Raw genomic sequence first — 56,122 nt, forward strand, 5'->3', positions numbered from 1 at the left:
GTAGAGCGGCAGGTAGCAGTAACAGTCGTAGTAGCCGTGAAAGAACCGTCCTTCCTGGCGGCCGTGGATCGGGTCGTCCGTGGCGTCCAGGTCGAGCGTGATGCGTGCCGGAGGCTTGGCGTGCGCGTCCAGGAAGAGATCGACGAACAGGTGTTCGATCGCGTCCGGATCGTGGGCGATCTTGCGGTACCGGTCGCCGTCGACCGGGGCGTGCTCCAGCCGGTTCAGCGTGCTTTTGCCGGCCAGCGGCGCGCAGCGGGCCCGGCGCGCCTCCAGCCTGCCGAGAACGGGCCCGAGCACCGGGTCACGGCGCAGGTCGTCGTGATCGTTCAGATCCTCGTAGCCGAGCGCGATGCCGAACACGCGCTGGCCGACCAGGGTGCGGACATCATGAACGACGCGACCTGCTGTCCGGCCATCCGTGAAGCAGGCGGCGAACCGGTCAACCAGGTTGATCGCCTTGTCGGTCGCGCCCAGCAGCAGCGCGCCGGCGTCCGAGGTGATCGCCCCACCGCCAAAATCCGCCACCAACTCGCGGCGATCGAGGCGTGCGAAAAGCATAGAGTCCGGGTTACACTGTGTCGGCATCGGGGGCTCCGCTGAGATCGGGTTAAGTGTCTGTTGGCGCTTACACTTTCGCCGATTTCAGACCCCGATGCACCTTCCTTCGTGAGAGATCCGGGTTAGCCGGCCGACGATATTGCCCCTTGTTCCGCACACAAAAAAAACGCCGCGCGTGCTTTGGGCACGCGCGGCGTTCCATTGCGGTAACTCCGGCGGAATGCAGCCGCGTTACGCCGCGTTGAGCAAGCCTTCGCGGGTGAGCTGATCGGTGAGCGCGTCGACGGCTTCCTTCGACGTCTCGACCAGACGGTCAACCTCCGCGCGGGTGATCGACAGCGGCGGGGCGAAACCCAGAATGTCGCCGTGCGGCAGGGCCCGGGCGATCAGCCCACGCTCCAGGCAGGCACCGGCGATCTTGGCGCCGACCTTATGGCCGGGATCAAATGCAGTCTGGCTGGCCGGGTCGGCGACGAACTCCAGCGCGGCCAGCAGGCCAACCCCGCGCACCTCGCCAACCAGCGGGTGACCATCGAACGTCTCGTGCAGACGCTGCTGCAGGTAGCCGCCGGTGTCGCGGGCATTGCCGGTCAGGTCCTCGCCTTCCAGGATGTCCAGGTTGGCCAGCGCCGCGGCCGCGCCCAGCGGGTGGGCGGAATAGGTGTAGCCGTGGCTGAACGGACCGAACTGGTCGGATCCCTGCTGCAGCACCTCCCAGACCTTCTCGCCGATCATCGCGCCCGACAGCGGCACGTAAGCGCTGGTCAGCCCCTTGGCGATCGTCACCAGGTCCGGCTTCATGCCGTAGTGCTGCGAACCGTAGTAACTGCCGGTCCGTCCGAAGCCGCAAACCACCTCGTCAGCGATCAACAGCACGTCGTGCTTGTCCAGCACCTTCTGGATTTCCGCCCAATAGCCCTCGGGCGGCGGGATGATGCCACCGGTGCCGAGCACCGGCTCGCCGATGAAGGCGGCGACCGTCTCGGGCCCCTCGGCCTCGATCTGCGCGTCCAACTCGGCCGCCAGCCGCTTGGAGAACTCCTGCTCGCTCTCGCCCTTGCGCGCATTCCAGTAGTAGTGCGGCGTGGCGGCATGCTTAATCCGCTCCATCGGCAGGTCGAAAGCCTGGTGGAACACCGGCAGGCCGGTCATCGAGCCGGAGCAGACGCTGGCGCCATGGTAGCCGCGCTGGCGGGCGATGATCTTCTTCTTCTCCGGCTTGCCGCGCACGTTGTTGTAGTACCAGACCAGCTTCGCCTGGGTCTCGTTCGCGTCCGAGCCGGACATGCCGTAGTAGACCCGCTGCATGTTGTTCGGCGCGTTGCGCAGCAGCCGATCCGACAGGCGGATCGTCGGCTCGTTCGAATGCATGGCGTAGGCATGGTAGTAGGCCAGTTGGCTCGCTTGCGCGTGGATCGCATCCGCGATCTCCTTGCGGCCGTAGCCGACGTTCACGCAGTACAGGCCGGCGAAGCCGTCGAGGTACGCGCGCCCCTTCTGATCGTGGATCGTGACCCCGGAACCACCGGTGACGATGCGCAGGTCGCCCAGTTCCCCGGCCGCATAGTCCTTGGCGTGCGTGAACGGGTGCAGGACGGACTGCCGGTCCATCTCCTCCAGCGAGAGATTGTGGCTGCGCTCAGTCATCGGTTTATCCCCTTGTGTTTCTCGTTGTCTGCTGCGGACGTCGTCTATCGATGCCCAGCCTTAGCCGCCCGCATATGGCAGCGTCGAGGCCGCAAGATGGCTTTCCGACGGTCATCACCGCCGGCCCGCATGGCTTCTGCGAACGCCCGCGATCCGCGCGTCCGGGTGTACCAGCGCAGATACCGTTTGTGTGTTCAAACCTGACCGGCTGTGACGGCAGGCCTATCGGGCGTCGGGCGGATACGCAGATAGGTTTTCTGCAGGCTGGCATCCGCGCTAAACGGCCACGGAACTAGGCCGATTGGCCGGCCGGTGGAGGCATCGTGTCCAGCGCCTCCGGCGGGTTCGCGCGGGGAGCGAAGGCGCGGTGCCCGCGCACCTCGTCGAAATGCTTGAGCGCCCAGTGCACGCTTGGAAACGCGAGCTCCGACCACGGCAACGCATCCCAGTCGAACAGGGCAACCTCCTGACTTTCCGGTCCGGCCGCAATGTCAGGCGTGGTCAGGCTAGCCCGGTAGATCAGCTGCACCTGACTGATCCGCTCGATCGTGTAGACCGCCAGCAACTGGTCGATTGCGATATCGGCGGTCGCTTCTTCCCAGGCTTCCCGACGCGCGCCCGCTTCGGCTCCCTCATTCAACTCCAGATAGCCTGCCGGGAGCGTCCAGTAGCCCACGCAGGGCGGAATCGCGCGGCGGCACAGCAGGATACGGCGATCGTATTCGACCACCGAGCCGACAACGATCTTCGGGTTCTGGTAGTAAACGAAGCCGCAATCGCCGCAGACGAGACGCTCTCGGTCGTCACCCTGCGGAATCTTCCGGACGAATGGGGAATCGGGCGCGGTCATGACGGCTGGGAGTGTGGCGCCCGAACCGGTCGCCGGCAAGGCGCGGCCGGGCCCCCTACCTCCCGGCCGCACGTCGCCCGCCAGGGCAACGGGTGAACAAGACCTTTCGTATCCGTGCCTACACGCGGATGTCGAGGAAGGTGCCGCGCGGATAGCTGGTGCCATCGGCTGCGGCGCGCGCAGCGGACGCGCTCGGATCGGTGGGCCGGGCGGCCTGTGCGGCGTCCGACTGGGTCTTGCCTTGGATCTGCGCGGGGTCGGTCGGCTTCGCCGCGGCCTTGGCCTGCGCCGCCTGCCCTGGCTGCTGTGGCTTCGCCAAACCTTCCAGGGCCCGGAAGAAGCTCAGGCCCGGACTGACCTGTCCGTTGGGTACCTGCATGGCGTTGTCTTGCGCTCCAAATGACGACGCATCCGCCGAGTCGCTAACGCGTCGAGAATTACGATACGTGGTTTAGCCCGACGGCTCTTAAAGGTCGGTTAATTCGCCGCACGCGCCGTAGGCCGAGCGCGTTCGATTTTTTCTACAATTTGAGATAGTTACGACGTTTCTGCCCACACCGTCTCGCTTAAAATCACCCCGGAAACCGGCGTGCATATCCGTAATTTTCCTGCTATTTCGGTGCGTTAGTCCTTTCTTAACATCGCTTGCATGAAATAACAGTTGTCAGTTTTCGCCAAGTGCGCACAGGGCGGGACAGATGGCCTGAAGCGCTTCCGTGCAAGGGCAGTGGGGGATGTTCGGGATGCGTCGCGTCTGCTGAAGGCGTGCGACGGGCGGATCCTCGACAAGGCATCGATTATGGCACAACCCGATCACGTTGCAGATCTGCTGGAGCTTGCCCGCGACCGGTCTCTGGCCGCCCGGCAGACCCTTGTCGACATGATCGGCGACCTCTTCTGCGAGCGCAGCTCGGTCCTAAGCGAACGCGAGCGCGCGCTGATGACCGAAATTCTGGAAAAGCTGGTCGGCGGATTCGAAACCGACGTACGCCGGCAGCTGGCCGACCGGCTGGCCGACAAACCGGCCGCCCCACCCGGTCTGCTCGATGTCCTGGCAAACGATGAGATCGAGGTGGCGCGCCCGGTGTTGATGCGTTCGCGCGTCCTGCGCGAGGCTGATCTGATCGCCGTCGTGCGCAACCGAACCCGCCAGCACCAGCTGGCCGTCGCGATGCGCCAGGAAGTCAGCGCGCCGGTCGCGGACGCGCTGGTGGGAACCGGCGACAGCGGCGTGATTGAAGCGCTGTTGCGTAACGAAAGCGCGCAAATCTCGCAAGCCACGATGGATTATCTGGTGGAGCAGGCGCAGACGGTCGACAGCTTTCAGGAACCCTTGGTCTGGCGCGGCGATCTGGCCCCGGCGCTGGCCCAACGCCTGTACTGGTTCGTCTCGGCCGCGCTGCGGGAACGGCTGCTGGCCCGCTTCGACATTCAGCCAAACGCACTCGACGACGCGCTGGAAGCTGCCACCCAAGTGCTGACCGATACCGTCGAGACGCATCCCGACCAACCGACAGCGGCGCAAAAGCTGGCCCGGCACATCGCCCAGACGCATGGCATCGACCAAGCTCTTTTGCTGAAGACGCTACGCGCCGGTGAGATTCCGTTGTTCGAGGCGCTGTTTGCCGAACTAAGCGGCATCCGCCCACCGCGCCTGCAGCACGTGTTGTACGAAACCGGCGGCAAAGGGCTGGCCATCGTCTGCAAGGCGCTGGACATCGACAAGGCAACCTTCACCCCGATCTACCTCCTAAGTCGCAAGGGCGAGAGCGGCGCGCAGGTCGTCAATCCCAAGGCGCTCTCCAGCGTGATGAGCTTTTTCACCAGGGTCCGTATGGCGGACGCTCAGGAGGTGTTGCGCAGCTGGCAACGCGACCACCGCTATCAGGACGCCCTCCTGACACTCGCGGAGGACCTCTGTGTCGATTCCGGACGGCCCTAACAGCGCAGACAACGATGCGATGGCCGCTGGCCCGATATCCACGGGACTGGCGGATACGGCTCCCGCGCACACGCAGGCAGCGTACACGCAGCCGGCGCGCGACGAGACGGCGGCCCTGCGCGCCGAGTTGGCCCGCACGCGCGCGCGGCTCGACGACATCTCCCGCCTGGTCTCGGACTGGATCTGGGAGGTCGACCGCAACGCACGTATCGTCTCGGTTTCGCCACGGGTCATGGCGGCCCTGGGCTATCATCCGATGGAGCTGGTCGGCCGCCCCTTCACCGAGGTGATCGGTCTTGAGCTGCCGATCACGGCCTCCCATCCCGACGGGCCGGTCCACGCCCGCCCGTTTCGCGACCGGGAAGTCCAGATCACGAACCACTGCGGCCAACCCCGGAGCTTCCGGCTGTCGGGTCTGCCGGTGTTCTGTCAGACCACCGGCCGGTTCGAAGGCTACCGCGGCACGGCGCAGGATGTGACCGAACTGCGCGCGCGCGAAGCCGCGCTTTTGGAAGCCAAGAACACCGCCGAGGAAGCCAACCGCACGAAGAGCGATTTCCTGGCGCAGATGAGCCACGAGCTGCGCACGCCGCTGAACGCGATCCTGGGCTTTTCGGAGATCATGCAGAGTGAAGCCCTGGGCCCGATCGGAACGCCGCAATACAAAGGCTACATCGCCGACATCGCCACCAGCGCCCAGCACCTGTCCCAGATGATCAACGACGTCCTCGACGTCGCCAAGCTGGAGGCGGGCAAGTTCCAGATCTACGAAGACGTGGTGAACCCCGCCGAGTTGATCGACCGGGCGCTGCGGATCGTCACGCCCCGCGCCCGCGACGCCGGCGTCGAGCTCACAAAACCGCAGATTCCAGCCGGCATCACCCTGCTCGCGGACGAACAAAAGCTGCTACAGGTGTTGCTGAACCTGCTGTCAAACGCGATCAAGTTCACGCCCAGCGGCGGGCATGTGTCCTTGAAAGCCGAAGTCGACGGCACAGGTGCGTACGGGCTGTCGATCACGGACACCGGAATCGGCATGAGCGCAAAGGATCAGGAGGTCGCGCTCTCTCCGTTCGGGCAAGTCGATAGCTCGCTCTCCCGCCGCTACGAAGGAACCGGGCTCGGCCTGCCGCTGTCGAAGGCGCTGGTGGAACTGCACGGCGGCCGGCTGGAGATCGACAGTGCGCCCGAGGCCGGGACGTCCGTGCGCGTTACCCTGCCCATCGGGCGGGTCGAAGCGGCCGCCTGACGGAGCGCCGCCTCTTACGCCGGATCCCATTGCGGCGCCCAGGACGGATCGATGACCCGCGTGCCGCCCATCAGCTGAGCGATCCGCGCCTGATCCTCCCGATCCAACGCGAAATCGAAGATCTCGAAATTGGCGCGGGCGTGCTCGACCGAAGACGATTTCGGGATCGCCGCAACGTCGCCCTGCTCGACCAGCCAGCGCAGCGCAACCTGTGCGGCCGTCTTGCCGTGCTTCTCGCCGATCGCCTGCAGCGTCGGATCGTTCGGCACCCGCCCCTGGGCGAGCGGACAGTAAGCGGTTAGGAACAGCCCCAACCGACGTGCTTCCTGAAGCACCGGCTGCTGGTTCAGGAAAGGGTGGTATTCGACCTGGTTGCAGACGATGTCCGCGCCGTTCTGCTCCACAGCTTCCTGCATCAAGCCCACCGTGAAGTTGGACACGCCGACGTAACGCACCTTGCCGGCGCGCTGCAGATCCGCCAGGGCGCGCAGCGATTCCGACAGCGGCACCCTCGCGTTCGGCCAGTGGATCAGCAATAGATCCAGATAGTCGGTCTGCAGCTTGGTCAGACTGTCGTCGGCGGCCGCGGTCAGGTCATCGTAGTGCAGTTGATCCATCCAGACCTTGGAGGTCAGGAACACCTGATCGCGCGGCACTTCCGATTCCCGGATGCCGGCGCCCACGGCCTCCTCGTTGCCGTACCTTTTGGCCGTGTCGACATGGCGATAACCGATCGACAGCGCCGCTTTCACCATATCGCGGCAAACCGCCCCCTCGAGCGTGAAGGTGCCGAAGCCGAGCGCGGGCACACGCACACCGTAGGAGGAAATGATCGTCTGTTGATCGGTCGTCGCCGTCATGCTCGTTCCTTCGCCGTCGGTCGTCTTGTCACTCTTGAGGTTTCGCCCAAAAGATGGGAATCCCCCTGCGATAGCGCCAGGGGCGTCACGGAAGCGTCATCCGGTCTGCCGTCGATCAAGGAGGTCAGCCGTCGCGGGTCTCCATCCAGGCGAGCGCCTTTGAGATCCAGCCGGGCTCCAGCCGGTGCCCGCCATCGTGCAGGCAGACCTTGAGCCGGCCGCGCGCACACGAGGTCCACATCCGGCATCGCAGCCCGTCGTCCGTCCCCTGTCGATCGGGTGCGGCCGGACAGGCATTGTGCCGCTTGAGCAGGCCAAGCGCGCGCACCGTATCGCCCTGCCGCCAATTGTCGCCGATCGGGCGGCCTTCCAGCGGCACCACCTCGTCGCTCAGACCATGGATATGCATTAGATCGATGCCCGGGGCCGGACAGGCCTCCGGCAGCGGTCGCCAGAACGCCCCCGCGACCGCCGCAAAGGCCGTGTAGTCGCCGCCGCGATAGCAGGCAACGTCCCAAACCATCGACGCGCCCTGCGAGAAGCCCGCGAGGAGCAGCGGCTTACCGGCCAGGGCGAACCGCTGCACGGCGTCCCGGCGCACCTGCTCCAGGAAAGCCAGCTCGTCGCGGTCGTGATCGGCGGGAGAGCCAACGTGGTTCCAGGTGCCGTCCCGACCGTGCGGGGCGATCAGCAGATGGCCGGCCGACTGCACCGCCCGGACCAGGGCCGCGTTCTGGATCACCCGACGACCGCTACCCTTGTAGCCGTGCAGGAAGATCACCGCCCCCTGAACCGAACGGTCATCCGCCTTTGGCACGGCGGCGGAGTAGTAGCGGCCCAGCTCGACCCGGCACGGCGCGTCGACGCCGCCGCAGGCATCGGCATCCCCCGGTATCAGATAAGCCGCCGCAAACATCCCAAGGGCGGCAAGGCTGGCGCGCCACCCCACCGTCAATCGACCCGCGAGCCGGTCGCGCGCTGGGGAAAGCCGGCTTGCCCCGTGCCGGGCTCGTCACCGGCGCCCCGGGTGCGGGTGGGCACTGGCGCACCGGGCCGCCGCTCCTCCGGGATCGCGCAGACGCCCAGACGCGCCAGCCGGCGCCCCAGCCTGGGCGACGAGCTGACGACCGTCATCGGGACGGCAAGCAGCAAGCCGATTAAGACCGGCGCCGCCCAGGGCAGCACGGCCGGCGCGAACGCCGCGAGCAAGCCACCGGCAAGCAGCCCGAATGCCGTCTGCGGCCACATGCCCGTCACTGCATCGCGCCAGGACACCCGGTGACCGTCACGCACCTGCGCTTCCCACTTGACCTTGCGCCCCAGGGCCAGGCCGGCGACGAACACGCTCTGTGCCAGCATGACGACCGGCGCGATCAGCATGGAGAACACGAGCTCCGCCAGCCCGCCGCCGAGCACGTGCAACGCGCCGCCGTAGGCGCGCCGACGGCTGGGATCGAGCAGGGCGTGGGTGTAGCCGATCAGCTTGGGCGCGAAGGTGATGCCCATCATGGTGACGAACAGGGCGATCGCGACCTCCGGGCCCGGCCGCCCCATGAAGCCACCCATCTCCAGCTGCGGGCCGAAAGTGCCAATGACGGCCTGGCTCATGCCCAGGATCATGAACAAGAGCCACGCCGGCGCGCCGGTGTACATCAGGATGGCCAGGGTCAGGTTCACCCGGCCCATGCCGGTGAACCATGGCTTCCCGAGCAGTTTCAGGTACTGCATGTTGCCCTGGCACCAACGCAGGTCGCGCTTGATGAAATCCGGCAGGGTCGGCGGCATCTCCTCGTAGCTGCCGCCCTCGACGGGCAGCACCCGGACCTCATAGCCGCCAGCGCGCATCAGCGCGGCTTCCACCTGATCGTGGCTCAGGATGTCGCCGCCCAGCGGCGGCGTGCCCGGCAACGGCTCCAGGTGGCAGAACTGCTTGAAGGCGTCGGTACGGATCACCGCGTTGTGGCCCCAGTAGGGGCAGGAACCGCCCTGCCACCAGGCCGCGCCCACGGTATGCACCAGCATGCCGTGGCGCATGCCGAACTGGAAAAGACGCGCGAACGCGCTCTCGGTCGGCATACCCACAGCCAGCGACTGCAGAATCCCAAGCCGCGGGTTGGCGTCCATGATCCGCACCAGCCGATCGACCGTGCGCCCGTGCATCGCACTGTCGGCGTCGAGCACGACCATGTAGTCGAAATCCTGACCGCGGGTCTCGACGAACGCCCACAGGTTGCCGGCCTTGTAGCCCTGGTTTTCCGTGCGGTGGCGGTAGTGCAGCCGCGCCGCACCGTCCGCGTCCGCGCACTGCCAGGCACGCAGGCGGCGCTGCTCGTCCGCGCGGATTTCGGGATCGGTGCTGTCGGACAGCAGGAACACCTCGTAACGACCGCCCACCCCAAGGCTATCCAAGGAGGCTAGAAGCTTTTGCAGATGGCGGAAGACGCGATCGGTGTCCTCGTTGAACACCGGCATGACGATCGCCACCCGGGCGCTTGAGCGTTTCACCCGGTTGCGATGAAACGGCGCCACCACGTCCAGATGGTTGCGGGCGGCCAACATAACGGCGGCGCCGATCACGGAATTCCAGAAGCCGATCACCACCATCGGAATCGACAGGCAGAAACACAGCAGCAGCAGCGATTCCACCGGCGCCAGACCGTCGCCGGCCAACAGCGCCGCCATCGTGGCGACCGCAGCCAGCCAGGTGCCCCCGCACAGCGTCGCGAACGCCGCCCGGCGCCAGCCGATTCGCTCGTGAGAGCTGGAGGGTTTCTCACAGCTGTCAGACGCAGTGTGAATGTCCTGACTGTGGAGGTGTTCCGGACGCCCGGCAGCTGTCCGGCCGAGGGACGCGGCGCCGGTGCCGTTGGGCAAGCTGCTGTCAGTTGAGACGCGCATCGATCGCTCAGCCATGCCTGTCCTTTCGCCGCGTTCGCGGACGGTTGTTCTAGCGGTGCATGCCGGCAGCTACGGTTCCCCCGATCCGCAGGTCCTAGCCGGACAGAAGATCAGCCTGGACCCACGACCTGCCAAGTCAGATCATCGACTTGACACCCTTTTATGCGAAATAGACCGCTGGCCACGCTTGGTCGCCGCCATGCAGATCGTATCCAAATCCACATAAGCTTACGGCTATCCACGGCGCGCGGATGACCTGAATATACTTATGGTCAGGGGCCGGCGGAAACGTTCTCCCCCCACACGCTCCGGAAGCTGCCTTACAGCGGCTCCGGGCCGGCCTCTCCGGCACGTCGATAGAAACAGCTGCGCGCCCCAGTGTGGCAAGCCGCGCCGGTCTGCCGAATCAACAGCAGTAGCGTGTCGCCGTCGCAGTCGACCCGGGCCTCGACCAGTTCCTGGATGTGCCCGCTGGTATCCCCCTTGCGCCACATCGCCTGCCGGGAGCGCGACCAGTAGGTCACCCGACCGCCCGTCAGGGTCGCGATCAAGGCCTCGCGGTTCATCCAGGCGAGCATCAACACCTCGCCGCTGTCGTGCTGCTGGGCAACGACGGGGACGAGGCCGTGGCTGTCGAACGCGACCGCGTCAGCGAAAGCGACCGCAGCCGTCTCGCTCAGCCGCAAAGCATCCACCTCATTGCTCATGTGCACGTTCATGATGACTTAACCCATCGACGGTGTAGTAGAGATCGGCTAGACGGGCGCCCGCTGAAACTTCCTGACGGGTAACCCCCACGTGAAGCGGTACCCCCCTTGGCGTGCGGACATCAGCCCTCATATCAGGGAGAGTCCCAAAATCCCACGCCTGCGTTTCGCAAGCGCTACGGAGGACGCCGAGCCAGGGGGTTGCCCTGGCGCGCCATCCCCGTCAAGCTGAGACGAGGCAGATACGTATAGCCGAGGAGCCATGAGCAAGTCCGGCGACGGCAACAACCAGCAGCAGACCCTCTACTGCTCCTTCTGCGGCAAGAGCCAGCATGAGGTGAAGAAGCTCATCGCCGGTCCGGCCGTTTTCGTCTGCAACGAGTGCGTCGAGCTCTGCGCGGAGATCATCCACGACGAGCAGAAGCAGAGCTTTACCCGCGGCGACGGCGGCCTGCCGACACCCCAGCAGATCAAGCAGGTCCTGGACGAGTACGTGATCGGCCAGGAGCATGCCAAGCGCGTGCTCTCGGTCGCGGTGCATAACCACTACAAGCGCCTGGAACACGTCGCAGGCGAGAACGACGTCGAGCTGTCGAAGTCCAACATCCTGCTGATCGGCCCCACCGGCAGCGGCAAGACCCTGCTGGCGCAGACGATGGCGCGCATCCTGGACGTGCCGTTTGCTATCGCCGACGCCACCACCCTGACCGAATCGGGGTACGTCGGCGACGACGTGGAGTCGATCATCCAGAAGCTCCTGCAAGCTTCCGACTACAACGTCGAGCGCGCGCAGAAGGGCATCATCTACGTCGACGAGATCGACAAGATCACCCGCAAGTCGGATAACCCGTCGACCACGCGCGACGTCTCCGGCGAAGGCGTGCAGCAGGCCCTCCTGAAGATCATGGAGGGCACCACCGCCTCCGTCCCGCCGCAGGGCGGGCGGAAGCATCCGCAGCAGGAGTACCTGCACGTCGACACGACGAACATCCTGTTCGTCTGCGGCGGTGCCTTCGCGGGTCTGGACAAGATCGTCAGCCAGCGCGGCCGATCTTCCTCGATCGGCTTCGGTGCGGACGTGCGCGCGCCCGAAGAACGCCAGACCGGCGATCTGCTCAAGGACACCGAGCCCGAGGATCTGCTGAAGTTCGGCCTGATCCCGGAGTTCGTCGGCCGTGTGCCCGTGGTGGCCACGCTGCACGATCTGGACAAGGACGCCCTGATCGACATCCTGACCAAGCCGAAGAACGCCCTGGTGAAGCAGTACCAGCGCCTCTTCGAAATGGAAGGCGTCGAGCTGGAGTTCACCGAGGGCGCGCTGGAAGCCGTCGCGGAAAAGGCGATCGCCCGCGGTGCCGGCGCCCGTGGCCTGCGTTCGATCATGGAGAACGTACTGCTTGAACCGATGTTCGAGCTGCCAGGCTACGAGGATGTCGAGCGTTTGACGGTCACGCGCGAGGTGATCGAAGGGACCGGCACGCCGGTCTTCACCTACCGCGACAACCAGAAACAATCACAAGGCGGCGGCTAACCTCCGCCGGCCCCGGATGGAACAAGGCCCGGCACATCGCCTCGTGCCGGGCCTTTTTCTGTGCACGGCACCCCGGCCGTGCCCCCTGTTCCTCTTCTCTTCCTCAAGGGAGGGAGCGTGCCTTCCCTGCGCTCTCTCACGCCCGCCCACCAAGCCGCATGCTCAACCGACGAATCGCGCCCACCGCCTGGCTCTACCTCGCCGTCTACCTGCTAACTCTGGTTGACGCCCTGCGCCCGACACCGGTCGTGGCGGGCATCGCGGCGGTGGGGTTGATGACGTTCGTCATCCTGCAGGCGCCCGCGATCCGCATGCCGCAACGCATCGCCGCCGCCGTGCTGATCACGGCCGGGCTGGCGGCGGCCTGGAGCCGGGACGGGTCTGCGGGCGCGCTTGCCGACCTGATGAGTGGGGCCGAACGGGCGCTGCCCTTCATGGTGCTGTTTGCGGCGGTGATGTGCCTGCAGGTGCCCGCCCTCGCCAGTCCGTCGTTCCGTCAGTTGGGCGAACGCGTGGTCGCCCAACCGCCCGGTCGGCGCTTCCTGATGCTGGCGTTCGCCGGGCACTACCTGGGCGCCGTCCTCAACCTTGCCGGGCTGCAGCTGGTCGCCAGCCTGCTCGACCCGGACATGCGCCCGCGCCTGCGCCGGCGTCTGACGCTCGCGGTGGTGCGCGGGTTTTCGGGCGCGGTCATGTGGTCGCCCTTTTTCGTCGGCATGGGCGTGATCCTGACGGTCGTGCCCGATGTCTCGTGGCTGCAACTGGCCCCCGCGGGGCTCGCGATCGGCAGCGGGCTGGTCGGGCTTGCCTGGGCCCTCGACCGGACAACACGCGGGCCGCGCGATCCCAGAGGCGACCGCCCGGCGCCACCGGAAGGCAAGCTGGGCCGGGGCATCCTCGGCGTGCTGACGATCTTCGCCACCCTAACCGCATCCGTGGTCGCCCTGTCCGAGGGCGCGGGCCTGTCGATCGTGATCTCGCTCGGCCTGATCGCCCCCACCCTTTCGATCGTTTGGGCCGCCCTGTTGCGCCGCACCGGCGCGGCCGAGCCGGCGCCAGTGTTGAGTAGCGTGGTCACGCACCTGCCTGGCCTGCGCAACGAGGCCGCGCTGTTCCTGGCGGCCACCGTGTTCGCGGTCGGCGTCAGCCACGCCGTGCAACCGGATGCCGTTGCCGGCAGTCTCGGCCTGGCCGACTGGCCATCCGCCTTGCGCGCGGCCGTGCTCGCGGTCACCGGCACGTTCTTGGGGGGCTTGGGCATACATCCGGTGGTGCTCGCGATCCTGGTGGGCGACGTGCTCGGTCCAGCAGCCCTGGGACTGAGCCCGCTTGCGGTGGCGCTGCTGTTGGCGGTGATCTGGGGCATGGGCACGCAGATGTCGCCCTTCTCGGCAACCGTCATGCACGTCTCCCGGATGCTCGACGTTTCGGTGTTTCGGGTCGCCTGGTTGTGGAACGCGCCCTATTGCCTGCCCGCCGCCGCCCTGGCCGGGACGGCGGTGGCCGGAGTCGCCGCCCTTCTCGGCTGATCGCCCCCAGGGGTCTGGACGACCAACCGGTCGATGCGGGAGCATGGGCGAAACGGCGTACTGTTACAGGAGGCGGCGCCCATGGACCGCATGCCCCACGAGCCGGTGCCCGGCCTTTTTGTCGTCGACGGCCACCGTCCCGTTCCAACGGCTCAGCCGCCCCGGCCGCCACAGCCCCCGCAACCGCCCGAAGAAGAACCGCCCGGCCCGGACGAGACGCCCCCCGTACCGCCGGAGCATGAGCCCGATCCCCCGATCGAGGAGCCGCCCGGCGGCCCCGGCCCGGAAATTCCACCGGACATCCCCCCGATGGAAGAGCCGCCCCAGCCACCCGGCATGCAGGCGTTCAACGGTCGCGGTTCGAGTGAATGAGCCAGGCACCGCCGCGCTACCTGCCGGCGCGGGCATTGCCCCCCTATGCCTACTTGCCGTACCGCGACCCGGCGGGCCGTCATCCGCATCCCGTACGCGACCCCGGCGGCCATGTCCGCAACGGCGCCCCCGGCCCCGAGGTCACCGGTCCGCCGGACCCTGATGCCTGGCGGAGCACGCCGGCTTTCCTGTGGGGCATCGATCTGTTCAACGCCGGTTACGCCTGGGAGGCGCACGAGGCGTGGGAGGATCTATGGCGCGCCGCCGACAGGCCGGAGGCGGCCGAACTGCTGCACGGGCTGATCAAATTGGCCGCCGCCGGCGTCAAAGCCGGTGTCGGCAATACTCGCGGCGTCGCGCGCCACGCCACCGCCGCCGCGGAGCTGTTCGCCCAACTCGCCGCGCAGGGACATGACCGCCTGTTCGGTCTCGACCCGCATGCGCTGGCGCGCGCGGCACAAGCCTGGGCGGAGCAGCCGGACACAGGGCTCGCCACCGCCCCGACGTTGCGGCCGGACGATAAGCCCGCCGCGACACCTTAGCGCCGTGGTCAACAACCCTATTCGGGCGTATCATTCTGGATGGAGGGTGTTTGAGCTGAAGGGCACGGGAGAACACGCTATGGCGATCGACGAAGAACGCCTGACCACCACGGAACTCGAAACGTTGGCCGCGCTATCGCTAGCCGGCGACGACGTCACGATTGCCGGTCTGGGCGACCTGCTCGATGTCGACTGGGACACTGCCGACACCCGCGTTGGCGCGCTTGAGGCCAAGGGCGTGGCGGTCGCGCGCGAACGGCGGATGACCGGCGAACGCGCCTTTCTCGCCGAAACCGACCGGCTGGACTGGTTCCGCGCCCGCGCGATCCTGTACAGCGAGCCGGAGCGGCCGAATGCCCTTCCCTATCCGCGTCCGGAGACGGCGACCGACCGCCGGATCGAGGCCGGCGCCTTCGTCGTCCTGATCGCAGCGCTCGTGGGCGGCATTGGCTATCAAGGCGCGCGCGTCATCCCGCCGGAAACCGTCGCCCAGGCCGCCGTCCTGCTGGAGTGGCTGCCGACGTTCTAAGCCCACCGCCCGCACACCGCACTGCCCCCAATCCCTTCAGGAAGAAGGGATTGGGGGGATGCGAGCGCCGGGGCGCCGCTTTTGTTCCGTTACGTCTCCAGCCGGACCACGAGGTCGTGCTGCTCGACGCGGGTGCCGGGCTGCAGGACGATCTCGGAGACCTTGCCGTCGGTCTGGGCGTAGACGGCCGTTTCCATCTTCATCGCCTCGATCGTGAACAGGCGGTCGCCCTCGGCGACCTTCTGGCCCGGCTGGACGGAGATGCCGACCAGCATGCCCGGCATCGGCGCGCCAATCTGGCCGGGGTCGCTCTCGTCCGCCTTTTGGTTGGCGCGCCCCTGGGCGGCCAGGCTCTTATCCTGCACGGTGACGGTACGCGGCTGGCCGTTCAGCTCGAAGAAGACGGTGCGCCGGCCTTCCTGGTCGGCTTGGCTAGTCGTTAGGTAGTTCACGATCAGCCGCTTGCCCTCCTCGATCTCGATCGCGAACTCCTCGCCCACGTTCGGGCCATAGAAGAACTGCGGGGTGGGCACGCGGGACACGTCGGAATAGGTGCGCTCGTGCTTGACGTAGTCGAGCGTAACGGCCGGGTACATCAGATAACTGGCGAGCAGCTTGTCGTCCGGCTTGCGCCGGGCCTTCTTCTCCAGGTCCTGGCGCTCGGCGTCCAAGTCGGTCGCCGCCAGCACCGCGCCAGGCCGCTCGGTCATCGGCTGCTCGTCGCCCAGCACCTTCTGCTGTAGCCCCTTGGGGAAGCCGCCCACCGGCTGGCCGATCTCGCCGCGGAAGAACTCCTTCACCGAGTTGGGGAAGGCGATCTCCTTCTCGGGGTCGAGCACCTCTTCCTTGGTCAGGCTGTTGGAAACCATGTAGAGCGCCATGTCGCCCACAACCTTGGAGGTCGGCGTCACCTTGACGATGTTGCCGAACATCTCGTTGACTTGCGCATAGGCCCGGGCGACCTCCGGCCAGTGCGCCTCCAGGCCCATCGCGCGCGCCTGCTCGGCCAGGTTGGTGTACTGCCCGCCCGGCATGCCGTGCTCGTAAACCTCGCTCGCGCCCGCGCGCATGTCGGGCTCGAACGGGCGGTAGTATTTGCGCACGCCGCGCCAGTAGTCGGAAACCTCCAGTAGCGCCTCCTTGTCCAGCCCGGTGTCGCGCGCACCGCCGCGCAGGGCAGCCGCGATCGAGCCCAGATTGGGCTGCGAGGTCAGGCCGCTCATCGCGTCCATCGCCGCGTCCGCGGCATCCACGCCGGCTTCGCTTGCTGCCAGCACGCTGGCCGCGGCAATGCCGCTGGTATCGTGGGTGTGGAAGTGCACCGGGATGCCGATTTCCTGCTTCAGGGCGGAGACCAGCTGGGTGGCGGCGGCCGGCTTGCACAGGCCGGCCATGTCCTTGATGCCCAGGATGTTGGCGCCAGCGGCCTCCAGCTCCTTAGCCAGGTTGACATAGTACTTGAGGGTGTACTTATCCTCGCGCGGGTCGGTCAGGTCGCCAGCGTAGCAGATCGCCGCCTCGCACAACTTGCCCTGCTCGCGCACGGCATCCATCGACAGGCGCATGTTCTCGACCCAGTTCAGCGAGTCGAAAATGCGGAAGACGTCGACGCCGGCCTCCGCGGCCTGGGCGACGAAGAACTTCACCACGTTGTCCGGGTAGTTCTTGTAGCCGACGCCGTTGGCCCCGCGCAGCAGCATCTGGAACAGTACGTTCGGCACCTGCTGACGCAGCCGCGCCAGACGGTCCCAGGGGTCTTCCTTCAGGAAGCGCATCGAGACGTCGAAGGTCGCCCCGCCCCAACATTCCAGCGAGAACAGCTCGGGCATCCGGCGGGCGTAGTGCGGCGCGGCCGAGAGCAGATCGTAGGTGCGGAACCGCGTGGCCAGCAGCGACTGGTGGGCGTCGCGCATCGTGGTGTCGGTCAGCAGCAGCCGCTTCTGGTCGAGCATCCACTGCGAGAAGCCTTCCGGACCCAGCTCGTCCAGCTTCTGCTTGGTCCCGACCGGCGGGTTGATGTCGGGCAGATGCGGCAGGCGCGCGGGCGGGCAATCGCCCGGCCAAGTCCGCCCCGCGACCTCCGGGTTGCCGTTGACCAGCACGTCGCCCAGGAAGGACAGCAACCGGGTCGCCCGGTCGCGCCGCGGCGGGAAGTCGAACAGCTCTGGGGTGTCGTCGATGAAGCGGGTGGTGATATCGCCGCCGCGGAACTTGGGATGGGTGATCAACTGTTCCAGGAAGCGCAGGTTGGTCGCCACGCCGCGAATCCGGAACTCCCGGATCGCCCGCTCCATCCGCTTGGCCGCCTCCTCCGGGGTCGGCGCCCAGGCGGTCACCTTCTCCAGCAGGGAATCGTAGAACGGCGTGATCACGGCGCCGGAGAAAGCCGTGCCCCCGTCGAGACGGATGCCAAAGCCGGTCGCCCCACGGTAGGCGGCGATCTGGCCGTAGTCGGGGATGAACTTGTTCTGCGGGTCCTCGGTCGTGATCCGGCACTGGATGGCGTGGCCGAACAGCTCGATCTCGTCCTGCACCGGCACGCCGCTATCCGCCTCGTCGCCGATCTTCGAGCCCTGAGCGACCCGGATCTGCGCCTTCACCAGGTCGACGCCGGTGACCTCCTCGGTGACGGTGTGCTCGACCTGGATGCGCGGGTTCACCTCGATGAAGAAGAACTCGCCACTGTCCGCATCCAGCAGGAACTCGACCGTGCCGGCGTTCACGTAGCCGGCGGTGCGCGCCAGCTTGACGGCCGCGTCGCACAGCGCCTGGCGCGTCTGCGGCGCCAGATCCGGGGCCGGTGCGCGCTCGACCACCTTCTGATGGCGGCGCTGCAGCGAGCAGTCGCGCTCCCACAGGTGCACGACCGTGCCGTGGTGGTCGCCCAGCACCTGCACCTCGATGTGCCGGGCGCGGCGCACCAGCTTTTCCAGGAACACCTCGTCGTTGCCGAAGGCCGCCTTGGCTTCGCGACGGGCGGCGGCGATCTCGTCCGGCAATTGGTCGCCGTTCTCGACCACGCGCATGCCGCGGCCGCCGCCGCCCCAGCTCGCCTTCAGCATCACCGGGTAGCCGACCTGTTCGGCGATCCCGCGCACCTCGCCATCATCATGCGGCAGAGCGCTGGAAGCCGGCATCACGGGAATCTGCGCCTTCTCCGCCAGGTGGCGCGCTTCCATCTTGGAGCCGAACTGCTCCATCACCTCCGGCGGCGGGCCGATGAAGGTGATCCCGGCATCGCGGCAGGCCCGGGCGAAGTGCGGGTTTTCCGACAGGAAGCCGTAGCCCGGGTGAATCGCATCCGCGCCCGACTCGCGCGCGATCCGAAGCACCTCGTCGATGTCGAGGTAGGCGCTGACCGGCTCCTGCCCGGCGCCAACCTGATAGCTCTCGTCCGCCTTGAAACGGTGCAGGGCGAAACGGTCCTCGTGGCTGTAGATCGCCACGGTCCGAATGCCCATCTCGCTCGCCGCGCGGAACACCCGGATGGCGATCTCGCTGCGGTTCGCGACCAGAAGCTTGTTGAACGTTTTAAAGCCGGACGTGCTTTCGGCCATGCGGTCAAAGCCCTCGTTTACCAATCGACTGACGTAAAAGGAGGGCAGGATACCCCGCCCCCGAATGCGCACCATGTTCGCAGGTGCAATACGGCGCGCGCTACAGTTTTACGAACGCCCGCCGGGGTCAAGCGTGCGCTACCACGCCTCGTGATGCGCCAGACGCGTCGTTCGCAGCGTAGACAAAGCACTTCGTCTGAGCCCTCTCCCACGCGCGGAGAAGCCCCTCATACCGCAACTGACTGTGCGGGCTCAGTAATTCCCGCGATAGCGCGGGCGGTTCTGCGTGGCGACGTAGAAGTCGACCAGCGTGGCGAAGTCGAACACCGGCAGGCCGGTCGCCTGCTGCACCGCATGGCCGTAGGGCGTCAGGTCCGCGCATTCCAGCAGGATCGCGCCCATGTCGGGATGCACGTCGAGCATATGCCGGGCCAGTTCGGCGATATCGCGTTCCAGCGCGTCGGTGTCGACCGTGCCGCTGTCCTGCATGAACGGCTCGTCGAACGACGGATAGCGGTCCATCCCAAAGCCGTGGACCGGATCATGCTCCGGATCGACACCGGCCAGCCGCAGCAGCTCCGGCGTCAGGCTGCCCTGGCTGGCGGTCATCACGCCCACAGGGCGCGTGCGTGCGAAGGCGGAGAGCATCATCGGCAGCTGCAAGAGCGAGGACAGGAACACCGGCACCCGCACCGCCCGCGCGGCCGCCTCCTGGTGGCGCAGCAGGAAGCCGCAGTTGGAGGTGATCCCGCGCACCCCCTGGGCTTCCAGATCCTTGGCGGTTTCCACCACCGCCTCCCGCAGGTCCGACTCGTTGCGGTAGATCAGCCGCTCGATGTCGCAGCCCGGCACGGTGCGGTAGAGCACCGGGTATTTCCAGGTGGAGGCGTTGCCGACATCGCCCGGCACGAACGGCTGCTCCACGTCGAGCAGCAGCACGCCCAGCTCGTGCCCGTAGGATTCGGCGCGCTTGCGGGTGTGGTAGATGGGCATGGACGCAATCGCGCTCCCTTGGTCGCCGTGGCGCCGTCATGCTGGCACGGGCAGTCGCCCGGCGGCAGGGGGCGGCGCTAGTCCTTCACCACCAGCGGCCGGGGCACGTCGGCCAGGCATTCCGCGCCCTTGTCCGTGACGCGGAAGGTCTCGGAGATTTCCAGGCCCCAGTCGTCCATCCAGATGCCGAGGATCATGTGGAAGCACATGTTCTCCTGCAGCTCGGTACGGTCGCCGGGGCGCAGGGACATGGTGTGCTCGCCCCAGTCGGGCGGGTAGTTGCAGCCGGTGGAGTAGCCGATCCGACTGTCCTTGGTCAGGCCGTACTTGGCCACGCATTCGCGCCAGGCGTACTCGACATCCTCGCACAGCGCGCCCGGCTTCACCGCGTCGAGGGCGGCGTCCATGCCTTCCAGCACCCAACTGGCGGCATCCGACAGCTTCTGCGGTGGCTGACCGAGAAACACCGTACGCGCCTGCGGGCAGTGATAGCGCTGGTGGCAGCCGGCGAGTTCCAGGATCGTCGCCTCGCCCCGGTTGAACGGCTGATCCGACCAGGTCAGGTGCGGGGTCGAGGTGCCCTCGCCACTGGGCAACATGGGAACGATCGAGGTGTAATCGCCGCCATACTCCGGCGTGCCGGAGATCTGCGCGTGTATGATGTCGGCGGCCGCGTCGCACTGGCGCACGCCTTCCTGCACCCGCTCGATCCCGGTGGTCATGCACTTCTCCAGGATGCGCGCGGCCCGGCGCATCAGATCGATCTCCGCCTCCGACTTCACCGCGCGCACCCAGTTGACGAGCAGCGCGGCGTCCTGGAAGCGGGCGTTGGGCAACTGGTGGTGCAGCGAGAAGTAGGAGGTGGCGGTGAAGTAGTAGCTATCCATCTCCAGGCCGATCACCTGCTCGCCCCAGCCCCAGGCGATGATCCGGTCGGCCACATAGTCGAACGGGTGCTTGATCAGCGACTGCACATAGTCGTCCGGGTAGCCGATGATGTTCTCGCGGGTCAGGTAGGTCGTCACCTCCGCCGCGCGCGCGTCCATCTTACGGCCGATCCAGATCGGCTGCGCCGCTTCCAGGTGCACCAGCACCAGCTGCGGCACGTAGAACGACCAGCCGTCATAGCCGGTCAGGTAGTTCATGTTCGCAGGGTCGGTGACCAGCAGCAGGTCGATGCCGCGCTCGTGCATGCGGGTCTTGGTCGCGTGCAAGCGGGCGTCGTATTCGGCTTGGCTGAACTGCATGACGGTCGCGGTGTCCCTGAAAAGCGCTGGCCGGCCGTGCGCGGAGTCATCGGGCCGGATCAAGGCGCCGGGTGTCGGGTTGTTTAGTCCCGGACCATTCACCTTTTGACAGGCAATCGGCGCAGAGACCACTCAGGCGCTGTAGCTCACTGAGAAGACCCTGGCAAGTGGGTGTCTGATCCCAAGCATTCCGCAGTTTCCTTGCGGCCGCGCGCGGGCATGGCCGCAAGCGGTGCGACGGCTACTTCACCGTGATCACGTTGCACTTGGCCAGGCTCGCCACCTTGTGGCTGACGCTGCCCAGCAGCAGGCCGGAGACGTCGCCCAATCCCCGGCTGCCCAGCACGATCGCGTCGGCGCCGACCTCCTCGGCGGTGGAGACGATCGTGCGCGCCGGCTGGCCACGTTTCACCCGGGCGTCAATCTTGGGGATCGTGTGCTTGCGCGCGTGATGCTCGGCATCCGCAAGCACCTCCTCCGCGATCTTCTGCAACTCGTCGTCGGTGTGCTGCGGCTCCAGGGAGCGGGTGGTGCGGACCAGCGAATGGGTAGATTCCGGGACCCGGGTGGGCTTGAACACCGACAGCAGCACCAGTTCGGCGCCATAGGTCTCTGCCAGATCGGCCGACAGTTCCACCGCGCGCACCGAGTGCTCGGAGCCGTCGACGGCCGCCAGAATCTTCGAAAACATGCCAGCTCTCCCGAAAAGGCCTTGGGGCGGCGCTGCACGCGCCGCCCCAAGCGATCGCCCACCCCAGTATAGCCGCCCAACGCCCAGGCGGCCACGTCTGTCGCTAGTCGCGGCCAAACGCCAGATCGCGCAGGAACAGCGCAAGTTCCGGGAACACGATCAGCAGTACCGACACGCCGACCAGCATCAGGATGAACGGCGGCGTACCCCGGATCACCTCCAGGTAGGGTCGTCGGAACACCGCGATCGCGGTGAAGATATCGCAGCCGAACGGGGGCGTTGCCGAGCCGATCGCCGCCTGCAACGTCACGATCACCCCGACCAGGATCGGATCGATCCCCGCGGCCTCGACGTAAGGTTTGAACAGCGGCACCAGGATCAGGATCACCACGATCGGATCGACGAACATGCAGCCGACAAAGAAGGAGATCGCGATGATTGCCAGGATCTGCCACTGCCCCATGTCGCCCATGCCGATGCCGCCCAGCAGCATCTGCGGAATCTGGGCGAACGAGATGGTCCAGGAGAACGCCGTACCCGCGGCGACCAGAATGAACACCACCGCAGTGATCAACCCGGTCGACATAGCGATCTGCGGGATATCCGACAGCTTCACCGAGCGGAAGATGATGACTTCCAGGATGAACGCGTAGAGCACGGAGATCGCCGCCGCCTCGGTCGGCGAGAAGGTGCCGGTGTAGATGCCGCCGACGATGATCACCGGGAAGCCGAGCGGCAGCAGCGCGCGGCGCATCGCCAGCAAGCGTTCCGACCAGTTGGCGCGCGGCTCGATCGGCACGTTCTGCCAACGCGCAGCGATCCAGCAGTAGACGCTGAACAGCAGCAGGATGAACAGGCCCGGGCCGATGCCGGCGATGAACAGCTCGCCGATCGAGGCCCCAGCGACGACGCCGTAGATGATCATACCGATCGACGGCGGGATCAGCAGGGCGATGTCACTGGCGTTGATCGTCAGCGCGATGGTGAAGGGGTCCTTGTAGCCCGCCTTCAGCATCTTCGGCCGCAGCGGACCGCCGATCGCCACCACCGTCGCCTGGGTCGAGCCGGACACCGCGCCGAATAGCGTGCAGCTGGCGGCCGTGGTGATCGCCAAGCCGCCGCGCAGGTGCCCGACGAAGCGCAGCACCATGTCCAAGAGGCGGTCGGCAGCGTGCCCCTTGGTCACGATGTCGGCGGCAAAGATGAACATGGGCACCGCGATCAGCGCGATCGGCTTCACGCCGCCCACCATCTGCTGGATGATGATCTCCGGGTTGATGCCGCCGAAGAAGAAGAAGAACCCCACGAGCGCCGCCGCGATCAGCGGGATCATCATCGGGAAGCCCAGCAGCAGCAAAACGATCATCACCGTGATCAGCGGCGTGACCATACCTTCGCTACCCATCTCAGCCCCTCGCCTTGCGGATGAACGGGATCACGGCACGCGGCTCCGGCCGCAGCGTCGACGGACGTGGCGTACGGCCGGACGCGTACGGCGCGCTCACGTGCCCGACCCCACGGTCGGATCGCCTTCGTCGTACGCGTCGACCTCGGTATAGGAGATGTAGACCTCCTCCTCCTGCAGGTTGCGCGCAATCGCCATCAGGTACTGGATACCGGTGATGATGAAGCCGACCGGCACCCAGATGTAGGTGAGCCAGAGCGGCACCCGCAGCGCCGGGGTGACTGTGCCGCGGTCCATCAGCCCGCCGATGTAGTTCATCGCATAGTACGCCAGCAGGAACATCACAGCCGCCGTGCCGGCGCACATCACGATCATCATGGCCTTCTTGATCGGCTCGCTCATCTGATCGTAGATCGCCGACATGCGGATGTGCCGCCCCTTGCGCGAGGCATAGCCGAGCCCGACCCAAGTGATCAGCACGATCAGGAACTGGTTGACCTCCTCAGCAAAGTACAAGCTTTGCTGGAAGACATTCCGACCGAACACGTTGGCGATGGTGACCAACGCCATGATCAAAACGCCGTAGGAGAGAACGTACTTCTCGAATAGCTCGAAGACGCGGTCGACCGCCGAAAGGGCCGCCATCGGACCGCTTCTGGGCCGGCGGGGTGGCCTCCCGCTAGCCTGACTACTGCCGTTTGACTGGGTCATGGTCCCCCAAACGTGGCCGTCATACCCTGCAACTCCACGCACCGCACAGGCGCGCGGCACATGCCCGCAGAGCAGACCTCGGCATGAAAGTCGGTGAAGCCCCTGTGGACGCGCCGCGCTTGTGCCGCGCAACGCTTGATTGAAAGCCGCCCGCAAACCCGCTTTCCGCCCGGAAAGTTGCTGTCGGGGCGATGCGTACTTTGATCCAAGATGATCCCGGGGCTTGCACGGCCTGTCAACGCTACGGTGTCGCTTTTATGGCATGCACAGCCCCGTGCGGGTGTGCAAGGCATCACGAAAGCCTTGGCCTGTATTCTGAAACCCCCGCTGGTCGGGCCATCACGGGCCGGCGGGTTGCGCATCCGAAACAAGCCCCCTAGGCTTAGTCAACGTCGCTGATCGGTCGCAAACGGGGGCGAGAGGGTGCGTAGCCCCCCGCGATCGGCGAAACCGGTTGGCCCTGGGCCGTGCCTTATCGGCCCATACACGACGACCTGTCCGCCGGCTGGTTGCAGCGCCGTGCGTTACGGCCATCGACACCATCTGGCAGAGCAATAGACCGCGCCGGATTGCCGGTGGGCAGCAAGCAACATCAGCCCTAAAGGGATAGGGAGGCTTTCCCCATGAAACCCACGCTTCGTTGGAGCCTGAGTGCCGTTTCCGCCGCCGCGCTTTCGCTCGGCGTCATGGCCGGTTCGGCCCAGGCCGCGCAGTGGAAGTTCGCCCTCGAAGAGGTCGACGGCAGCGTCCAGGACGCCTACGCCGAGGCGTTCAAGAAGCGGATCGAGGAGAAATCCGGCGGCGACGTCACGGTCAACATCTACCCGTACGGCTCGCTCGGCACCTCGACCCAGCTCACCGAACTGGTGGCCAACGGCGCCCTGCAGTTCGCCAACGCCTCGCCGGGCCACCTCGGCAAGCTGATCGAGCCGATCCAGGTCTTCTCGATCCCCTACCTGCTGCCCGAGAACGACGAGTGCACGAAGAAGATCCTCGGCTCGAGCGATGTGCTGTACGACAGCCTGTCGGACGAGTTCGAGAACCAGGGCCTGAAGCTGCTGACCATGTATCCCGAGGGGGAGATGGTCTGGACGGCGAACAAGAAGGTCACCTCGCCGGAGGATTTCGAGAACTTCAAGATTCGCGTGATGACCTCGCCGCTGCTCGTCCGCGCGTACGAGGCGTTCGGCGCGAACCCGACCCCGATGCCCTACTCCGAGGTCTATTCCGGCCTACAGCTGGGCCAGATCGACGGTCAGGTGAACCCGATCTTCGCGATCCAGGAGATGAAGTTCTACGAGGTTCAGGATTACATGATCTGGGCCGGCCAGCAGGAGTTCACCACCACCGTCGTGGCGAACGCGGACTTCTACGATGGCCTGTCCGAGGAGCATAAGCAGCTGGTCGACTCGACCGTCGACGAGATGGTCGACGTGATCTTCAAGACCCAGAACCAGTACAACCAGGAGCGTCTGGAGAAGATCAAGGCGAGCGACAATGCCCCGGAAATGGTCCATCTGTCCGACGAACAGCGCGCGCCCTTCCGCGAAGCGGCCAAGAAGGTCGAGGCGAAGTTCGTCGAGATGACCGGCGAGCCGGGCGAGAAGGTGCTGAACGCCCTGAAGCAGGAAATCAAGACGTGCGAGCAGTCGATGTAACCACCGGCCTCGGTCGGTTACCCGCACGCAGGCGATTGGCCTGAGCGCCCGCGACCGCCCGGGCCTGAAATAGGCGGACGAACGGCCGGAAGGGCCCCCCTTCCGGCCGTTCCTTTATGAGTTTGCAGGGGCATGGAGCGCGCTGGCGGGCGCTTCCACTACGCGGCCGGGAGAGGCCACCACACCTCTTCCCGGGGCTAAGCTTTTGCGCCATTGTCCGGGGCCGCGGCACGCCATGTGCTACCCCGGTCAAATTCCGCTTTCGCTGACGCCCGATGTCCTCGATCAAGCTCGACGCGTACGATGTCCGCATCCTGGCCACCCTTCAGCAGGAAGGGCGGATCACCAAGCTGAAGCTGGCCGAACGCATCGGTCTGTCGCCCAGCCCGTGTTGGGAGCGCATGCGCCGGCTGGAGCAGGCGGGGGTCATCCGCGGTTTCCACGCCGATATCGATGCCGCGAAGGTGGTGCGGGTCACCACCGTGTTCGTCGAGGTGACGCTGTCCAGCCACCGCGGTGAAGATTTCGCCCGTTTCGAGGCCGCCGTAAACGCGCGGGAGGAGATCCTCGAATGCTGGTCGATCTCGGGCGGCAGCGACTATCTATTGAAGGTGGTGACCACCGACATCGAGCGCTATCAGGCGCTGATCGACGACCTGCTCGCCGCCGAGATCGCGATCAGCCGCTATTTCACCTACATCGTTACCAAGCGCGTCAAGCAAGCCCCCGGCGCACCATTGGCAACCCTCCAACGCCTCGCCCACGACGAAACGGCGGGCTGACCGTCCCCACGCCCGCATGCCGGGACATGACGGACGGCGGCCGGAGCAACCCGCCGTGTGACCAGAAAGATCGCGAAAAGTGGCCGTAGGCGACCCTAGTCCGTCTTGCCGCCAATCACGCGGGTGATTTCCTTCGCCTCGGGACCATAGGCCCCCTCGGCCTCGGCGAGGGCGTAGCTCACCTCCATGCCGGGTTCGAGGTCATCGAGGGTCTCGCCCTTCACGGCTGTATCTTGGAAGAACAGGCTTTGTCCGGCGTGCGTTTCCAGCATGCCGTGGCGACGCTCCGAATCGACCCGGGTGATCGTGCCGCGGGCCTGACCGGCGGCGGGATGCGGCTGCTTGTGCTGATGGTCGAAGTGCTTGTCGATATAGGCATTGACGCGCCGGCCGGCGACTTCGAAAGCCTCGTTGATCACGCTGTACTGGTCGGCGTGATTGACCGCCTCGTGCGGACGATCTTCTTTCTGCGCCACCAGCGTGTCCGTGCCCGGAATCGACACCTCGACCTTGCAGTGCAAGGTGCTCTTGTCGACCTGTTTGTGATCGGCGTCGAGGACGACGCGTACATTCGTGATATGCTTGTGAAAGCGGTCCAGCTTCTGCGCCTGCTTCAGCACCTGATGGCGCAGATGGTCCGAACTTTCCATGCCGTGGAAGGTGATGTCGACGGGAATACGCAGGTCCGCGTCGTTCACGGCCATTGGGTCTCTCCTTCGTTGTTCGTCGTCTCTCGCGCGACGCCCGCCGGTCGCTTCGACACGGGCATCAAGCCTAACCCTGTCATTACGTCGTAAATTCCATCGCTTCGTGCAACAGGGCATATCGCCACCGCACTCGCCGGCCACTGAAAGTCACACGAACTCGTTGACGGAGAGGCCTTTTTCACGATGTCGGCCGACACACCACGCACAGCCTGCGCAGAAAGACTTGGGCGGTGCCGCCCGCCGCTAGCGGTAGATCATCACCCCGACAGCGGCAGCCGGGCCGTGATCCGCAGGCCGTGCGGGCTCGCATTTTCCGCCTGGATCTCGCCGCCCATCGCTTCGACATTGCGGCGGACCAGCCACAACCCGATACCGAAATGCTGGCTGCCAGCGGTCGGGCTTTGGGCGATACGCGCGCTCTCGGCGTCTTCCTGCGCCTGCGTCATCGGCTGGTCTTCGCCATTGCCCCCCGACGCAGGTGCGTCGCCGCCATTGGGTTGGCTGGCCCGCGAGGAGACGTAGCGTTCGAAGATCTGCTGGATGCGGTCCGCCTCGACCCCGGGGCCGGCGTCGGTCACGGAGAGCAGTGCGTCGTTCTGCTCCCGCCGAACCGCCACCTCGATCTTTCCGCCTTCCGGCGAGAAGTCGATGGCGTTGTCCAGCAGGTTCTCCAGCACGGTCTCCAGCATGTCCTCGGACGCCAACACCTCGACCCGGTTGGCCAGCTTGCGTTCCAGGCGCACGCCCTTGGCCGCCGCCGTGTCGGTATAGCCATCCAGCGTCGAGCCGACGAACCGCGGCAGGTCGACCCGTTCGCGCGGTGCCTCCATCAGTTCGGCAGTCGCCTCATCCATCCGACGGGACGCCGCAACCAGCGCATCGAGCCGGTCGAGGGAACGCTCGATCAATTCGATCGAACGCTGGGCGCGCGGGTTCTGCTCAGCCGCCATGCGCCGCAGCGGCTCGACCGACTGCGCGATCGTGGCGATCGGGGTCTTGAAGGCGTGAGCATTATCCTCCGCGGCATGGCGGATGGCGTGGGCGGCGTTGCGCAAGGTCGCGACCATCCGGTCGAACTCGGCTGCCACACCTTCCAGCTCGGGCACGCGGTTGATCTCGGTGAACTGGGCCCCGCCCTCGGAGATGCCCTGGACGCGGATCATCCGCGCCGCCCGGGCGAACCGGCGTAGCGCGCGCCAGATCCCGACGAACATCAGAATCACCAGAACCGCCATGATGACGTAGATGAAGAAGGCGGCCTGCACTTCCGGCGTCTGCCAGTACGGGTTGCCAAGTGCCGCGCCGAGCGCGGCGTTCGTGCCATGGGACGTGATGACCGCCCAACAGCCGGCGTCCGTCATGACCGGCGTGACGGGCGTCAGGACCTCTTCCTCACCCGCCGGATTCCGGTACCGCACGCCCAGCGGCCGATTGCCGGCACAAGTGTCCTGCAGCTTTTCGAACACGCCGGTTTCGACCAGTTCGGCGCGCTCCTGTTCCAGGTATTCCCCGGAAACGGCGGGCGCGGAGGCGATATAGAAAAAGCCGCTGGGATCATCGGCGTTCGATGGGCGCAACAGCAGCTTGATCTTCAGCCCATCGACCCCGCCCAGACGCTTCAGCGCCTGCCCGATACCGCGCAGCGCCTCGCCATCGTATTCCTTGAGCTGTGGACGCAACGATTCGCCGATGACCATGCCTTGGTTCTCAAGGCTGCTCAGCAGCAGCTTGCGCTTGTCCTGGTCGGCATCCTGGAACTGCTGGTAAAGCAATAGCGGCACCGCGAAGAAGACGATCACAACAATCGCCGTCTTCGCCGCCACTGAATGCAGGAAGGCGCGAATCATTGCGCGGCTCTCCTCCGCCGACCACACGACAGACCCGGCGGTCGCCGCTCAGCAATCGCCCACGACGCCCCCGTGCAGGTGCGTTGCGGCCTCACTCGCGAGCCTTGTCGTCGCGCCAACGGTAACCAAATCCCGGGTAATTCTCGATGGCTTCGAAATTGCCGTCCAGGGCGCGGAATTTTTGCCGAATCCGCTTGATCAGCGTGCGGACGTTCCCACGGTAGCCTTCCTCACCACTCCCGGCGATAAAGCCCGCTCCGTGCACCTGGTCGTACAGTTCGCGGTAGCGCACATCCCGACCGGGACGAGCTGCCAGCAAATCGACGATCCGGAACTCGTTCAGCGTTAACGGCACCTCGTTGCCTTTCCAGTAGGCACGCGAGGTTTCGCGGTTGAGTTCCAGATGGCCGATCGTCTCGACGATACTGCCCTCGCCTGCGGGCTGATCGCTCGCGGGGGCACCGTCGGGGCGCTTGACCGACAATTCGATCCGCTTCTTCAGGATCGACAGGCTGCGCGATTTCTCGACGAAATCGACCGCACCGTGGTGCAGCGCCGCTTCCTCATAGATCTGATCGCCCAGCACCGTCAGGAAGATCACCGGAACATCGATTTCATGTTCGCGAATGGCGCGCAGCAACTGGATGCCGGTCATCCCAGGCATGCGCCAGTCCAACACGACCAGATCAGCGCGGTTGCCGGCGCGGAGATACTCCAGGGCTGGCTGCCCCTCGCCGAAGTCGGTGACCTCGTAACCGTCGTCTTTCAGATTCTGCGTCAAAGATTCGCGGAACATCGGGTCGTCGTCGACAACGACGAGCCGCGCTTCGGCCTCCTCATGCTCGCTCACTGAGCATTCTCCCCCTCTAGCCGCGCGCCCTCTTGGGCGGCTGCGTCGTCGGTGTGATCCGGCGCCGCGTTCTCAGAGAAATCCGGTCCACCGTTCGTGCCGGCCTGTTGATCAAGTTCCTCGGCGGTGGGCACGCGTGCGCTCTTGCGGCCACCGCCACTGGTGTCGGCCTGCGGCAGCGGTGCCGCACGGCTGCGACCGCGCTTCGCCAAGGTGTACCAGCAAAACGGCCGACTCCCGACAAACTCACTGCCAGCTTCGAGGTCAAGGGCCAGTGTACGCTGTTCCTGGCTCTCAAGGTCGAAATAAAAGAACAGTTCGAGGCGGCACCCCGCAATCGCATAGGTCCATACGGTGGCGGGCGATTCCTCCTCGACCTGGCTGGGCGGCCCGAGCAGCTGCCAGGTTTGGTCCGTCGTCAGACCAGTCAGACGCTCCTCGCTCAATTCCCCGCGCTGGGGCGGACGGGACGGTTTGGGCAGCGACGCCCAGCGCCTCTCCCGCGCCGCCGCATCTTCCTCGGCAGGGTCATCCTGGTCACTGCGGACCGAGGAGGTGTCGTCCAAGCCGGCAGCCGATGAATCGTTCCCCGCCTCATCGGAACGTTGCATGGGCGGAAATGCTTGGCACGCCGTCAGCGACAGCAGCAACAGGGCTAGCAGGGTAGTCTTCAAGCTCAATCGCTCCCGTTCGCCCGCGCGCGTGGCGGCGGGACGCTTTTCATACCCTATAAGGACGTCCGGATCTTTGCGACCCTGTAAACACCCACCGGAGATATACGTCCCGTGGCACCCCGGACACGTTCCGTCAATAGTCTAAAAGTTTCGGCGAGAACCTTAAAGTGTGCCAGCTCCACCTCGCCCGTTCCGAGCTTGCGCCACCATGTCGCAGTTCGATTCAAGTTTTAACTGATGTTTGGCTGCCGAACTGTAAGGCAGCTCTTTAAGCCTACTGTGGTTCCGGTAAGATTTAGCATAAAGCATCTGAAAACTCTTTAACGTGTCTGACAAATCGATTATGTCTTACACAGTTTTCGGAATCGGAGGAAAGATCCAAAATGAGCGAATCGAACGAAAGTCCGAACAACCAAACGATCGCGGAAATGACCACGCGGATCGTCTCGGCTTATGTAGGGCACAACTCAGTCGAACCCGACCAAGTACCTCAAGTAATCCAGGCCGTGGCACGCGACCTGAAGAATTTGCAGTCCGGTGAGACGCAGGCCACTCAGGGTGAGGCCCAGCCGGCGGTCAGCCCGCGCAAGTCGATCGGTAAGGATCATCTCGTCTGCCTGGTTTGCGGCCGCAAGCAGAAAGCCCTGAAGCGGCACCTCGCCAAGGCGCACGACATGACCCCCGAACAATACCGCGAGACTTACGGTCTGCGTCCGGACTACCCGATGGTCGCGCCCAACACCTCGAAGCGCCGCTCGGAAATCGCGCGCTCGATCGGTCTTGGCCGTCGGGAAGGTGAAGGCGGTTCCGAGGCCGCCTAAGGCGCCCGGCTGCCTACCTGCGTCTGCAAAGGCGGGACCGCACGCAACAGGTTCCCCGTCCTTTCGCGATCTTGCGCTAACACGCGCAACGCGCCGCTGTCGGTCCACCGACGGCGGCGTTTTCATGTCTTTCGACCGTCTGTCGAACGGCCCTGTCCACTGAATGATGCAGAGGGGGTGGACAGATTGGGGGTACCTTCTTATCTCAGGGGTGCATCGCGATGCCAGAAGTGGTCCGGCCCCTCGCGTGTAAGACCTATCGGCACCAACCCGTGTGAGGCCTTCTCACGGCGTTGTGTGCACGGCTTCCGACGCCGGACCACTCAGGCACCCGTCCTTACTTCAGCGTGTTCTGCTGGCAATCCTAAATACTGGTGTGCCAAGTAACGATGGGCGAATTGCATGTATTGCATCCCCAGCCGCCTGCTGACACGCACCGTTCACCCCCTCGATCCTTGAAGACGGACGGCTTTCCCGTCACCTCGCGACGCGGACGCCCATGGTGGGGCACACCTTCGATTCGAAGGTTGTGCGCCATCAGCTCTTCAGGCCCTGAGGGAGAAATGTCATGCGGCACGCAAGCAAGGTCATCGTTGCGCTGTTCGCCATCGGCCTGTCGGCCACCGGCTGCGCCCGTGACAATACAAGTGGCGGCGAGCTCGCCGGCGGCGCCGGCGGCGCGGTCCTCGGCGGCCTTGCCGGCAGCCAGATCGGCGGCGGCACCGGCAAGTTGATCGCTACCGGCGCGGGCGCGGTGATCGGCGCGCTGGTTGGCTCCGAGGTTGGCCGGCGCCTTTCCGAGGGCGACGAGGAGCGCTTGACGCAGACCACCCAAGACAGCCTCGAGAACAACCAGACCGGCCAGACGTCGAGCTGGGATAATCCGGATACCGGGCACCGGGGCACGGTCACGCCGACGGAAACCTACAAGACCGACTCGGGGCGGTACTGCCGGGAATTCCAGCACACGATCTATGTCGATGGCGAAGCCAAGGACGCGTACGGCACAGCCTGCCGGCAGCCGGACGGCAGTTGGAAGATCGTTCAGAGCTGACGACTCTACGCGCCCTGTCCGCAGGACTATGCAGCTACGCCGGCTAGGAGCCCCCTGGCCGGCGTAGTTTTTTGCGAGGAGGGGTACGATCTTTTTTGTCGATTCCAGCCCGAATTTATGTCAGGAATTCCAGCGGTTATCGCGTATTGCGAAACCTATTAGAAAGAAACACGACTTAACCTCCGTGAAATGGGCGGAGATGCCTCCAGGCATCCGGCTGGCTAACGGGTACGGATGCACGAAAGGGACCAGGACGATGTCCATCCAGCCGCTTGCGATCCAGCGCCTTCGTCAGCTGCCGATCCGGGTGCTGCGTGTCCTCGACCCGGCCGCCAACTGGCTGCGCCGGGAACTCGACGCCGCCCGCCGAGATACCCTGGACGATCAGTTCATGGCCACCACGCGGGGCAACGCCTATCGCCGACCGGAGCGATTGCCGCACTAAAGTGCCTGGCGTTTCGCCCGCCGCGCGGCCCGGCGCAACCGTCCCAGCCGACCGAGATAGACGACCAACCCGGCCACCTCGCGCATCCAGAAGACGGGCTTCCCCGCCGTACCCGGCACCGGCGCAGGCCAGCAGCGCACCCCAGCAAGGCGGAAGCACAACCAAGCGCGCGGCATATGCGGCCAGTCGGTGACCAACAAACCACCGCACAGACCGTTCCGGCGCAGAAGCCGGGCCGCCAACACCGCGTTCTGCAGCGTGTTACGGGAACGCCCCTCCACCAGGATCGCGGCCGTCGGAACACCGCTATCCTGGGCAACCGCCGCGATCGCCGCAGCCTCCGGCACGGGACCGCCTCCCACCGCGACCAGAACCCGCCCGGGACGTGCCAGGGTCAAGGCCGCGCCGTGCCGCGCCCGGCGCAGTAACGCCGGATTCGCCCCACCGCGGCCGTCCCGGAAGGCGGCGCCCAGCACGATCACACCTTCCCGTCCGCTGTCCGTCTGGATCATGGGATTGGCGATAGCCGATCACCGCCCGCATGGCCAGACGGTCAGCGCCGACCCGGCACCGCTCAATCGCAACGGCGTCCTTGCACGGCTGCGGAAAATCGCCACCATGCAGGGGTGAAATGGCTGCGAATCCCGTTTGGATCGAGTTGTCTGTCTGATGCGCCCTATCCTTGAGATCGCCGGCCTGACCCGCCGGTTCGGGCGCATCGCTGCGGTCGACCAGGTGTCGTTCACCCTCGATGCCGGCGAGGTACTAGGATTCCTGGGACCGAACGGTGCCGGCAAGTCGACCAGCATGAAGATGATCGCCGGGGCATTGGCGATCAGCGATGGCACGGTGCGCGTATGCGGCCACGACGTCGCGACCGATCGGCGTGCCGCGCAGCGCTGCCTCGGGTACCTGCCGGAAGGCGCCCCGCTGTACCCCGACATGACGCCGCGCGCGTTGCTCGACACCGCCGCCCGCCTGCGCGGCTACAACCGAACTGACCGGCGGCGGCAGATCGACTGGACGGTCGGGCGGCTGGAACTGCAGAGCGCGTTCGACCGGCCGATCGAGACGCTGTCCAAGGGGTTCAAGCGGCGGGTGGCGTTGGCGCAGGCGATCCTACATCAACCGGAGCTGCTGATCCTGGACGAGCCGACGGACGGCCTCGACCCCAACCAGAAGCACGAGGTGCGCGGCCTGCTGCGCGAGCTGGCCCACGACCGGGCGATCCTAATCTCCACCCACGTGCTGGAAGAAGTGGAGGCCATGTGCAGCCGCTGCATCGTGATCTCGGCCGGCCGGACGGTCGTCGATTCCACCCCGGCGGAACTCGCCGCGCGCGGCCCGCTGGACCAGGTGTTCCGGCACCTGACCCGGGCTGCCTGAGCCATGCGCGGGCACGCAGAAACGCCAGCCACCCCCGGCGCCGCCGTCGTCACCTTGACGCTGGCGAAACGGGAACTGGCAGCCTATTTCGCCAGTCCACTCGCCTACGTCTTCATCACAGCCTTCCTGGTGCTGTCCGCGCTCCTGACCTTCCAGCTCGGCGGCTTCTTCGCCCGTGGGCAAGCCGACCTGCTGCCGTTCTTCCGCTTCCACCCCTGGCTTTACCTCATCCTGGTCCCGGCGGTCGGCATGCGCCTGTGGGCGGAGGAACGGCGCAACGGCACGCTGGAACTCCTGCTTAGCCTGCCGGTGACGACCGGCCAGCTGGTGGTCGCCAAGTTCGCGGCCGGCTGGGCGTTCCTCGGCCTCGCGCTCGCGTTGACCGCGCCGATGTGGCTCGCCGTCAGCTACCTGGGCGCGCCCGACCACGGCGCGATCCTGGCTGGCTACCTCGGCTCCTGGCTGATGGCAGGCGGCTATCTGGCGGTCGCCGCCTGCCTGTCGGCGGCGACCCAGAACCAGGTGGTCGCCTTCGTGCTGGCGCTCGCGGCGTGCTTCGCGCTGCTCGCCGGCGGCAGCGAGGTCGGCCAGGGCTTCCTCAGCGAGGTTCTGCCGACCGGACTCGCCGACGCGCTGGCGCAAATGTCGGTGCTGAGCCGCTTCGACGACTTCCAGCAAGGCGTGGTCGCGTTCACCGACGTCGTGTTCTTTGCCTCCCTGATCACCTGCGCGCTGGTGGCCAACACCGCGCTGGTCGAACTCAAGCGCGACGCGTAACCCCGAAGGCCGCTCTCGTGTTCAGCCGTCGCACCCGCTCCCGCCTGACACTCCCGCTCGCGGTTCTGTGCTTCCTGGCGGTTAACGCCTTCGCGCTGCAGGCGTTGGATACCGCGCGCCTGGATCTGACGGCGGACAGTCGGCACACGCTGTCGCAGACGACCCGGCGCGTGCTGGCCGACATTCCGGAACCGATCACGCTGTCTTACTACCGCTCCGAGGCGGTGAGGACCGCGGGCCCGCCGCTTGCCGACTATGCCCGGCGGGTGTCGGCGATGCTCGACCGGTACGTGCGCCTGTCGGACGGCAAGCTGCGCCTGCAGCGCTTCACGCCGGCCCCCTATTCGCCCGAAGAAGACCGGGCCCTGGCCGACGGCCTGACCGCCCTGCAACTGGGCCGGGACGGCGAGACCGCCTACTTCGGCCTGGTCGGGCGCAACAGCACCGACGACCGCGAGACCATCCCCTTGTTCGCGCCCGAGCGCGCGGCCTTCCTGGAACACGATCTGACCCGCGCGATCCGTCGCCTGGCGCATCCGCAGGCCCCGCGCGTCGGCCTGCTGACCGGCTTGCCGATGACGGGCGATCCCGCCGCCGGTACCCCGGACTGGCGCATCCTGGAACGGCTGCGCCAGGACTACGAGGTGGTCAAAATCGATAGCGACGACACAAAGCTGCCGGAGGCGTTGAACCTCTTGATCCTGGCCCAGCCGTCCGGCCTGGACGACGAGCTGGCGACTGCGATCCGGCGCTATGCCGAGCAGGGCAGCGCCGTGCTCGCCTTCGCCGACCCGTTCGCGGAGACGCTGGCCCTCGCGAGCGCGCCCGGCACGCCCTACGGCGACGGGCTGCAGACGCTGGCGCCGCTGCTGCACGACTGGGGCGTTGCGATCGACCCTGACATGGTGGTTGGCGACCGCGCGCACGCCCGTCGGGTGCGTGCCCGGGTGGGCGGTCGAGAAACGGCCGTCGACTACCTGCCCTGGCTTCTGCTGCCGGGCGCGCGACTGTCGGCGGACGATCCGGCGACCGCGAACCTGCCCGGCCTGGCGCTGAACTCCGCCGGGCGGCTACGCGCGCTGGACGGCACCCACCTGACCCCGCTGGCGACGAGCGGCGATCAATCCGCCGACATCGCGATCGGGCGCCTCGCCACCCGCCCGAACCCGGGGCGCCTGCTGGCCGACTTCGCGCCAGACGGCGAACCACGCGTGCTGGCCGCCCGGGTCCAGCGGCCCGAGGGATCCGGCGCGCTGGTCGTGGTCGCCGACAGCGACCTGCTGGACGATGCCGTCTGGACCCGCCGACAGGAGGTGATGGGCGAGCAGCGGCGCGTCGCGGCGACCGGCAACGGCGATTTCGTGCTCAACCTGGTGGATACGCTGACCGGCGGGCAGGCGCTGCTCGGCCTGCGCGGGCGCGGCCTGAGCGACCGTCCCTTCACCGTGATCGAGCAGATCCGCCGGCAGGCGGAGGCGCAGTACCGCGCCCGCGAGCAGCAACTGGCCGAGCGGGTCGACCAGGCCCGCACACGCATCGCCGCCCTGCAGCGGCGCGAGCAGGAAACCGGCGTCGTGCTGTCCGACGACCAGCAGGCGGAGATCGAGCGCTTGCGCGCCGACATGCTGGACGCACGCGGGGAACTGCGCGATGTGCAGCACCAGCTGCGCGCGGGCGTGGCCAGAATCGAATCCCGGGTGCAGGCGCTGGTCACCTGGACCGTGCCGGCGCTGGTCGCGCTGGCCGCCCTCGCGCTCGCGCTGCTGCGCCGCTGGCGCCGCGCCCGCACGCCAGCGGCGCGCGGCTAGGGAGCAGGCCCGATGTCGCTGCGCACCCTGATCGTCCTGGCCCTGATCACGCTGCTCGCGGGCGGCGGTGCACTGACGCTGGCCGCGCTGGCGCCGCGCCCGGCGCAGGTACAGTTGGCGGGCGAACCGGTGCTGCCCGGCCTGGCAGCGCGCCTGTCCGAGGTCCATCGCGTGGCGGTGGAGGTCCGCGACAAGCCGGGCGTGGTACTGACGCGCGAGGACGACGGCTGGGCGGTCGCGAGCGCCCACGGCTACCCGGCCCGGACCGAACGGGTAAACCGCCTGCTGGTCGGGCTCGCCAATCTGGAGAAAATCGCGCCTAAAACCGCCGATCCCGGGCGTTTCCAGCGCCTGGCGGTCGGCGACCCGGCGGACGATCCCCTGGCCCGGCGGGTCACGCTGACCGGCAGGGACGGTCAGGAGATCGCGCAGTTGATCGTCGGCAAGCAGCGCCACGAACTGACCGGCCGGGCCGCCAACGGCACGTACGTGCGCGTGCCGGGCGAGGAGCGCGCCTGGCTCGCCGCCGGGCTCGCGGACCTGTCGGATGACGCCTACCCTTTCCTCGACACGGCGGTGATCGACCTGCCGGCCGGCCAGATCCGGCGGATCGAGATCGCACGCGTCGGCGGCGGCCGGCTGGTCGCGGTGCGCCCATCAGAAAACGCGCCGGCGCTGGCGATCGCCGACGTGCCGCAGGGCCGCCAGCTCGACGTCGCCGCCGTGCGCCGGCTGGGCGCGCTGCTCTCGGAGATCAAATTCGATCGCGTCGAACCGGCAAATGCCCTGACGGACGCCACCCGCGTCGCGGCGACGACGGTCTTCACGTTCGACGGTCTGCGCCTGGCGGTCCGGGTGTTCGACCGCGACGGGCGCTTCTGGCTCACCCTGTCCGCCAGCGCAGACACGCCGGCCGCCCAGGACCGCGCCAATCGCCTGAACGCGCGCGTGGACGGCTGGGCCTACATGGTCGCCGACTACATCGCCGAACGCCTGACCCGGACCCAAGCGGACGTGCTGGCGAAGTGAAGAATATACGTCACTCAAGAATATAATATATATTCTTGAATTATATGATTTCTTACCTATGCGCCAAGCTTATTAGAGGCTCCTGATATTTTGCAATCAGACAATGGACAGGATCTTCATCTTTGAAAAAAGTAGCCGAATCCACGCCTTTTTTAGCTGTCAATCCGGTTTTTTCACGAACCGTCTTGATTGCACCTTGCCCCACTTCTTTAGTCCAGGAAGGGAAACCAATCTGAGCCACTTTTACGCCAACCTTTTCTTTGGGTCCCACTATCCCAAAAACGCGACGCCTCTCCTCGATCCGAACCACATCAATCGTATTACCACTTGGATTTTGAAGGTCAAACCCAAATCGGTTTAATGTTTTTTTTAGGCGAGCGTAAGTTATTGAATAGAATCTAGTGTCAAGCTTTCTAGTGTTACCCTTAAGAAACCAGTGTATAGTTTTAATTTCAGGGTCCGGATCGTTTTCTTTGCAAAGATCTTTAAAAATTCTATATTTATTTAATTGATTATCGGCCACACATACAGCAAAATCTTCCAACTCCTTGTTTTTTGGAGTTGGAACTAGGTTTAATTTATATAAATTATAAATGAGGCTCAAGAAAGCGGTTCTTTTATTTGCATCATGAAATGGGTGGTCTTTAATAATGCCAAAAAACATCGTTGCGCATTTCTCAAGCGGATGCTGCCACTTCTCCTTCCCGCCAAATGCTACATGAGGCCGCAGAAGCGCTGAATGTAAAAGATCAATATCTCGGGGCCCAACACCAGATATCCCGCCTCCTGACATATAAAAAAATTCAGCTACGAGGAAATGAGCTTTCAATACATCATGTATACCCAATGTAAATTGAGTGTGATACAGATTATCGTCACCAATCTGGTTTGTCCAGAACTGAAACTCAGCCTGGAGATCCTCACTTATATCTAACGTCATTAAATTATTTTACCATATTCATACACCCCACAGTCGAAAGATACCTAGCCGCACAAACGTTCGCAAGCAGCAAATTAACTCATACGACACACATGTACTCTTATCAATACCCACCTCGATGACCAGCCCTCTTCACGAAATGAAAATCAAAATGAAATACGCAGCATCATGGTATTAACATTATTTAAAATAATAATATATTTATAAAATACAACCGAGTTACCTGAAAATTTTTCCGTTACCAATAGCTTTGATTTTCAATACATGAATTGACCAATAAAATCAAACAATTTCATATGGTAAACTCTGTGCGCATGTCCCGTATAAACCCGGAAAAGGTCTGAGAGGCTGCCCCCCTACCCCGCCAACGGAAAGCGCTCGACCAGGTCGAAGGCGCTGCCGCGGTCGGGCTGGGTGACCAGGGAGAGGGCGTCCAGGGTCCAGTCCATCGTGAGCAGCGGGGCCAGCTGCGGCTGCAGAGCACGGGCCAGCAGGGTGCGGGTCTGGCCATCGCACGGACCCGCCAGGGTGATGTGGAAGCGGAAGGTATCGAAGACGTAAGGGTAGCCCCACCGCTGCAGGTGCTCCGCCTGACGGGGGGTCAGGCCATCGGCCCGGCGGCGTTCCAGCTCCTGCCCCGTCAGGGGGGCGCGGTAGGCGTCGAACGCCTGCACGACATTCGCGGCGAGCTCGTCCAGCTCGGACGCCGGGCGGCTTGGCCGCAGCACGAGATAGGGGCCGAGTTCGGCCAGTTCCGGTTCTGGGATCGCAACGGAGCCGTGCTGAGCGGCGAAATCCGCGATCGCCTGCCCCAGCGATTCCGGCGCCACGCCGTCAGCCAGGTGGAAGGGCGCACGCAGCGTGGCGTGCAGGCCATAGTGCGCCGGCCCCTCGGTCGCCTCGATCAGGGTCTCGGCCTCGACGCCGATCGCCTTCGCCAACGCGGGCCGACCGGGACCAAACAGCTGCTCGCCCAGGATCGACAGCGGCCCGTCCGGCGGTGGGGTCCAGTAGATCGCGTACCGGGCCTCCGCCGGGTCGGGCGTCTGGTCCGGCGTCACCTCGGGGGCACCATCATCGGGCGCCAGATTGCCCGCGTCCGTGACGGGCGTGGGCTTGGTCGGCTCGTCGCGCGCGCTGTCGTCCATACCGGTCAATTGCGTTCGGTTGCCTCGTTCCACGGGTCGGCGCGTCCTGTACCCCAGTCACGCGCCCATCGCAAAGGCCGAATGCAAATAAGCGGCGTATCAGGCCGTCTCGGCACCGCACACACACGGCGTCCAGCGGGTCCCCCGCTTATAGCGAGAAGACCCGCAGCCATGCCATGGCCGATCGGGTTAACCGCCGTGGACGCGCTTCGCCTCGGCGCGGCGGGCGTGCAGGACCGGTTCGGTGTAGCCGCTCGGTTGTTCGCGGCCCTTGAAGATCAGATCCTTGGCCGCCTGGAACGCGACCGACGCGTCGAAGTCCTTGGACATCGGGCGATAGGCTGGATCGCCCTGGTTCTGCCGATCGACCACCTCGGCCATCCGCTTGAGCGTATCCAGAACCTGCGTCTGATCGACCACCCCATGGTACAGCCAGTTGGCGATGTGCTGGCTGGAGATCCGCAGGGTGGCGCGGTCCTCCATCAGGCCGACATCGTTGATGTCGGGCACCTTGGAGCAGCCGACGCCCTGTTCCACCCAGCGCACCACATAGCCCAGGATGCCCTGGCAGTTGTTATCCAGCTCCTGCTGGATGGCCTCGGGCTCCCAGTTGGTGTCGGCCGCCACCGGCAGGGTCAGCAGGTCGTCGAGGCTGGCACGCTCCTGCCCCTTGAGTTCATCCTGCACCGCCTTGACGTCGACCTGGTGGTAGTGGATGGCGTGCAACGTGGCCGCGGTCGGCGAGGGCACCCAGGCGGTATTGGCGCCCGCCTTGGGGTGACCGACCTTGGCCTCCAGCATGTCGGCCATGCGGTCCGGCATCGGCCACATCCCCTTGCCGATCTGGGCGACGCCCTGCAGGCCGCACTTCAGGCCAATATCGACGTTGCGGTCCTCGTAAGCCTGGATCCAGCGCGTACCCTTCATCTCGCCCTTGCGGACCATCGGGCCGGCTTCCATGTCGGTGTGGATCTCGTCGCCGGTGCGGTCCAGGAAGCCGGTGTTGATGAACACCACCCGGTCCTTGGCGGCGCGGATGCACTCCTTGAGGTTGGCGCTGGTCCGGCGCTCCTCGTCCATGATGCCCATCTTCAGGGTGTTGCGCGCCATCCCCAGCATCTCCTCGACGCGCGCGAACAGCGCGTCGGAGAAGCGGACCTCCTCGGAACCGTGCATCTTCGGCTTGACGATGTAGACGCTGCCCGCGCGCGAGTTCACCACGCTGCCGCTGCGCTTCAGATCGTGCACCGCGATCAGGCTGGTAAAGACGGCGTCCAGGAGGCCCTCCGGCGCTTCCTGACCGTCCTGGTCAAGCACCATGCCGATCGTCATCAGGTGGCCGACGTTGCGCACCAGCATCAGCGAGCGGCCCGGCAGGGTCAGCTTTTCCCCATTCGGCGTGGTGTAGTAGCGGTCGGCCTTCAGCTTGCGCTCGACCGTCGTGCCGCCCTTCTCGAAGCTCTCCTTGAGCCAGCCCTGCGTCAAACCAAGCCAGTTGCGGTAGACGCCGACCTTGTCCTCGGCATCGACGGCGGCGACCGAATCCTCGCAGTCCATGATCGTGGTGACCGCAGCCTCCATGATCACGTCGGAAACGCCGGCCGCATCGGTCTTGCCGATCGGATGGCTGGGATCGATCTCGATCTCGACGTGCAAGCCGTGGTTTTCCAGCAGCACCGTCTCCGGCTGGCTCTCGGTGCCGACGAAACCGGCCAAACGCGCCGGATCACTCAACCCGACCGGGCCCTGCGCGGTGTCCACCACCAGCGCACGGTGCTCCACCCGGTAGCCGATCGCATCCTTATGGCTGCCGCGCTCCAGCGGCGCGACCTGATCCAGCACCTCGCGCGCCTTCGCGATCACCTGCTCGCCGCGCTTGGGGTTGAAGTCACGGGTAATCTCTGCTCCGTCGGTCTCGGGGATCGCATCGGAGCCGTACAGCGCATCGTACAGGCTGCCCCAGCGCGCGTTCGCGGCATTGAGGGCGAAGCGCGCGTTCGACATCGGCACCACAAGCTGCGGACCGGCAGTGGTCGAGAACTCGGGGTCGACGTTCTGCGTGCCGACGGTAAAGTCCTCGCCTTCCGGTTCCAGGTAGCCGATCTCCTCCAGGAACGCCTTGTAGGCGGCGAGATCGTGTTCTTGGCCCCGACGCTCCTTGTGCCAGGCGTCGATCTGCTGCTGCAGCTCTTCCCGGCGCGCGAGCAGTTCCTTGTTCTTCGGCGCGAAATCGTGCACCAGCCGGTCCAGGTCTTCCCAGAAGCGCCCGGCCTCCAGGCCCGTTCCGGGCAAGGCCTCATCCTCGATAAATTTCACGAGGGATTCGGCGACCTTCAGGTTGCCCTTCTGGATCATCGCGGCGGTGCCTCCTTAAATACTATTGGGCGGACATCGTCCTTGCGCAGCCGATCAACGCGGGCAGCCGTCATGCTGCAAGACCGCGATCGAACCGGTGCGAGAATGAGCCGCAACCATAACGCTGACGACGCGTTTGTGAAGTGTTGGGCACCGCACCAAATCTTAGCCCTCGCAATCTTCCCGCCATGAAGCGAGCGAGACCCAGGTGAGTTCATGCTTGTTGTGGTGCAGATGCATCAACCGGCTGCCCGGTAGCGCGGCGAAGGCGTCCATGGCCGCGACGTCCGTTTCTCCCTGAAACTTCACGGTGCAGACGAAGTTGCGCGCGGCCCCGGCGTCCAACCAGCGCGTTATCAGGCGATAGAGCCGCTGGGGATAGCAGACGACGTCGGAACACACCCAATCGACCGGCCCGTCGACCTTGGGGTCAAGCGCAAAAGCGCTGTCCCGGCGGGATTCAACGCCCGGCATCGCCGCCACCTGCGGGGCCAGCTCGGCCTTATCCACCGCAACCACCCGCGCGCCCAAACTGGCGAGCACCCAGGTCCAGCCGCCGGGTGCGGCACCGAGGTCGAGGCAAAGATCGCCCGGCCCCGGCCGATCATCTAGCAGGCTCAGCGCCTCCCACAGCTTGAGGTAGGCGCGGTTGGGCGGCGTCTCCCGGTCCTCGACGAACCGGGCCTGGCCATGCGGAAACGGGCTGCGCGTGGTTGGCGATGCCAACATCCGATCCGCGTCCAACAACGTCCAGCCGCCAAGCGACGCTGACGGCGGACGGTCGGGGAAGGCGAGCGGCTTCATCGAGACGTGCGGCAGTTGCTGGGCGATCAGGTTGGCGCGGCGGACCTGCGCGGGCGGGGTCAGGAGCGCCCAGTTGCGCTGCAGGGCCTTGAGCGTTCGGGCCGCCTGCTTGATCGAAGGCACCGGCAGCTCGCGCGCGTCGACCCAGACGTCCTCCGCCCAGGCGGGGTCAACCGCCGGCGGGTCGGCCAGCAACAGCCGGTCGCCATGCCAGCCGCGCAGCCGCACGCCGGCACGCGCGAGCTCGCGCTCCAGCTCCGCTTCGAAGCCCACGGCGGGGATATAGCCAACCAACTGCGCCATCGCGGGCGCCTCTAGCACGCCGCCCCGCTCGCGCGCCACGGGGTTGGCGTCGGCTTTGCGCCTGCTAGACTGAGGCAACCCCGAATCTCCAAATCATAAAAGGGTGCGCGCCGGTGACCACGAGCGACGAAACAAAACCAAGCGCACTATCGATTGACGCCTGTCTCAACACACACTGTCCCTGGTCTGGAGACCCGGTCTCGCCAGATTCCCTGACTATCTATCGCGACCAGGTCGTGGGGTTCTGCAACCCTGAATGCCGAGACAAGTTCGACCGGGCGCAAACCGCGTTCAACAGGCTGATCGGCCATGACTGAGACCCCAGACGGTTCGCCGGAGGCCTCCCGTCCGCTGGATCAGCGGATCAGCGTGGTCACACTCGGGGTACGCGATTTGGCGCGGGCACGGACCTTCTACGAGGCGCTCGGCTGGCGGGTCGCGACGGAGGACGGCGCCGAGCGGATCGTTGCCTTTCAATTGCCCGGCATGGCGCTGGTCCTCTATCCGCGCGCCGAGTTGGAAGCGGACGCCGGGGTAGAAATGTCGGGAAACGGCCACCCACCGATCACATTGGCCATCAATATGGATACGCCCGAGGCTGTAGACGCGGCTTTAGCACGCGCGACGACAGCCGGCGGCGTCCTGGTCAAACCCGGGCAAAAGGTATTCTGGGGCGGCTATTCCGGCTACTTCAGCGATCCAGACGGCGTGCTTTGGGAAGTCGCGCACAATCCCTTCGCCACATTGGGTCCAGATGGTGCCTTTACCTGGCACTAGGACGAGCGTGCGGAAAACCTCGCGACGACACATCGGATCGCAGCCAACCAGCCGCGGCCCTGGCGCACCGCCCCCGCAAACTGTCCTGCTACTGGTGAGCTGTTCGTTCGCGCAGGGTATACTCGAGTTTCTGCAGGAAATGGTGCTGACGTTCGATTAGCGGACCGGACAGCGCACCGGGGCAGCGCCGCCAGCCGGGACGCGGCGGAACACCGCCATCTGGCTGGAGGTGCCCAAACGCGGGTGCGCCGGGCCGATGTCGTGCAGGCTGGCGCTGTAGCCGTGCGCGGCGGCAACGCGGCCGGCCCAGGTGCGCAACTGCACGCGCGACCATTCGAACCGGTGATCCGGATGGCGGAAGCGCCCACCGGTGCGGCCGTACAGCGGGTTGTAGTCCGCGTTCGGGGTGGTCACGACGACGAGGCCGGGCCGCAGCACGGCGAACACACCATGCTCCAGCGCCGAGAGGCGGCCGGGGTCGATGTGCTCAACCGTCTCGACCAGCGCCGCCGCGTCGAAACCGGCGAGCCGCGCGTCCGGGCGCAGCAGATCGCCCTGCACCAGCCGCAGCCGATCGCCGTCCGGCAGGCCGTAGGGGTCGAGCGCTGCCTGCGCCGCCTTCAGTTCGCCCGGATCAACGTCCAGCCCGACGACCTCGCGCGCCCAGTCCGCCTGCGCCAAGCGCAACAACAGTGGCCCCGGCCCGCAGCCGAGGTCGAGCACCCGCGCCACGCACGCGCCGCGCAGCACGGCCATCACGGCTTCCAGACGCTGGGCATTCTGCAACACGGGGGATCGGCTCCGGTGTGCAACCACCTGCTGAAGACAGCGCTGCGCGCCTATTTCAGTTCGCGCGCGAGGAAGTCCTGCAAGGCAGCCCAGGAGCGCAGATCGGCCTGCGGGTGGTAGCGTTCCTGCGACGCCCATACGGTGAAGGCGTGACGGGCGCCGCCGTAGAGCTCGACCCGGTAATCCGCACCGGCGTCGTCGAGACGCCCAGCCAGGTCGGCGACCGCGTCCAATCCGGAAACGCTGTCCTGCGTGCCGTGCAGGATCAGAAGCGGGCCCTGAACGTCCGCGTAGTCCTGCCCCTCGGGCGTGCCGAGACCGCCGTGGAAGGACACGAAGCCATCCAGCTCGGCGCCGGAGCGGGCGAGCTCCAGTACCGCGGACCCGCCGAAGCAGTAGCCGATCGCGACCACATCATCGTCGCTCGCGCCCTCCAACGCATCGATCTGGTCGAGCGCCCCCTGCAGACGCGCACGCATCGCTTCGCGATCCTGGTAGAGCGCGCCGCTCTCGCGCTTCTTGCCGTCCAGCGTGTCCGGGCGTACCCCCTGCCCGTACAGGTCGGCGGCGAAGGCGGCATAGCCCTGCTCCGCCAGCATCTGGGCGCGCCGGCGTTCATAATCGCCCAGGCCATCCCAGTCGTGGACGATCAGCACCGTGGGCTGCTCGTCGCCCAGGGCCGTATTGCGGGCGTAGTAGCCCTCGTAGGTCTCGCCGTCGACCTCGTAGGTCACGGTTTCCCCGACAATCTCCGCCGCGGCCGGCGTGGCCAACAGCGTCAGCGCCGGCACGGCGGCAATGGCGACCTTGTGCGCGAATGGCATGACGTCTTGCCTCCCTTGGATATGGGCTGAACCGGGAGCCCCCGGCGTCTCTACAAGGATGGGCGCCCCGCAGCCGTCCGGCAACGTGTCGGGGTGTCAATCGGCCGGTTCGCGCCGCACGGACCGCGTGGGCCGCCGGCTCGCCCGCCCGCTCCGGCGCGGCCGACGATCGTTCACCCAGGCAAGCAGCCGCGCATGTCCCCGGCGCCGGAGCCTGCGCATCCAGCCAACATCATCCGACAAGAGCGCGAGCCCAAGCGGCAACATCCAGATGCCCAGCACCGGCAAAAACCAGAGCAAGCCGCCGGCAACGAACGCCCCGCCCAACAACCGCCGCGCCCACGGCGAGCGTCCCTGGCGCACCCGCCGGTCGGTCTGCACGACATGCTGCAGAACCTGCACGGTCATCGCTTTCAGACGGGGAACGAGGGACATGGAAGGTCCGAGATAAGAGGTTGCTGGGACAAAGCCCATGGCACTGCGGCAGCGTGCCACGCAATGTTCACGCCTGGCACGCGCGGCGGCGCGGACCATCCGTCAGCGCGGCTACGTTCATCTTACGACCGCAAACGTGACTGGATCATGGCTTGTCCGGGCGCCGGCCAGAATTTACATCGACGAAACCGACGTTACCTCGCGATCCCGCGCCAGCACGCGCGGGGTGTTTTTTGGTCGATCCTAGACGACTGGCGTGCCACGGCCCGTCTTGAGACGACCTGCAACGATCCTTGGGAGACCCGCGATGCGCGCGTTCCTCGCCGTAACGGCCGCGTTCCTGCTGGGCGCCGCCGTCACCAGCCTGCCGATGACCCGCAGCGCGCTCAGTCAGAGCGACGGCGACGGCCCGACGCTGGAGGACCTGCAGAACGTCATGAAGCAGGTGCAAGGGACCTACGTCGAGGATGTGTCGCGGCAGGACCTGATCCGCTCGGCAATCGACGGCATGGTGTCCGACCTGGACCCGCACTCGGGCTATCTCGATCCAGAGCAGTTCCAGTCGATGCAGGTCAATACCAAGGGCGAATACGGCGGCCTCGGCTTGCGCGTCGCCGAGGAAGAGCATGGCTTTATCGAGGTGATCTCCCCGATCGAGGGGACCCCCGCGGCGGCCAGCGACATCCAAGCGGGCGATCTGATCGTGGGCGTCGACGGCACGTCGACCCGGCAGCTCGACCTGAGCGAAGCGGTCAAGATGATGCGCGGCGAGCCGGGCACGGAGATCACCCTCACCCTGCGCCGCAACGAGCAGGAGCCGTTCGACGTCACGCTGGCGCGCGAGCAGGTCACCATCGAGCCGGTACGCACGGAGGCATTCCAGCAGATCGGCTATCTGCGGATCACCCGCTTCAACGAGCATGCGGGCGAAGCTGTCTCGAAGGCGATCGACACGCTGCGCGAGGACAAAATCGACGGGCCGATGCGCGGCCTCGTGCTTGACCTGCGCAACAACCCCGGCGGTCTGCTGAAGCAGGCGATCAAGGTTTCCGACGCCTTCCTCGACGACAAGGAGGTCGTGTCCGCCCGCGGACGTGGCGGCAGCGTCTCCAAGAGCTACGCCAGCCAGGCCGGGCGGCAGGTCGGCGACATCCCGATCGTGGTACTGATCAACGCCGGCTCCGCCTCGGCCAGCGAGATCGTCGCCGGCGCGCTGCGCGACCACGACCGGGCGATCGTGATGGGCACCCGCAGCTTCGGCAAGGGCTCCATCCAGACGGTCAAGCCGCTGGAGAGCGGCGGCGCGCTGCGTCTCACCACCGCGCGCTACTACACGCCCAGCGGCGACAGCATCCAGGCCGAAGGCATCGCGCCGGACATCCAAGTCGCCCAGGCGAAGATCACCAAACAGACCCCCAGCCGGAGCCTGCGCGAGCAGGACCTGCGTGGCGCCCTGGACAACGACGAGTCGGGTGGCGGCGACCAGCAGGCCGAGTCCGGGCAGTCCGAGGACTCGGAAGACGGCGAAACCGACCGTCTGGCCAAGGACTACCAGCTCAACCGCGCCGTGACGCTGCTGCGGGGTGTGGCGTTGATGGAGCAGAAGGCGCGGTAGGCGCCCCTTCTCCCGCGAGGAGATAGAACAGGCGAGGGCGGAACGCCTTGGCTCTCCCCAAGAGTCCCGCCCTCGCCTTCGCGGAAGAGGGTATAGCTAGTTTTGCGCCCAGTTCGGGGCGCTATCGGATTGCAGGCGGCTTTCCAGCTTGGCGAGCAAGGCTTCGACCCGGCCGCCATTCTGCTCGATCACGCTGGCATACTCGCTGCGCAGCGTGATCGCCATGGAGACCCCCTCGGCCATGATGTCGACGATCTGGTAGCCCCCATCGCCGGTCGGACGAACCCGCCAGGCGAGTTTGACCGGGGCACGGTCGGGCACGTCGACACGGGTGATCACGCGCGCAATGCCCTGGGCCTGCGGGTCCGCGATCGCCCGGTCGATCGTCACCTGGTCCATCGAGAGGTGCTGGAAGGTAGGCAGGAAGCGCGTCAGCGCGACTTCGCGCAGCAGGGCCATGAAACGCTCCCGCTGGTCCTCGCTCGCCACGCGCCAATAGCGCCCCAGCACGAAACGCGCCAGTTCGCGTCCGGCGAAATTCTCCTTCAGGAGCCGGCGTCCGCGCTCGGCCCGCTGCTCGGGGCTGATGTCCTGGGCGCTCAACTGGTCGATCGCAGTGCGCGACAGCTCGGTGATATAGTTCGCCGCGCCCTCAGCCAGTGCGTCGTCGCTCTGCGCCGCATGAACGCTGCCAGAGCCGGAGAAGCCAAGCAGCAGCGCCACGAACCCGGCCGCAAAGGTGCACAGCAGATTGCGCCGGCACAGTCCCGCAACTCGGTGCACGCCATCCTGAATCGTCATGGGATCGGGTATCCTGTGTGATTGGGTGGCAAGTCGCGCACGACTTAGGCGTATGCCTGTAATTGGGTCAAACGGGCGGCGACGGCCAGACCGCACACGGTCACGCGTAATCGCCAGCCTTTGTCACGGCCTCGACGCTGCCTCGAGGCCAGTTTAGACTCCCAAAGACCTACCAAATACCGCCCGCCGCGCAGCGGTCTTTAAACTTATCCGGCAACCTCAACACATGGACATCAGAGGTCGAACGTGAGCGTCACCGAGCACAGCAAATCTGAACTGGAACAAGAACTCGCGGAAGCGATGGTGCGGGTGCTCGAGCTTGAGGTATCGACCGATGAAATCGATCCCGACGCCGCCCTGTTCGGCGAAGGGCTGGGCCTGGATTCCATCGACGCGCTGGAGTTGTCGTTGGAGATCACCCGGCGCTACGGCGTTGAGATCAGGGGAGAGGACGACCGCAACGATCGGATCTTCGCGTCCCTGCGCGCGCTGGCGAGCCACGTGCAGGAAAACCGCACGAAATGACCTCGGAATCGACATGACCGCAACCGGCGCGGCGCGGCCCGACGCGCCCGAACGCGCCAGCACCCGCACGCTGCTCGCCCGCGCGCTGCTCGCCCTGAGCGCGTTGGTCGGCGTTCACTTGGCCGTACTCGCCGACCGCAGCGCGCTCGCCTTGGCGTGCCTGATCTGGGGGGTGGCTGCTGCGCTGCTGCTGAACGCGCTCAGCGCGCACGGTCGCAAGCGCGCGCTACTCGGCGGCTTGGCCGTTCTTGTGGCTGTGCTCGGCGCGCTGCAGGCCAGCGCACCGGCGTTCGATCCACGCCTTGCGCTGGTGTTGCCGCCCACGCTCGGCAATCTCACGGTCAGTGGCGTGTTCGCCTACACCCTGCTGCCCGGGCACGAGCCGGCGATCCTGCGGGTCGCACGCGTTTCCCGCGGGCAGGTGCCGGCGGACCTCGCCGCCTATGCCGTCAAGGTCACCCGCGTCTGGGCCATCCTGCCCGCCGCGATCATGCTGGCGGCGCTGAGCGCCTTGGCCCTGGGTGGGCTCGACGCCTGGTCCTGGATCGCCAACGTCGCCAATCCGGTGCTGTTGGTTGCGACCTTTCTGGGCGAACATGCCGTACGCGGCTGGAAGATGCCGCAGTACGGCCGTCCCTCGGTGTTCTGGACCCTGTCGGTGATGCTGGACAAGCGTGCGTGGCCGCTGCCACAACGCGGCCATGCATAACGAAAGTGCCCAACCCGCCGATGATGCCCCGGCCTGGCCGGTCTTCACACCCTACGACCCGGCACGTCCGGCATTTCATACCGATCAAGGTCCGGTCACGCAGGGCACTGTTCTGGCACGTGCGCAGGCGCTCGCGCGGCGGCTGAGCGCGGACCTGCCCCCCGAAGCGCAGGTCGCCAACTACTGTGAATCCCGGATCGCCTTCACGGTCGCATTGATCGGCGGCTGGCTGGCCGGCCGGTCCGTCGTGTTGCCACCGGACCGGACCGAGCGCAATCTGCAGCTTCTGCGCGAACGCCTCGACCCACTGGTTGTGCTCGCGGAACAGGGGTGCACGCTGACCCTGCCGACCCCCATTCATGTCGACACGATCGCCCCAGACGGCCCGCCACCGGCCGAACCGCCAAGCCTGCCGGGCGACCTTCTGGCCGCGCGCGTGTTCACCTCCGGCTCCACCGGCACGCCGCAGATGAACGACAAGACCTGGGCGATGCTGGCGGCGGCGGGCAAGACCATCCCGGCGATGCTGACGCTCGACCGGCTGGAGACGGCCCACGTGGTCGCCACCGTGCCCAGCCAGCATATGTACGGCTTCGAGACGACCGCCCTGATGCCCCTGCAAGGCGGCGCGGCCGCCTATGCCGACCGGCCGATCTACACCGCCGACGTCGCCCACGCGCTGCATTCGGTGCCGGCCCCGCGTGTGCTGGTCACGACGCCGACCCATCTGCGCGCCTTGATCGAGAGCGACACCGTCCTCCCCGCAATCGACCACGTGATCTCCGCCACCGCGCCCCTGGGGTCCGAACTGGCCCAGGCCGCCGAGCACCGGCTGTCGGCACCGGTGCGGGAGATCTATGGCTTCACCGAGGCCGGCTCGGTCGCCGGGCGGCGCACGCTGGACGGCGACGTCTGGCAGATGCGCAGCGACTACATCGCCCGGACCGTCCAGGGACCGGAAGGGCCCCAGGCGCTGGTGCACTGCCCGACACTCGGCCAGGACGTCGCCTTCCCGGACGTCGTCGAGGTCATGGACGGCAACCGCATCCGCCTCAAGGGACGAGCGCAGGATCTGGTCAACGTCGCCGGCAAGCGGGCCTCGCTCAGCGGACTGGCGGCGCAGTTGATGGAGATCGACGGCGTGCGCGACGCCGCCTTCGTGCAACCTGACGCCGACACCGGCGCCGGACAGATCGGCCGGCTGATCGCGTTCGCCGTTGCACCTGATTGGGACCGAGAGGCGCTGCGCACGGCGCTGAAACAGCGCCTGGACCCCGCGTTTGTGCCGCGCCGGCTGATCCTGCTCGACCACCTGCCACGCAACGCCACCGGCAAGCTGTTGCGTCAGGATCTGGAGGCCTTGCTGGACACCCACCTCGGCCGGCGCTCATGAGCGAGCCAGCGCTCACGACCCAACTGCGCGTCGACCCGGACGATCCCTGCCTGACCGGACATTTCCCCGACCGTCCGGTGGTCCCGGCCGCCGCCATCCTGGACCGTCTGGCCGCCTGGCTGGAAACCGCCACGGCGGTGGAAGTCACCGGTGTCGACCGCGCCCGGATCAAGCTGGCGCTGCTGCCCCAGGTCACCTGGCAGGTGCACGCGGGACCGCATGATCAGGGCCGGATCAAGGTCACCTGCACACAAGACGACCGCACCGCGCTCAACGCGACCTTTACTGTCGCCGCACGCGACCAACGCTAAAATCCGCCATGCGCCGCAGTCCGGCCGAGAACACCGACATCCAGCAGCAGTGGCGCCATCTGCCCGAACGCGGCACGCCGGGCATTACACGTTTCTATCTGCACCTGTGCCTGACACTCGGCCGCACGGCCGCGCGGCCGATCCTCTACGCCATCGCGCTCTATTTCCAGCTGTCCACGCCGGTCGCCCGGCGGGCCTCCCGGCGCTATCTGGCGCGCGTCCTTAACCGGCGCGCGACGACGCTGGACACCTTCCGTCACATCCTGACCTTCGCCACCACGATCATGGACCGGGTGTTCTTCCTCTCCGGTCGCGATCGGGCGCTCAAGGTCTCGCTCCACGGCGCCGAACACTTCGACGCCCTGCGCGCGCAGGGACGCGGGTTCTTCCTGATGAGCGCGCACCTCGGCAGTTTCGAGACGATGCGCGCATTGGGGCGCGCGCACGGTGACCTGCCGATCAAGATTCTCATGTACGTCGATAACGCCACGCGGCTGAACCAGGTGCTGGCCGAACTGAACCCGGAGGTGATGGCGAACGTGATCCCGCTCGGCCGCCCGGATGCCATGCTGGAGGTCCGCGACTGGATTCAACAAGGCGGCATCGTTGGCATCCTGGCCGACCGCAGCACGGCCAACGAAAAGCTGACCAACGTCGACTTTCTGGGAGCCCCCGCACCCTTCCCGCTTGGCCCCTGGCTGCTCGCCGCGACGCTGGAAGCGCCAGCGTTGACGAGCTTTGCGCTCTACCGCGGCAACGGACACTACGAGGTCCACTTCGAGCCGTTCGCCGATCCCGTCACCGCCCCGCGCGGCGCGCGACGCGAGGCTGCCACGGCGTATGCCCGTGCCTACGCCGACCGGCTGGCCACCTATTGCCAGGCCGCCCCCTACAACTGGTTCAACTTCTACGACTTCTGGGGCGACGAGCGCCGCAACGCCGCCACGCCCGACAGCCAAGAGGGCTAGCCCGGTGCGTGCACGCCTGACCGCCTTGCTCCGACCACTGCTCGTGCTGGCCTTGCTGGGCGCCCTGGGGGCTGGGCTGCTGAGCCAGGTGCCGATCCGCGCGGACCTCTCGATCCTGCTGCCAGAACGTCAATCGGAGGACCTGGCCCTGTTGCAGCGTGCGTTGCAGGAAGGGCCGGCCAACCGCACGGTGATGATCGCGCTTCGACCCGTCGATCCGCCGGCCGACGCCAAGGCCCGCACGGATCAGCTGGCCGAACTCAGCCGCACCATGAAGCGCGCGCTTCAGGACAGCGGCCTGTTCGCGCGCGTCGCCAACGGCAGCCTGTCGCTGGACGACGCCGCACTGCAGCCCTTCCTGGAACACCGCTACCGCCTGAACCCGGCGCTGGCGGCCGACGCGTTCTCGCCCTCCAGCCTTAACCAGGCATTCGACCGGCTGCTGGTCGAGCTGCGCGGTCTGGGATCGCCCTTGATCGAGCGGATCATGCCGCGCGACCCGACACTGCGCATCTTCGAGGTGGCCCAGCTGTGGCGCGGCGACGCCGGCCCGCGCAAGGCAAACGGCGTTTGGGTCGGGCGCGATGGCACGCGCGCGGTGCTGCTGGCGCGCAGCAAGCGCGCGGCGTTCGACGCGGGCGGACAGGGCGAGGTCCTGGACGCGATCGACGCCGCCGTTCGCACGGTCGAACAGACGCACGGCGCGATAACGGCCGTACGCTCCGGGCCGTCGGTGATAGCAGTGGAAAGCCGCAACACAGCCGAATCGGAATCCCGTCGCCTGCTGATCTGGTCGCTCCCCATCGTGGCGTTGATCCTGCTAATCGCCTTTCGCCGGCCAAGCGTGCTGGTCGCCAGCGCGGTGCCGATTGCTGCCGGCTTCGTCGCCGGCGCGGGTGCCGTGGCAGCCGTCTTTGGGGAAATTTTGGCGCCCACGCTGGGGTTCGGGGCGATCCTGATCGGGGTAGGCGTGGACTATCCCCTGCATCTGTTCGCTCACCGCCGGCCCGAGGAGCCCCCAACGCACACCGCCCGGCGGATCTGGCCGGCGCTGGCGCTGGGCGCGGCCACCACGGCAATCGGTTTCCTGCCGCTGGTGCTGTCCAGCTTCCCCGGCGTGGCACAGCTGGGCGTGTTCACCCTGGCCGGCCTGCTGGTCGCCGCCGGGGGCGCCCGCTGGATATTGCCCTGGCTGATGCAGCCGGTGCATCTGCCCCCGGCGGAAGCGGTGTGGGACCGGCTGGCACCGCTGCACGCCGCCCTCGGCCGGCTGCGCCTGCCAACCCTGTTGCTGACGGCCGTGGCGGCCGGCTGGCTGGCGTTGCTGCCGGGATCGCAGGTCTGGCAGCAGGATCTGCGCGGTCTGAGCCCGATCTCGGAAACCCGCAAACAGGTCGACCAATCCCTGCGCGCCGACCTGGCGGCGACGAACCCGCGCTACCTGCTGGCCATCGACGCGCCGGATATGGAGACGCTGCTGCAGCGTCAGGAAGCCCTGCAGCCGACCCTGGACAAGCTGATCGCGGACGGGGCGGTGGCGCAGGTCGATCTGCTGGCCCGCTACCTGCCAAGCGCGGCCCGCCAGCGCGCCCGTCTGGCGTCCCTGCCCGACGCCGCAACGCTGCGCCAGCGGCTGGACCGCGCGCTCGCCGACCAGCCATTTTCGCCCGGGACATTCGCCCCTTTCGTCACCGACGTTGCGGCGGCCAAGGCAGCCGGCCCGCTGACGCCTTCGGAGATCGCGGCACCGCTACTGCGCAGCCGCCTCGACACGCTGGCGGTGGAAACCACGCACGGCCAGGTCCGGGGCTTCGGCTTCTTCGAGGGGCTACGCGACGAAGCGCGGCTGCGCCATGCTTTGGCACACGTCGACGTGCCCGGCGTACGCCTGCTCGACCTCAAGGCGGAGACGGAAGCCCTGATGCAGGGGTATCGGGATGAAACGCTGCGCTGGATCGCGGTGGGCGCCTTGCTTGGCCTCGGCGCCCTTGCGATCGGCCTGCGCGGGGCGCGCGCGGTCGGACAGGTCGGCGCGTCGGTGCTGGTCTCGGTCACGCTCTCGGCTGCGCTGCTGGTCGCGCTCGGCACGCCGTTGACGCTGTTCCATCTACTCGGCCTCATGGTGGTCGCAGGGCTGGGGCTGGACTACGCGATTTTTCTGCGCCAAGCCGTCCGCGATGGCGCCAACAGCCCCGAGGCCGGGCGGGATGGCCGGCGCAGTGTGGCGATCTGTGCGCTCACCAGCCTCTCGGTCTTCGCCATTCTGTCGACCGCCGAGATCCCGATGCTGGGGCAATTGGGCGTCACCGTGGCCCTGGGGGCCGGCGTGTCGCTTTTGAGCGCGCTGGTGTTCACAGGCGCCCTGCGGACCCATGTTACAGTGTCCTAGTGACAGAGTCGGCCTTTGACCATCATCCACGGACCCGCTCGCCCGTGACCCCGCTTGCCATCACCGCGCTCTCGACCGTCAATGCGCTTGGCATCGGCCTCGATGCCACGGCGGAGGGCCTGTGGGCGAACCGTATTGCCCTGCGCCCCTGCGACTATGAGGATGCGCACATCGACACCCACATCGGCCGGGTGCCCGGGGTGGAGGACGTGACGCTGCCCACGGCGTTCGCCCGCTTCGACTGCCGCAACAACCGCCTGGCGGAGATGGCGGTCCGCGCCGATGGCTTCGAAGGGGCGGCACAGGCCGCGATCCGGCGCTATGGCGCGCACCGGGTCGCCCTGATCCTGGGCACCTCGACCTCCGGCGTCCGGGCGGGCGAAGTCGCATTTGCCAGGCGCGACCCGAAAACAGACGCGCTCCCGGACGACTTCCGCTTCCACGAAACCCACGATCACCATGCCCTGGCCTGGTATGTGTCGGAACGGCTCGGCATCGCGGGACCGACGATGACGGTCTCCACCGCCTGCTCCTCTTCGGCCAAGGTCTTTGCCGATGCCCATCAGTTAATCGAGGCCGGGTTGGTCGATGCCGCGATCGTCGGCGGGGCGGACTCGCTCTGTCTGATGACGCTGTACGGCTTCAAATCGCTGGACCTGCTGGACACCGGCCCGGCCCGGCCGAACGACGCGGACCGGCGCGGCATCTCGATCGGCGAGGGCGCCGGCCTGGCCCTGGTCGAGCGCGAGGTCGGCGAGCGCCCGGCACTGGCCCGATTGCTCGGCTACGGCGAAAGCTCGGACGCCCACCACATGTCCGCCCCGCACCCCACCGGTCTGGGCGCGGAGCTATCGATGCGTGCGGCACTCGAGCGCGCTGGCTTGGACCCTGGCGCGGTGGACTACATCAACCAGCACGGCACCGGCAGCACGCAAAACGACCAAAGCGAGACCCAGGCGATTGCCCGGGTGTTCGGCCCCCAACTGCGCTGCAGTTCCACCAAGGGCGCGACCGGCCATACGCTGGGCGCGGCCGGGATCATCGAAACGGCGATCTGTATCTGCGCGCTGACCCGGGGGTTCCGACCGGGCAACAGTAACCTGGAAACGCTGGACCCCGAGATTCCCACCACCGTGCAGCGCGCGAGCGAAGCGGCGAGCATCGACGTTGTGCTGATGAACTCCTTCGGTTTCGGCGGCAGCAACTGCAGCCTGCTGCTCGGCCACGGCGATGCCAGCGTGTCGGTTCCGGAGGCGCGCCAGCCATGATCGAGACCACCCTCCTCGGCATCGGTCTGCACGGCCCCGGCATGGCCGGCTGGGCGGACGGCGGCGCGGTCCTGGCCGGCCGTGTGCCTTACGACCCCGCCATCACCCC

Annotated in this window: 53 protein-coding genes (1 of these 53 cut by a window edge); 26 read left to right on the forward strand and 27 right to left on the reverse strand. The window is 66.4% G+C overall.

Translation table 11 applies throughout. From position 1 onward, the window contains the following. From RHOSA_RS0100005 to RHOSA_RS0100020, 4 genes are all read right to left on the reverse strand, one after another. Nucleotides 1-588 (reverse strand): transposase (locus tag RHOSA_RS0100005; RefSeq protein WP_037256707.1); only part of this gene is annotated, 588 nt, incomplete at its 3' end. 204 nt (nucleotides 589-792) lie between these two features. After that, the gene (locus RHOSA_RS0100010) at nucleotides 793-2,208 is read right to left on the reverse strand and encodes an aminotransferase (RefSeq protein ID WP_027287067.1); all 1,416 of its coding nucleotides are present in this window, start codon (nucleotides 2,206-2,208) and stop codon (nucleotides 793-795) included. A 292-nt stretch (nucleotides 2,209-2,500) separates the two neighbouring features. Next, the gene (locus RHOSA_RS0100015; RefSeq protein ID WP_027287068.1) at nucleotides 2,501-3,058 is read right to left on the reverse strand and encodes an NUDIX hydrolase; all 558 of its coding nucleotides are present in this window, start codon (nucleotides 3,056-3,058) and stop codon (nucleotides 2,501-2,503) included. Nucleotides 3,059-3,176: 118 nt separating this feature from the next. Then, a complete protein-coding gene (locus RHOSA_RS0100020) occupies nucleotides 3,177-3,437 on the reverse strand; it encodes a hypothetical protein (protein ID WP_027287069.1) in 261 nt (86 codons plus the stop codon). A 420-nt stretch (nucleotides 3,438-3,857) separates the two neighbouring features. Between RHOSA_RS0100020 and RHOSA_RS19385 the strand changes: the two genes are divergently transcribed. Continuing rightward, entirely contained in the window at nucleotides 3,858-5,000 is a 1,143-nt protein-coding gene (locus RHOSA_RS19385) for a DUF2336 domain-containing protein (protein WP_156092431.1), read from the forward strand. 19 nt (nucleotides 5,001-5,019) lie between these two features. Beyond that, nucleotides 5,020-6,249, forward strand: a complete 1,230-nt coding sequence (locus RHOSA_RS23870) for a sensor histidine kinase (RefSeq protein ID WP_051431638.1) — start codon at nucleotides 5,020-5,022, stop codon at nucleotides 6,247-6,249. 14 nt (nucleotides 6,250-6,263) lie between these two features. Here the strand turns inward: RHOSA_RS23870 and RHOSA_RS0100035 are convergent, their stop codons facing one another. The 4 genes from RHOSA_RS0100035 to hisI all read right to left on the reverse strand — a co-directional run bounded on the left by RHOSA_RS0100035 (nucleotide 6,264) and on the right by hisI (nucleotide 10,714). Beyond that, on the reverse strand, nucleotides 6,264-7,109 hold the full coding sequence (locus tag RHOSA_RS0100035) for an aldo/keto reductase (RefSeq protein ID WP_037255388.1): 846 nt from the start codon (nucleotides 7,107-7,109) through the stop codon (nucleotides 6,264-6,266). Between the two features lie 124 nt (nucleotides 7,110-7,233). Continuing rightward, nucleotides 7,234-8,025 (reverse strand): CE1 family esterase, encoded by a 792-nt coding sequence (locus tag RHOSA_RS19395; protein WP_051431639.1) that lies wholly within the window; start codon nucleotides 8,023-8,025, stop codon nucleotides 7,234-7,236. A gap of 35 nt (nucleotides 8,026-8,060) precedes the next feature. Next, on the reverse strand, nucleotides 8,061-10,022 hold the full coding sequence (mdoH, locus tag RHOSA_RS19400) for a glucans biosynthesis glucosyltransferase MdoH (protein WP_081728326.1): 1,962 nt from the start codon (nucleotides 10,020-10,022) through the stop codon (nucleotides 8,061-8,063). A gap of 305 nt (nucleotides 10,023-10,327) precedes the next feature. Continuing rightward, nucleotides 10,328-10,714, reverse strand: a complete 387-nt coding sequence (gene hisI, locus RHOSA_RS19405) for a phosphoribosyl-AMP cyclohydrolase (RefSeq protein ID WP_051432367.1) — start codon at nucleotides 10,712-10,714, stop codon at nucleotides 10,328-10,330. 262 nt (nucleotides 10,715-10,976) lie between these two features. Here hisI and clpX point away from each other — a divergent pair, with 262 nt between their 5' ends. From clpX to RHOSA_RS0100075, 5 genes are all read left to right on the forward strand, one after another. Continuing rightward, nucleotides 10,977-12,245 carry an ATP-dependent Clp protease ATP-binding subunit ClpX gene (gene clpX / locus RHOSA_RS0100055; RefSeq protein WP_027287071.1) on the forward strand — a complete coding sequence of 423 codons (1,269 nt, stop codon included), beginning with the start codon at nucleotides 10,977-10,979 and terminating at the stop codon, nucleotides 12,243-12,245. Nucleotides 12,246-12,403: 158 nt separating this feature from the next. Next, nucleotides 12,404-13,774 (forward strand): hypothetical protein, encoded by a 1,371-nt coding sequence (locus tag RHOSA_RS0100060; RefSeq protein ID WP_027287072.1) that lies wholly within the window; start codon nucleotides 12,404-12,406, stop codon nucleotides 13,772-13,774. Between the two features lie 81 nt (nucleotides 13,775-13,855). Next, a complete protein-coding gene (locus tag RHOSA_RS24975; protein WP_156092435.1) occupies nucleotides 13,856-14,146 on the forward strand; it encodes a hypothetical protein in 291 nt (96 codons plus the stop codon). Continuing rightward, nucleotides 14,143-14,688 carry a DUF309 domain-containing protein gene (locus RHOSA_RS0100070; RefSeq protein WP_027287073.1) on the forward strand — a complete coding sequence of 182 codons (546 nt, stop codon included), beginning with the start codon at nucleotides 14,143-14,145 and terminating at the stop codon, nucleotides 14,686-14,688. The genes RHOSA_RS24975 and RHOSA_RS0100070 overlap by 4 nt, the downstream gene beginning before the upstream one ends. Nucleotides 14,689-14,767: 79 nt before the next feature. Continuing rightward, complete coding sequence (locus RHOSA_RS0100075; RefSeq protein WP_027287074.1) at nucleotides 14,768-15,217, forward strand: hypothetical protein; 450 nt, start codon at nucleotides 14,768-14,770, stop codon at nucleotides 15,215-15,217. Between the two features lie 89 nt (nucleotides 15,218-15,306). Here RHOSA_RS0100075 and RHOSA_RS0100080 read toward each other — a convergent pair whose 3' ends face one another. The 6 genes from RHOSA_RS0100080 to RHOSA_RS0100105 all read right to left on the reverse strand — a co-directional run bounded on the left by RHOSA_RS0100080 (nucleotide 15,307) and on the right by RHOSA_RS0100105 (nucleotide 23,755). Further along, nucleotides 15,307-18,774 carry a pyruvate carboxylase gene (locus RHOSA_RS0100080; protein WP_027287075.1) on the reverse strand — a complete coding sequence of 1,156 codons (3,468 nt, stop codon included), beginning with the start codon at nucleotides 18,772-18,774 and terminating at the stop codon, nucleotides 15,307-15,309. Between the two features lie 252 nt (nucleotides 18,775-19,026). Continuing rightward, entirely contained in the window at nucleotides 19,027-19,767 is a 741-nt protein-coding gene (locus RHOSA_RS19410) for an aspartate/glutamate racemase family protein (protein WP_051431641.1), read from the reverse strand. A gap of 77 nt (nucleotides 19,768-19,844) precedes the next feature. Further along, entirely contained in the window at nucleotides 19,845-21,014 is a 1,170-nt protein-coding gene (locus RHOSA_RS0100090) for a M24 family metallopeptidase (RefSeq protein WP_027287076.1), read from the reverse strand. Between the two features lie 241 nt (nucleotides 21,015-21,255). After that, the gene (locus RHOSA_RS0100095) at nucleotides 21,256-21,705 is read right to left on the reverse strand and encodes a universal stress protein (RefSeq protein WP_027287077.1); all 450 of its coding nucleotides are present in this window, start codon (nucleotides 21,703-21,705) and stop codon (nucleotides 21,256-21,258) included. Nucleotides 21,706-21,808: 103 nt separating this feature from the next. Then, nucleotides 21,809-23,110 (reverse strand): TRAP transporter large permease, encoded by a 1,302-nt coding sequence (locus RHOSA_RS0100100; protein WP_437123658.1) that lies wholly within the window; start codon nucleotides 23,108-23,110, stop codon nucleotides 21,809-21,811. Nucleotides 23,111-23,206: 96 nt separating this feature from the next. Next, entirely contained in the window at nucleotides 23,207-23,755 is a 549-nt protein-coding gene (locus RHOSA_RS0100105; protein ID WP_027287079.1) for a TRAP transporter small permease, read from the reverse strand. Between the two features lie 689 nt (nucleotides 23,756-24,444). On the opposite strand from RHOSA_RS0100105, the gene RHOSA_RS0100110 reads away from it, so the two are divergent. Both RHOSA_RS0100110 and RHOSA_RS0100115 read left to right on the forward strand, forming a co-directional pair. Then, nucleotides 24,445-25,479: a TRAP transporter substrate-binding protein gene (locus tag RHOSA_RS0100110; RefSeq protein WP_027287080.1), complete on the forward strand. Its 1,035-nt coding sequence runs from the start codon at nucleotides 24,445-24,447 to the stop codon at nucleotides 25,477-25,479. Between the two features lie 275 nt (nucleotides 25,480-25,754). After that, a complete protein-coding gene (locus RHOSA_RS0100115; RefSeq protein ID WP_207140359.1) occupies nucleotides 25,755-26,261 on the forward strand; it encodes an Lrp/AsnC family transcriptional regulator in 507 nt (168 codons plus the stop codon). A gap of 95 nt (nucleotides 26,262-26,356) precedes the next feature. On the opposite strand, the gene RHOSA_RS0100120 is transcribed toward RHOSA_RS0100115, so the two are convergent. The 4 genes from RHOSA_RS0100120 to RHOSA_RS0100135 all read right to left on the reverse strand — a co-directional run bounded on the left by RHOSA_RS0100120 (nucleotide 26,357) and on the right by RHOSA_RS0100135 (nucleotide 30,339). Then, a complete protein-coding gene (locus RHOSA_RS0100120; protein ID WP_027287082.1) occupies nucleotides 26,357-26,965 on the reverse strand; it encodes an HPF/RaiA family ribosome-associated protein in 609 nt (202 codons plus the stop codon). Between the two features lie 260 nt (nucleotides 26,966-27,225). Next, nucleotides 27,226-28,815: a sensor histidine kinase gene (locus RHOSA_RS0100125; protein WP_027287083.1), complete on the reverse strand. Its 1,590-nt coding sequence runs from the start codon at nucleotides 28,813-28,815 to the stop codon at nucleotides 27,226-27,228. Between the two features lie 91 nt (nucleotides 28,816-28,906). Beyond that, a complete protein-coding gene (locus RHOSA_RS0100130) occupies nucleotides 28,907-29,665 on the reverse strand; it encodes a response regulator transcription factor (protein WP_027287084.1) in 759 nt (252 codons plus the stop codon). Next, nucleotides 29,662-30,339 (reverse strand): hypothetical protein, encoded by a 678-nt coding sequence (locus RHOSA_RS0100135; protein ID WP_027287085.1) that lies wholly within the window; start codon nucleotides 30,337-30,339, stop codon nucleotides 29,662-29,664. Before RHOSA_RS0100135 ends, RHOSA_RS0100130 begins: the two co-directional genes overlap by 4 nt. Nucleotides 30,340-30,722: 383 nt before the next feature. Between RHOSA_RS0100135 and RHOSA_RS0100140 the strand changes: the two genes are divergently transcribed. The 3 genes from RHOSA_RS0100140 to RHOSA_RS0100150 all read left to right on the forward strand — a co-directional run bounded on the left by RHOSA_RS0100140 (nucleotide 30,723) and on the right by RHOSA_RS0100150 (nucleotide 32,659). Further along, nucleotides 30,723-31,160 (forward strand): Ros/MucR family transcriptional regulator, encoded by a 438-nt coding sequence (locus RHOSA_RS0100140; RefSeq protein ID WP_027287086.1) that lies wholly within the window; start codon nucleotides 30,723-30,725, stop codon nucleotides 31,158-31,160. Between the two features lie 568 nt (nucleotides 31,161-31,728). After that, entirely contained in the window at nucleotides 31,729-32,214 is a 486-nt protein-coding gene (locus tag RHOSA_RS0100145; RefSeq protein WP_027287087.1) for an RT0821/Lpp0805 family surface protein, read from the forward strand. A 256-nt stretch (nucleotides 32,215-32,470) separates the two neighbouring features. Continuing rightward, nucleotides 32,471-32,659, forward strand: a complete 189-nt coding sequence (locus RHOSA_RS0100150; protein WP_027287088.1) for a hypothetical protein — start codon at nucleotides 32,471-32,473, stop codon at nucleotides 32,657-32,659. On the opposite strand, the gene RHOSA_RS23875 is transcribed toward RHOSA_RS0100150, so the two are convergent. Then, entirely contained in the window at nucleotides 32,656-33,171 is a 516-nt protein-coding gene (locus tag RHOSA_RS23875; RefSeq protein WP_051431643.1) for a YdcF family protein, read from the reverse strand. The genes RHOSA_RS0100150 and RHOSA_RS23875 overlap by 4 nt on opposite strands. Before the next feature lie 157 nt (nucleotides 33,172-33,328). Here RHOSA_RS23875 and RHOSA_RS0100160 point away from each other — a divergent pair, with 157 nt between their 5' ends. From RHOSA_RS0100160 to RHOSA_RS0100175, 4 genes are read left to right on the forward strand one after another with little or no spacing between them, the layout of a single operon-like run. Further along, a complete protein-coding gene (locus RHOSA_RS0100160; RefSeq protein ID WP_027287089.1) occupies nucleotides 33,329-34,045 on the forward strand; it encodes an ABC transporter ATP-binding protein in 717 nt (238 codons plus the stop codon). 3 nt (nucleotides 34,046-34,048) lie between these two features. Then, entirely contained in the window at nucleotides 34,049-34,822 is a 774-nt protein-coding gene (locus RHOSA_RS0100165; RefSeq protein WP_051431644.1) for an ABC transporter permease subunit, read from the forward strand. 17 nt (nucleotides 34,823-34,839) lie between these two features. Then, complete coding sequence (locus tag RHOSA_RS0100170; RefSeq protein WP_027287091.1) at nucleotides 34,840-36,630, forward strand: GldG family protein; 1,791 nt, start codon at nucleotides 34,840-34,842, stop codon at nucleotides 36,628-36,630. Nucleotides 36,631-36,642: 12 nt separating this feature from the next. Further along, nucleotides 36,643-37,659 carry a DUF4340 domain-containing protein gene (locus tag RHOSA_RS0100175; RefSeq protein WP_027287092.1) on the forward strand — a complete coding sequence of 339 codons (1,017 nt, stop codon included), beginning with the start codon at nucleotides 36,643-36,645 and terminating at the stop codon, nucleotides 37,657-37,659. Between the two features lie 52 nt (nucleotides 37,660-37,711). Here the strand turns inward: RHOSA_RS0100175 and RHOSA_RS24540 are convergent, their stop codons facing one another. The 4 genes from RHOSA_RS24540 to RHOSA_RS25655 all read right to left on the reverse strand — a co-directional run bounded on the left by RHOSA_RS24540 (nucleotide 37,712) and on the right by RHOSA_RS25655 (nucleotide 43,287). Next, complete coding sequence (locus tag RHOSA_RS24540; protein ID WP_081728329.1) at nucleotides 37,712-38,599, reverse strand: type II toxin-antitoxin system death-on-curing family toxin; 888 nt, start codon at nucleotides 38,597-38,599, stop codon at nucleotides 37,712-37,714. Nucleotides 38,600-38,955: 356 nt separating this feature from the next. Then, a complete protein-coding gene (locus RHOSA_RS19420; protein ID WP_156092437.1) occupies nucleotides 38,956-39,780 on the reverse strand; it encodes a DUF1045 domain-containing protein in 825 nt (274 codons plus the stop codon). Between the two features lie 156 nt (nucleotides 39,781-39,936). Beyond that, nucleotides 39,937-42,102 (reverse strand): malate synthase G, encoded by a 2,166-nt coding sequence (locus tag RHOSA_RS0100190; protein ID WP_027287093.1) that lies wholly within the window; start codon nucleotides 42,100-42,102, stop codon nucleotides 39,937-39,939. A 165-nt stretch (nucleotides 42,103-42,267) separates the two neighbouring features. Then, entirely contained in the window at nucleotides 42,268-43,287 is a 1,020-nt protein-coding gene (locus RHOSA_RS25655) for an SAM-dependent methyltransferase (RefSeq protein WP_242468903.1), read from the reverse strand. Between the two features lie 231 nt (nucleotides 43,288-43,518). Between RHOSA_RS25655 and RHOSA_RS0100200 the strand changes: the two genes are divergently transcribed. Continuing rightward, entirely contained in the window at nucleotides 43,519-43,986 is a 468-nt protein-coding gene (locus RHOSA_RS0100200) for a VOC family protein (protein ID WP_215904967.1), read from the forward strand. A gap of 156 nt (nucleotides 43,987-44,142) precedes the next feature. Here the strand turns inward: RHOSA_RS0100200 and RHOSA_RS0100205 are convergent, their stop codons facing one another. The 3 genes from RHOSA_RS0100205 to RHOSA_RS19430 form a co-directional block, all read right to left on the reverse strand. Beyond that, entirely contained in the window at nucleotides 44,143-44,775 is a 633-nt protein-coding gene (locus RHOSA_RS0100205; RefSeq protein WP_027287096.1) for a methyltransferase domain-containing protein, read from the reverse strand. 50 nt (nucleotides 44,776-44,825) lie between these two features. Continuing rightward, a complete protein-coding gene (locus RHOSA_RS19425; RefSeq protein WP_037255393.1) occupies nucleotides 44,826-45,599 on the reverse strand; it encodes a dienelactone hydrolase family protein in 774 nt (257 codons plus the stop codon). Between the two features lie 96 nt (nucleotides 45,600-45,695). Then, nucleotides 45,696-46,034 carry a hypothetical protein gene (locus tag RHOSA_RS19430; protein ID WP_156092439.1) on the reverse strand — a complete coding sequence of 113 codons (339 nt, stop codon included), beginning with the start codon at nucleotides 46,032-46,034 and terminating at the stop codon, nucleotides 45,696-45,698. A gap of 307 nt (nucleotides 46,035-46,341) precedes the next feature. Here RHOSA_RS19430 and RHOSA_RS0100220 point away from each other — a divergent pair, with 307 nt between their 5' ends. Then, a complete protein-coding gene (locus RHOSA_RS0100220) occupies nucleotides 46,342-47,649 on the forward strand; it encodes a S41 family peptidase (protein WP_027287097.1) in 1,308 nt (435 codons plus the stop codon). Nucleotides 47,650-47,745: 96 nt separating this feature from the next. On the opposite strand, the gene RHOSA_RS0100225 is transcribed toward RHOSA_RS0100220, so the two are convergent. Then, nucleotides 47,746-48,450 carry an MlaC/ttg2D family ABC transporter substrate-binding protein gene (locus RHOSA_RS0100225; RefSeq protein WP_027287098.1) on the reverse strand — a complete coding sequence of 235 codons (705 nt, stop codon included), beginning with the start codon at nucleotides 48,448-48,450 and terminating at the stop codon, nucleotides 47,746-47,748. Between the two features lie 246 nt (nucleotides 48,451-48,696). Here RHOSA_RS0100225 and RHOSA_RS0100230 point away from each other — a divergent pair, with 246 nt between their 5' ends. The 8 genes in view from RHOSA_RS0100230 to RHOSA_RS0100265 are tightly spaced (at most 44 nt apart) and all read left to right on the forward strand, a layout consistent with a single transcriptional unit that may run on beyond the window. Beyond that, nucleotides 48,697-48,975: a phosphopantetheine-binding protein gene (locus RHOSA_RS0100230; protein ID WP_027287099.1), complete on the forward strand. Its 279-nt coding sequence runs from the start codon at nucleotides 48,697-48,699 to the stop codon at nucleotides 48,973-48,975. 13 nt (nucleotides 48,976-48,988) lie between these two features. Then, nucleotides 48,989-49,684 (forward strand): COG4648 family protein, encoded by a 696-nt coding sequence (locus RHOSA_RS0100235; RefSeq protein ID WP_027287100.1) that lies wholly within the window; start codon nucleotides 48,989-48,991, stop codon nucleotides 49,682-49,684. Next, nucleotides 49,677-51,077, forward strand: a complete 1,401-nt coding sequence (locus RHOSA_RS19435; protein WP_051431646.1) for an AMP-binding protein — start codon at nucleotides 49,677-49,679, stop codon at nucleotides 51,075-51,077. Before RHOSA_RS0100235 ends, RHOSA_RS19435 begins: the two co-directional genes overlap by 8 nt. Then, a complete protein-coding gene (locus tag RHOSA_RS19440) occupies nucleotides 51,074-51,388 on the forward strand; it encodes an ApeI family dehydratase (protein ID WP_037255396.1) in 315 nt (104 codons plus the stop codon). The genes RHOSA_RS19435 and RHOSA_RS19440 overlap by 4 nt, the downstream gene beginning before the upstream one ends. An 8-nt stretch (nucleotides 51,389-51,396) precedes the next feature. Next, the gene (locus RHOSA_RS0100250) at nucleotides 51,397-52,356 is read left to right on the forward strand and encodes a lysophospholipid acyltransferase family protein (RefSeq protein WP_051431647.1); all 960 of its coding nucleotides are present in this window, start codon (nucleotides 51,397-51,399) and stop codon (nucleotides 52,354-52,356) included. Nucleotides 52,357-52,360: 4 nt separating this feature from the next. Beyond that, nucleotides 52,361-54,745, forward strand: coding sequence for an MMPL family transporter (locus RHOSA_RS0100255; protein ID WP_027287102.1), 2,385 nt, complete (start codon nucleotides 52,361-52,363; stop codon nucleotides 54,743-54,745). Nucleotides 54,746-54,789: 44 nt separating this feature from the next. Continuing rightward, nucleotides 54,790-56,013, forward strand: coding sequence for a beta-ketoacyl-[acyl-carrier-protein] synthase family protein (locus RHOSA_RS0100260; protein WP_027287103.1), 1,224 nt, complete (start codon nucleotides 54,790-54,792; stop codon nucleotides 56,011-56,013). After that, nucleotides 56,010-56,122: the 5' end (the start) of a beta-ketoacyl synthase chain length factor gene (locus RHOSA_RS0100265; RefSeq protein ID WP_027287104.1), read on the forward strand. Its footprint extends 685 nt past the window's final position; only the first 113 of its 798 coding nucleotides appear in the window; the start codon lies at nucleotides 56,010-56,012; its stop codon lies off the right edge, out of view. Before RHOSA_RS0100260 ends, RHOSA_RS0100265 begins: the two co-directional genes overlap by 4 nt.

Source organism: Rhodovibrio salinarum DSM 9154 (assembly GCF_000515255.1).
GTDB classification, from domain to species: Bacteria; Pseudomonadota; Alphaproteobacteria; order Kiloniellales; family Rhodovibrionaceae; genus Rhodovibrio; species Rhodovibrio salinarum.

What these genes read in the sequence shown, in the direction of transcription:
- RHOSA_RS0100010 (WP_027287067.1), bottom strand. Translation starts at nt 2,208, where the DNA reads ATGACTGAGCGCAGCCACAATCTCTCGCTGGAGGAGATGGACCGGCAG.
- RHOSA_RS0100015 (WP_027287068.1), bottom strand. Translation starts at nt 3,058, where the DNA reads ATGACCGCGCCCGATTCCCCATTCGTCCGGAAGATTCCGCAGGGTGAC.
- RHOSA_RS0100020 (WP_027287069.1), bottom strand. Translation starts at nt 3,437, where the DNA reads ATGCAGGTACCCAACGGACAGGTCAGTCCGGGCCTGAGCTTCTTCCGG.
- RHOSA_RS19385 (WP_156092431.1), top strand. Translation starts at nt 3,858, where the DNA reads ATGGCACAACCCGATCACGTTGCAGATCTGCTGGAGCTTGCCCGCGAC.
- RHOSA_RS23870 (WP_051431638.1), top strand. Translation starts at nt 5,020, where the DNA reads ATGGCCGCTGGCCCGATATCCACGGGACTGGCGGATACGGCTCCCGCG.
- RHOSA_RS0100035 (WP_037255388.1), bottom strand. Translation starts at nt 7,109, where the DNA reads ATGACGGCGACGACCGATCAACAGACGATCATTTCCTCCTACGGTGTG.
- RHOSA_RS19395 (WP_051431639.1), bottom strand. Translation starts at nt 8,025, where the DNA reads ATGTTTGCGGCGGCTTATCTGATACCGGGGGATGCCGATGCCTGCGGC.
- mdoH (WP_081728326.1), bottom strand. Translation starts at nt 10,022, where the DNA reads ATGGCTGAGCGATCGATGCGCGTCTCAACTGACAGCAGCTTGCCCAAC.
- hisI (WP_051432367.1), bottom strand. Translation starts at nt 10,714, where the DNA reads ATGAGCAATGAGGTGGATGCTTTGCGGCTGAGCGAGACGGCTGCGGTC.
- clpX (WP_027287071.1), top strand. Translation starts at nt 10,977, where the DNA reads ATGAGCAAGTCCGGCGACGGCAACAACCAGCAGCAGACCCTCTACTGC.
- RHOSA_RS0100060 (WP_027287072.1), top strand. Translation starts at nt 12,404, where the DNA reads ATGCTCAACCGACGAATCGCGCCCACCGCCTGGCTCTACCTCGCCGTC.
- RHOSA_RS24975 (WP_156092435.1), top strand. Translation starts at nt 13,856, where the DNA reads ATGGACCGCATGCCCCACGAGCCGGTGCCCGGCCTTTTTGTCGTCGAC.
- RHOSA_RS0100070 (WP_027287073.1), top strand. Translation starts at nt 14,143, where the DNA reads ATGAGCCAGGCACCGCCGCGCTACCTGCCGGCGCGGGCATTGCCCCCC.
- RHOSA_RS0100075 (WP_027287074.1), top strand. Translation starts at nt 14,768, where the DNA reads ATGGCGATCGACGAAGAACGCCTGACCACCACGGAACTCGAAACGTTG.
- RHOSA_RS0100080 (WP_027287075.1), bottom strand. Translation starts at nt 18,774, where the DNA reads ATGGCCGAAAGCACGTCCGGCTTTAAAACGTTCAACAAGCTTCTGGTC.
- RHOSA_RS19410 (WP_051431641.1), bottom strand. Translation starts at nt 19,767, where the DNA reads ATGCCCATCTACCACACCCGCAAGCGCGCCGAATCCTACGGGCACGAG.
- RHOSA_RS0100090 (WP_027287076.1), bottom strand. Translation starts at nt 21,014, where the DNA reads ATGCAGTTCAGCCAAGCCGAATACGACGCCCGCTTGCACGCGACCAAG.
- RHOSA_RS0100095 (WP_027287077.1), bottom strand. Translation starts at nt 21,705, where the DNA reads ATGTTTTCGAAGATTCTGGCGGCCGTCGACGGCTCCGAGCACTCGGTG.
- RHOSA_RS0100100 (WP_437123658.1), bottom strand. Translation starts at nt 23,110, where the DNA reads ATGGGTAGCGAAGGTATGGTCACGCCGCTGATCACGGTGATGATCGTT.
- RHOSA_RS0100105 (WP_027287079.1), bottom strand. Translation starts at nt 23,755, where the DNA reads ATGGCGGCCCTTTCGGCGGTCGACCGCGTCTTCGAGCTATTCGAGAAG.
- RHOSA_RS0100110 (WP_027287080.1), top strand. Translation starts at nt 24,445, where the DNA reads ATGAAACCCACGCTTCGTTGGAGCCTGAGTGCCGTTTCCGCCGCCGCG.
- RHOSA_RS0100115 (WP_207140359.1), top strand. Translation starts at nt 25,755, where the DNA reads ATGTCCTCGATCAAGCTCGACGCGTACGATGTCCGCATCCTGGCCACC.
- RHOSA_RS0100120 (WP_027287082.1), bottom strand. Translation starts at nt 26,965, where the DNA reads ATGGCCGTGAACGACGCGGACCTGCGTATTCCCGTCGACATCACCTTC.
- RHOSA_RS0100125 (WP_027287083.1), bottom strand. Translation starts at nt 28,815, where the DNA reads ATGATTCGCGCCTTCCTGCATTCAGTGGCGGCGAAGACGGCGATTGTT.
- RHOSA_RS0100140 (WP_027287086.1), top strand. Translation starts at nt 30,723, where the DNA reads ATGAGCGAATCGAACGAAAGTCCGAACAACCAAACGATCGCGGAAATG.
- RHOSA_RS0100145 (WP_027287087.1), top strand. Translation starts at nt 31,729, where the DNA reads ATGCGGCACGCAAGCAAGGTCATCGTTGCGCTGTTCGCCATCGGCCTG.
- RHOSA_RS0100150 (WP_027287088.1), top strand. Translation starts at nt 32,471, where the DNA reads ATGTCCATCCAGCCGCTTGCGATCCAGCGCCTTCGTCAGCTGCCGATC.
- RHOSA_RS23875 (WP_051431643.1), bottom strand. Translation starts at nt 33,171, where the DNA reads ATGATCCAGACGGACAGCGGACGGGAAGGTGTGATCGTGCTGGGCGCC.
- RHOSA_RS0100160 (WP_027287089.1), top strand. Translation starts at nt 33,329, where the DNA reads ATGCGCCCTATCCTTGAGATCGCCGGCCTGACCCGCCGGTTCGGGCGC.
- RHOSA_RS0100165 (WP_051431644.1), top strand. Translation starts at nt 34,049, where the DNA reads ATGCGCGGGCACGCAGAAACGCCAGCCACCCCCGGCGCCGCCGTCGTC.
- RHOSA_RS0100175 (WP_027287092.1), top strand. Translation starts at nt 36,643, where the DNA reads ATGTCGCTGCGCACCCTGATCGTCCTGGCCCTGATCACGCTGCTCGCG.
- RHOSA_RS24540 (WP_081728329.1), bottom strand. Translation starts at nt 38,599, where the DNA reads ATGACGTTAGATATAAGTGAGGATCTCCAGGCTGAGTTTCAGTTCTGG.
- RHOSA_RS0100190 (WP_027287093.1), bottom strand. Translation starts at nt 42,102, where the DNA reads ATGATCCAGAAGGGCAACCTGAAGGTCGCCGAATCCCTCGTGAAATTT.
- RHOSA_RS0100200 (WP_215904967.1), top strand. Translation starts at nt 43,519, where the DNA reads ATGACTGAGACCCCAGACGGTTCGCCGGAGGCCTCCCGTCCGCTGGAT.
- RHOSA_RS19425 (WP_037255393.1), bottom strand. Translation starts at nt 45,599, where the DNA reads ATGCCATTCGCGCACAAGGTCGCCATTGCCGCCGTGCCGGCGCTGACG.
- RHOSA_RS19430 (WP_156092439.1), bottom strand. Translation starts at nt 46,034, where the DNA reads ATGTCCCTCGTTCCCCGTCTGAAAGCGATGACCGTGCAGGTTCTGCAG.
- RHOSA_RS0100220 (WP_027287097.1), top strand. Translation starts at nt 46,342, where the DNA reads ATGCGCGCGTTCCTCGCCGTAACGGCCGCGTTCCTGCTGGGCGCCGCC.
- RHOSA_RS0100225 (WP_027287098.1), bottom strand. Translation starts at nt 48,450, where the DNA reads ATGACGATTCAGGATGGCGTGCACCGAGTTGCGGGACTGTGCCGGCGC.
- RHOSA_RS0100235 (WP_027287100.1), top strand. Translation starts at nt 48,989, where the DNA reads ATGACCGCAACCGGCGCGGCGCGGCCCGACGCGCCCGAACGCGCCAGC.
- RHOSA_RS19435 (WP_051431646.1), top strand. Translation starts at nt 49,677, where the DNA reads ATGCATAACGAAAGTGCCCAACCCGCCGATGATGCCCCGGCCTGGCCG.
- RHOSA_RS19440 (WP_037255396.1), top strand. Translation starts at nt 51,074, where the DNA reads ATGAGCGAGCCAGCGCTCACGACCCAACTGCGCGTCGACCCGGACGAT.
- RHOSA_RS0100250 (WP_051431647.1), top strand. Translation starts at nt 51,397, where the DNA reads ATGCGCCGCAGTCCGGCCGAGAACACCGACATCCAGCAGCAGTGGCGC.